Source organism: Nonomuraea sp. GTA35, assembly GCF_041950525.1.
Classification (GTDB): domain Bacteria; phylum Actinomycetota; class Actinomycetes; order Streptosporangiales; family Streptosporangiaceae; genus Nonomuraea.
The window spans coordinates 1,102,509-1,157,417 of record NZ_JBGNUV010000001.1 but is presented as its reverse complement, the minus strand read 5'-3'; the positions used below and the strand labels follow the sequence as shown (position 1 = coordinate 1,157,417).

The window sequence follows — 54,909 nt, the reverse complement described above, 5'->3', positions numbered from 1 at the left end:
GCGCCGGACCATTCGCGAGGTGGAGGAGCATCCCGAGGACATTCCCGCTCCGATGCGCCCGGCGATGCTGAGGATGCTCAGCGAATCGAAACTGGCCAGCGCCCTGGCCGTGGGCGACGCCGAGAGCGCCGAGCAGGCCTGGGCAGAGCTCGAGAAGCGCGGCGGCATCCCGCCGGAGTTCCTCAGGAACGCCTGCTCGGTGGCGTCCGATCCCGCCGCCATCCTGCCGGAGTGCGCGGCCGTCACGTCGCCGCCCGCCACGACCGAGTCCTCGCCGGACGGGGGAACCCCCTCCGACGAGGGGTCCCCGTCGGACGGCGAGCACCCGTCGGACGAGCACACGTCCCAGCCCGTGGAGCCCACGGGGTCCGGCCCCGGCCCCACGGACACCGGCGGCCCCGCCGGGACACCCGGTGAAGACGGCTCCACCCCGCAGGAGGACGACGGCCCGGCCCCCGACGAGTCGTGAGCACGTCCCCGGACGAAGGCCGCGGCGCGGGCCAGGACTTCACCCGCGCGTGGGCCGTCCTGGCGCACGTCGTGACGCCGACCACCTTCGTCGCGGCGATCATGATGTACTTCGGGGCGGTGCGCGCCAACACCATGTACGGGCAGCTCGGCGTGGACCAGAGCATGCTGGGCCTGTCCTTCCAGGACTACGTGCTGCGCAGCGTCACCCTGACGATAGAACCGCTGATCCTGCTCCTGGTGCTGGCCATGATCGCGCCGCTGGTGCACGGGTGGGTGGTCCGGTCCGCGAGCAGGCACCGTACCGCCGTTCGGCGGGCGATCGTGGTCCTGGCCGTGCTCGGGGTCGCGAGCGTCGTCGCGGGACTGGCGGCCATGAACGGCCGACTGAGCTTGCCGTCCTACGCCGTGCCCTTCTGCCTGGGGCTCGGCGTCTTCGTGCTCGTCTACGGCCTCTCCCTGTACCAGAGGGTCAGTACGCGCTCCGTCGTCTCCCCCGCCGAGCAGGTCCTCCAGCGCACCCTCTGCGTGGTGCTCCTCCTGATCCTGCTGCTGTGGACGGTCAGCGAGCTCGCACAGCGGCAGGGAATGGAGGCGGCCCACGAGTACCGCTCGGATCCGGGAGCGCTGCCCAGCACGGTGATCTACGCGCCGCGGCGGCTGCATCTGGAGGGGCTCGGGATCGCCGAGACCCCGCTGCCCGACCCCGGGGCGCTGTACCGCTACCGGTACACCGGCCTGCACCTGCTGCTCCATTCCAACCAGCGGTACTTCCTGCTGCCCGCCTGCTGGGCGACCGACCCGTGGGCCCGGGCGATCGCCCTTCCCGCGGACGCTTCGCTGCGGCTGGAGTTCTCCGTGCTCAAGTGGCCGCCCGAGTGCCCGGCCTGATCGCCGGCTTCAGGCGCCGCAGGCGGCGCGGACGTCGGCGACCAGCTCGGCCGCCGCGTCGATGGTGCGGGTGATCTCCTCCGGCGTGCTCCCGACGCCCGCGAGCAGCGCCTGCGCCCGTTCCCCGAACCCCTTCGGGGCCGACGGCAGCCGGTCGGCGGCGGCGACCATGCCCTTCTCGTTGATCAACCAGGCCCCGTCGGCGGCGTGCAGCGCGTGGCAGGCCACGCCGATCGCGCGGAACAGCGCCCCCGCCGCGTACGCCGGGTCCCGTCCGGCTGCCCCGTACCGGGCCGTCATCAGCGCGAAGTCGCACTCCCACAGCCCTGCGACCAGCGCCTTCCGCAGGGCCGGCGGGTAGTGCGCGGCCTCCTGCCGCAGCGCGGCGAGCTCGCCGGCCGGATCGGCGAGCACCTGGCAGAGCGCCACCTCCCCGGCGTAGGCGTGGGAGTAGAAGCCCAGCGGGTGGCCGGCCTGGACGCCGATCTCGTAGCGGCCGTCCCGGCAGTCGCGCCAGATCCGGTGCACGCGGTCGAGGTCGCGGTAGATCCAGTCCACCCGCAGGCCGTCAACGGTGAGCCAGCCGCCGCCGTCCACCCACGGGCCCCAGCCGCCGGGCTCGGTCACGTCGGTGTCCTCGCCCGTCACCTCCCGCGCGAGCGCGCGCAGCCCGGCCACGTCGAGCCGGCCGCGGTAGTAGAGGCCGAGGTCGACGTCGCTGTCGGGCCGATGCGTGCCGCGGGCGCGGCTGCCTCCGAGAGCGACGGCCACCACGCCGGGCACCTCGACCAGCCGGCCGGCGATGGCGTGCAGATCAGGGTTTCGCACGGTACGAGCCTAGGGGACCTTGCCGAGGATGCCCGGAGGCGATCGCCCATCCGGGCCGCTGAGCTGGTATTTCCCTGATGTCCGGATGGTGGGGCACCCCTAGGATGGGGGAGGTGACGTACATGCTGGTGATCTACACCGACGAGGTGGCGGGCTGATGCCGGTCGCCGTCGAGGGGCTGCTGCGGGAGCTGGCGCCGCAGGTGCTCGGCACGCTCGTGCGGCGCTACGAGCAGTTCGACATGTGCGAGGACGCCGTGCAGGAGGCGCTGCTCGACGCCTCCGTGCAGTGGCCGAGGGACGGCGTGCCGGACAACCCGCGCGGCTGGCTGGTGACCGTGGCCGCGCGCCGGGTCATCGACCAGATTCGCAGCGAGCACGCGCGCCGGCGCCGCGAGGAGAGCGTGGCGGTCACCGTGGCGGCCGACGAGCTCGTGGCCCCGGCGCCGGGCGAGGAGCGGTCCGGGGACCGGGACGACACGCTGACGCTGCTGTTCCTGTGCTGCCATCCGTCGCTGTCGGAGGCCTCGCAGCTCGCGCTGACGCTGCGGGCCGTGGGCGGGCTGACGACGGCGCAGATCGCCAACGCCTTCCTGGTGCCGGAGGCGACGATGGGGCAGCGCATCAGCCGGGCCAAGCAGCGGATCAAGGCCAAGGGGGCGGAGTTCAGGATGCCGCCGGAGGCCGAGCGCGGCGACCGGCTGCGGGTGGTGCTGCACGTGCTGTACCTGATCTTCAACGAGGGTTACACCGCCACCTCGGGGCCCGAGCTGCACAGGGCGGAGCTGACGGGCGAGGCGATCCGGCTGACCAGGGCGGTGCTGCGGCTGCTGCCCGACGACGGGGAGATCATGGGGCTGCTGGCGCTCATGCTGCTCACCGAGGCGCGCCGCCCCGCGCGTACGGACCGCGACGGGCGGCTGATCCCGCTGGCCGAGCAGGACAGGAGCCTGTGGGACCGGCGGCTGATCGCGGAGGGCGTGGAGCTGGTCACCAAGGCCCTGTCCACGACGGCGCTCGGGCCTTACCAGCTCCAGGCGGCCATCGCGGCCGTGCACGACGAGGCGGCCACCGCCGGGGAGACGGACTGGCCGCAGATCCTGGCGCTGTACGGGGTGCTGTCCGGCGTCGAGGACAATCCGGTGGTCAGGCTCAACCAGGCGGTGGCCACGGCCATGGTGCAGGGGCCGCGCGCCGGGCTCGGTCTGCTCGACGAGCTGGCCGCCGACGACCGGATGGCCGGGCACCACCGGCTGGCGGCCGTACGGGCGCACCTGCTGGAGATGGACGGCGACGCGGAGGGGGCCGTGGCCGCGTACCGGGAGGCGGCGAGGCTGACCACCAGCCTGCCCGAGCGGCGCTACCTGGAGGACCGGGCGACCCGCCTACCTTGACAACGATTTTTGTCGGTGCGATCGTTTGACCATGCACGAAGTGGCGGTGATCGAGGACCCCGCGGCCGCCGAGGCGTCGCTCGACCCCATGCGGTCGAGACTCCTGGCAGAGCTGGTGGAGCCGGGCTCGGCGACCTCGCTGGCGGCCAAGGTCGGCCTGGCCAGGCAGAAGGTCAACTACCACCTGCGCACGCTGGAGCGGCACGGCCTGGTGGAGCTGGTCGAGGAGCGCAGGAAGGGCAACGTCACCGAGCGCGTGATGCAGGCCACGGCTGCCTCGTTCGTGATCTCCCCCACCGCGCTGGCCTCGGTGCAGCCCGACCCCGCCAGGTCGCCCGACCGGCTGTCGGCGCGATGGTTGCTGGCGCTGGCGGCGCAGCTCGTACGGGATGTCGGCACCCTGATCACCGGGGCCGCGAAGGCGCAGAAGCGGGTGGCGACGTTCGCCATCGACGGCGAGGTGCGCTTCGCGTCGGCGGCGGACCGGGCGGCGTTCGCCGAGGAGCTGGCCCAGTGCGTGACCTCCCTGATCAGCAAATATCATGACGAGTCCGCTGAGGGTGGGCGCGATCACCGGCTGGTCGTGGCGGTCCACCCCTCCGTGACCGCGAAGAGGGAGCGCTGAGGTGGGCCGCGACTTCGAGATGCCGCTGGAGGCCACGGTCGAGGCCACCCCGGAGGAGGTCTGGGAGGCCATCTCGACGGGGCCGGGCATCGACTCGTGGTTCATGGGGCGCACCGAGGTGGCCGAGGGGGTCGTCCGCACCGCGTTCGGCCGGTTCGAGCTGCCGCCGTCCGCCGTCACGACCGCCGAGCCGCTCCGGCGCTTCGCCCACTCCAGCGACAAGGCCGGCGACGGAAGGTTCGTGGCCTACGAGTTCATGATCGAGGGGCGGGAGCGGGGCAGCACGCTCGTCCGCATGGTGACCAGCGGGTTCCTGCCCGGCGACGACTGGCAGGACGAGTTCGAGGCCATGTCCAGGGGCCTGGAGATGTACTTCGCGACGCTGGTGGAGTACCTCGGCCACTTCGCGGGGCGGGCGGCGACGCCGCTCACGGAGTTCGGGCCGCCGGTCGCCGACTGGGCGGTCGCGTGGGAGCGGCTGTACGCCGCGCTCGGCGGGGCGCCCGAGGTGGGCGAACGGGCCAGGGCCGGCGGGGTCGAGGGGGTCGTGTACCACCGCAACTCCCAGACGCTCGGCCTCCGATCGGGTGACGGCATGTACCGGTTCCTGCAGGGATTCGGCGGGGCCATGATCGCCTCGCATCTGCTGTTCGAGGGCGGGGCGGACCAGGGGCCGCGGTGGCGGGCGTGGCTGGAGGAACTGCACGCCGGCTGATCGGCGCGGGACCGGCTCCCACCCGACGGATCATCGCTTGCTCCGGCTCGTTCAGCCGGCCGCGGCGCACCCCGCGAACCTCACCCGGGCACCTCCTCGGCCGACGGCACCTGCTTGCCGTCGATCGAGGCCCGTTCGGCCTCCGTCAGGCCGGCCGCGGCGAGGATCTCCTGCACCATCGTTCTTGCCCCGCCGTACGCGAGAATGTGATCATGACAGCAGCCTAGCGATTCCGGGTTCTCCGGTCGCGGCCTATCCTGCTGAGCATGCCGACCCGCCTGTCGCCCCGCCTCGCCGCGATCGTGGACGCGCTCCCCCTGGAGCCGCACTTCCGTGTCCTGGAGATCGGATGCGGTCCGGGGGCCGCCGCCCGGGCGGTGGCGGCCCGGCTCGGCGCCGGGCACATCCTGGCCATCGACAGGTCCGCCACCGCGATCGCGCAGGCGCGGGCGGCGGCGGCCGGCGAGATCGCGGCCGGTCGGATGAGCGTCCGCCAGGTCGCGGGCGAGGACTTCGTCCTGCTGCCCGGCGAGGAGCCGTACGACCTGGTGTTCGCCGTCCGCGTCGGCGCGCTCGACGGGCGGCATCCCGAGGCCGGGCAGCGCCTGCTGCAGCGCGTCGCCCTGGCGACCAGGGCAGGGGCCAGGCTGTTCATCGACGGGGGCGATCCGCTGCGGGAACTGCCGATCCCGAGGTGAGAGCGCTCGGCTCCCGACGCGAGGGGGCGGGACTGCCGAGGTGTGGGGGCGCGGCATCCCGAGGTGAGGGGGCGGGGCTGCCGAGGTGAGGGGGCGCGGCGGGAGGGCATGAGTGACGGGTGAAGGTCGTCGCGATCTCCGACACGCACGCGCCCAGGCGCTGGCGCGCGTGCCCGCCCCGGGTGGCCGAGCACCTGCGCGGCGCGGACGTCATCCTGCACGCCGGAGACGTCTGCGTGGCCTCGGTGCTGGCCGAGCTGGCCGCGTACGCGCCCGTCCACGTCGTGAAGGGCAACAACGACGGCCCCGACGTGGTGGCTCCGGAGACGCTGGAGCTGACCCTGGACGGGCTGAGGATCGGCATGATCCACGACAGCGGCCCGGCCAAGGGCCGGCTGGCCCGCATGCGGCGCCGGTTCCCGCATGCGGACCTGGTGGTCTTCGGCCACTCGCACATCCCGCTCGACGAGTCGGGCGGCGGCCTGCGGATCTTCAACCCGGGCTCCCCCACCGACCGCCGCCGCCAGCCGCACGGCACGCTGGGCCTGCTCACGATCGAGCACGGCGCCCTGACCAGGGCCGAGATCGTGCCCGTCACTCCTTGACGACGTCGTCCCGCGACTTGTCCAGGTTGGCCCTGAGTTCCTCCATGACCTTGGCGTAGCCGAGGTAGCTGTAGCGCTCGGCCGCGTGCCACGGGTAGAGCTGGCCGGCCTTGACGGCGGGCAGCTTGGCCCAGGTGGGCTTCTTGGCCATCTCCTCGATCTTCATGGACTGGGAGCGTGCGTCCACGAGAATCACGTCGGCCTGGTACTTGTCGGCGTTCTCCCAGCTCAGCACCTCCCAGAAGCCGCCCTCGCTCTCCGTCGGCCGCTCGGGGTAGACGATCTTGAGGCCCAGGTCGTCGCCCCAGTACTTGATGTCGGGGTGGTCCGGCAGGTAGGCCACGTACAGCGACTCGGGCGTGCCCGTGACGATCATGACGCTGAGGCCGGGCTTGGCGGCGGCGAGCGCCTTCAGCGCGGCGCCGGCGTCCTCGAAGCGCTTCTTGGCCTCGGCCACGGGCGCCGCGTTCAGGTCGGCGCCGAGGGCGGCGGCGAGCCGGCCGTACTGCTCGATGATCTGCACCAGGGGCTTGCCGCTGAGCTGCACGCCGGCGGTCGGAGCGATCTGGTCGACGGTCGCGAGCGACTGCTCGGGGACGTACCAGAGCACGTCCTTCTGGTACATGCCCGAGACCAGCAGGTCAGGCTGGAGGGAGGCGTACTTCTCGACGTTGAACTCGCCCCACACGTTCCCGATCGACTCCACCTTCGTGATGTCGACCTCGCCCACCTCCGGGTCGCGCCCGCCGTCCTTGAGCTTGTGCGGGCCGAACACCCCGACCGGCCGCACGCCGAAGTCCCACAGCGCGGCGGCGGCGGCCGACTGGGCCACGACGCGCTGGGGGCGCTGCGGCAGGGAGATGTTCTTGCCGCGGTCGTCGGTCCAGGTCCACGGGCCCTGCGAGGCGGCCTGCGAGGACGGCTGTGCGCCGGGAGAGGAGGCGGGCGGCGAGGCGGTCCCGCCACAGGCACTGACGCCGAGCAGAGCGGCGGCACCGAGGGCGACAAGGGTGCGTCGCGGGACATTGGCCATGGATTCTCCTCATGGGACAAGCTTTGCCCTTATGGTCGGCATATTAGCTTAGCCTTACCTAACCAAAAAGTCCTCTTGGTGGAGTACGGACCCCGCCCCGTACGACGGGCGGCGTAGCCGGGGCGGCGACGGCCGGCCGATGTGCGGGCGGCCCGGCGGCAAGATCCTGGAGACCTTAAGGGCGGCGGTAAGGCGACAGGAACGCGACCGTAAGCGCCCTCCAGCACTCTGATCACAGATCACAGAGCAGAGCAGAGCAGAGAAGGGCCAGAGAGATGAGCCAGCCGTACAGCATCCAGGACGAGATCCGCCTCCCCGGCTTCACCGGGACCGTGCACCTGCCGGGCGAGCCCGGCTACGACGAGGCCCGCCGCTCGCTGAACCCGGCCGTGGACTCCCGCCCGGCGCTGATCGCCGAGGCGCAGAGCGTCGCCGACATCCGGATCGCGCTGCTGGCGGCCCGCGCCCACGGGGTCCCGTTCGCGGTCCAGGCCACCGGGCACGGCACGCACGCCCCCTGTGACGGCGGCGTCCTGGTCAGGACCTCCGCGATGGCGTCGGTGCTGGTGGACCCGGCCCGCCGGATCGCCCGCGTGGGGGCGGGGGCGCGCTGGAGCGAGGTGATCGCCGCCGCCGCGCCGTTCGGCCTGGCGCCGCTGTCGGGCTCGGCGCCGTCGGTCGGCGTCACCGGTTACACGCTCGGCGGCGGCCTCGGGTGGCTGGGCCGCAGGCACGGCTTCGCGGCCGACAGCGTGCTGCGGGCCGAGGTGCTGCTGGCGGACGGCCGGCACGTGACCGCGAGCCCCGACAGCCACCCCGAGCTGTTCTGGGCGCTGCGGGGCGGCGGTGGCGGGTTCGGCGTGGTGACCTCGCTGGAGTTCCGGCTCTACCCGGTCCCGGAGGTGTACGCGGGGTTCGTGTACTTCCCGATCGAGGCGGCGGCGCGGACGCTGGAGGCGTACCGGACCTGGATCGACGACGCCCCCGACGAGATCAGCACGGCGGTCGTGCTCAAGCGCATGCCCGACGACGAGCAGGTGCCGGTGGCGGTGCGCGGCAGGCACGTGGTGCTGCTCAAGGTCCTGCACGCCGGGACGGCCGAGGAGGCCCGGCGGCTGCTCGCGCCGCTGTTCCTGGCGGCCGGGCCGGCGCTGCTGGACGAGACGCGGACCACCACCTACGCCGCCGCGGCCATGGGCGGGACGCCGAACCGGCACATGGACATGTTCGACACCGTGCCCGGCGAGGTCGTCGACGCGCTGGTGCGCGCCTCGGAGCAGGCACAGACGATCGAGATCAGGCACTGGGGCGGCGCGATGAGCCGGCCGGGGCCGGACGCCGGGCCGGTGAGCCACCGCTCCACCAGGCTTTCGGTGATCGTGGACACCGTGGTGCCGGGGCTGGCCGAGGAGCTGCGGCCGTACGCGAACGGCGGGACGTTCCTGAACTTCCTGGCGGACCCGTCGCGGACGGCGGCGGCGTACACGGGGGCGGACTACGGGCGGCTGCGCGAGGTCAAGCGCGCCTACGACCCGGACGGCTTCTTCCGCGTCGGCCACGTCACGAAGTGAACGTCACTTGCCACGATCGCGTACCCCGCACGAGACCGGCCGGCCGGAAAACAACTGAACAGCGTTCTTCAAGGCCGGGCCCTGTGCCGCTAACGGTAGAAGTTGGGCGACACGACGGCCGGATCGTAGGAGTCGTGGAAGACCGGCGTGGCCGAGGCCGCCGTGGGCGGGATGATCCAGCTCCAGTCGGCGTGCACCTCCTCCCCCGCCCGCCGCCGCGCCCCCACGTACCGGTGGAAGTGGTCGGCCATCGTGTGGTGGTCGAGCATCCGCACCCCGGCCCGCTCGTAGGAGGTGAGCACCGCGACGTTCAGCTCCGTCAGCGCGCGGTCCTTCCACAGCGTACGGTCGTTGCCCGTGTCGAGCCCGAGCCGCCGCGCGACCACCGGGAGCAGGTCGTAGCGGTCACGGTCGCCGAAGTTCCTGGTGCCGATCTCGGTGCCGACGTACCAGCCGGTGAACGGCGCGGCGGGATAGGTGACGCCGCCGATCTCGAGACGCATGTCCGACACCGTGGGGCAGGAGTACCAGCGCAGCCCCAGCTCGGCGAACCACGGATGGTCCGGGTGGGTGATGGGCACGTCGGGGCAGGCGTCCTGGGGCAGGTCGTGCCGGGTCAGACGGCCGCGCGAGTCGCGGATCAGCACCGGCAGGCGGTCGAAGTCGCCGCCTTGGCCGCTCCAGCCCAGCTCGCGGGCCAGCCGGGTCAGCCCGGCGTTGGCGGGGTCGCCGCGGCGGGTGCCGTCCTGCCGCTCGTAGCCGGCGTACCGGACGAGCTGGGGGCTGACGATCCGCGGGCCGGGGGCGGCGGGCGTGTCGGGCGGGAGCACGGTGATGATCGGCCGGATGGCGCCGCCGTTGTGCGCGCGTACCAGGTGGGTGGTGAGGGCGGCGGCGATGGCGTCGGGGTGGTGCAGCCTGCGGCAGTCGCGGACCATGAGCGTCTTCCAGTACAGCTTGCCGATGCACCGGGTGTGGTTGCGCCAGGCGAGCTTCGCGCCGAGCAGCAGCTCGGCGGGTGTGTGCCGGTAGGTGCCCGTCCGGGCGAGCTCGTCCAGGACGGCCGCGCGGCGGCGCGCGTGCCGCTCCCGGTCCCAGCCGAGCTCCTCGGCGCACAGGCTCAGGAACGACTCCGCCTCCTGACAGACGGTGGCGGCCGGTGCGGTGATGACGCTCATGTGTCCCCCGAAGTGGTGGCCGCGGGTGCGGCCTGGTCGATGTCCCGCAGCGGTGACAGGGCGGTGCCGACGGCGACCGCCGTCTGCACCAGGGCCGCGCACAGGAACAGCATCCGCCCGGGCCCGCCCCACGCGGCCAGCGCGCCGCCGACGACCGCCCCGCCGACCACGGCGCCGGCCGGGATGGTCGCGTACGCCGCCGCCCTGCTCACCGAGGCGACGCGGCCGATGGCGTCGGCGGGCACGACGGTCTGGCGGGCGGTGAACCAGGAGACCACGATCACCGACGTGGCCACGCCCTCCACGGCCCAGGCGGCCGCGATCACCCAGACGGCGGGTAAGACCACGGGCAGGGCCATGGCCAGCGCCGACAGCGCCATCCCGTACGCGAGCAGCCTCCCGGTCGGATGGCGGTCGATGAGCCGGGGCGCCACCAGCGCGCCGAGCACCGCGCCCAGCCCCTGCGCGCCGAACACGACGCCCAGGGCCACGCCGGGCAGGTGTTCGACCTCGAGGATGAGGTAGACGAGGTTGCCTTCGATGACGAAGCCGGCGAAGTTCGCGGCGGCCATGAGCAGGGTGCCCCACCAGATCGGCCTGATCGAGCGGAGGATGCGCAGGCCCTGCAGGAAGTCCCTGCCCACGCCCGACAGCTCGGCGCGCACGCCGCCCGCGGGCGCCACGCGCGTGTGCACGTTCGCGATCTGGAGGATGAGCAGCGCCGAGATCGCGAACGTCAGCGCGTTGACCAGCGTGGCCAGCGGCACGCCCAGGGCCGCGATGAAGGCGGTGCCCACGACGGGGCCGACGAAGGCGAGCGAGCTGTCTACGGTCTGCGTCCAGGCGTTGATCCTGGACAGCCGCTCCTTCGGCACGATGTCGACGACGAAGCCCTGGAAGGCGGGGAAGTAGAAGGGCCGCACGCTGGCCAGCAGGAAGGCGCACAGGTAGAGCAGCGCCACCGACGGCCGGTCCGCCGCGGCCACGAACACGATCACGAGCGCGATCGCGAAGGACAGGCAGTCACAGATGATGAGGATCCTGCGGCGGTCCCACCGGTCCGCGATGACGCCCGCGACCAGCCCGACCACGATGTAGGGGATGAACTCCAGCACGTACGCCAGCGCCGCCGACAGCGCGGACCCGGTGATCTGCAGGATCAGGGTGGGCGCGGCGAACCGGTAGATCCAGTCGCCGACCGACGAGACGAGGAACGCGCTGCGCAGCCGGATGCCCCCCGAGCCGGAGGGCGTGCGTGACAACAAGCGTGCCATGGCAGGGTCCTCCCACGGGCTGACAGGGGTTTCACGGGCGACGGTAACCGCGCGGAACGTCTCCAGGCGAGGGTGGGGCGCCCCGGAGGCGCCCCACCTGGTGGCGGAATCAGGCCTTCTGCGTGCCACCGGCGATGCTGTAGCGCTTCGTCGACTTCTTGATCATGGTGTTCACCTCCTTCCAAGTTCCGCTGGGAGCGGCGGCTCGCGGCCCCGGGCCGCGGGCCGGGCGGCGCGAACGGTTTCACAGGGGCAGCGGCCCGACGTCGCCGGCGAGCCACTCCAGGCTCGGCTTCGGCCGGGCGTCGCCGCACACCGCGCAGCGCGGGTCGCGCTTCCACGTCTCGGCCTCGCGCAGGCGGGGGTCGTGGAAGGTCATCTCCAGCATCCGGCCCACCGACAGCGGCGGGCAGACCCGGCTGGCGATCCGGACCATCTCGGCGACCAGGAAACCCGCGCCGAACAGCACCAGGCCGTTGAAGGCGGCGGTGTCCTCGCCGAACGTCCCGCCCTCCCTGTCGATGTCGTCCAGCACGTTCATCACGGCCAGGGAGGTGGGGTCGTTGCCGCGCACCTGGTCGTACCAGCATTCGATGCAGCCGGACACCCCGGGCACGATCGTGTAGTGCAGGGCGCGCTGGGTGTCCACGCCGCCCATGATGAGCGCCGTGCCGGCCCGTACGCAGCCCTCGTTGAGCCAGTGGGCGATGTGCACCTTGGGGCGGTCGACCACGGCGATGACGATGTCGCGGTCGCGGACGACCTCGTACACGTCGTCGCCGGACATCAGCTTGCGCTGCACCGGGTCGATCCGCACGGCGCTGTTGAGGGCGCGCGCCCGCTCGGCAGCCACCTCCACCTTGACCCTGCCCACGTACGGCTCGCCGTAGAGGATCTGCCGGTTGAAGTTCGACAGCTCGATCCGGTCGAAGTCGACGATCCGGATGTCCTCGAAGCCGATGGCGACCAGGTCGATCAGCGCGTGGCTGCCGATCCCGCCGACGCCGAGCACGGCGACGCGGGCGTCGCGGATGCGGCGCTGGAAGTCGTACTTGGAGGCGTTCAGCGAGGCGTAGGTCTCGAAGAAGCCGAGGTTGTTCGACCAGCGCTCGCGGGCGAGCCGGTCGAAGTCCTCGCCGGCGTCGTCCGCGCTCTGGATCAGCCGGAGCCCGTCGAGCTCGTCGATCGCCTGCAGGACGTCGTCCGCCGTCACGTCGGGGTGCACGGCGTGCAGGTCGCGGTGGACCTCCTCAGGGGTCCGCGTGCCGTCCAGCAAGGACAGCAGCCTGCTGACCCGGCCGTCGGCATCCTCCAGCGAGGTGAGCTCGCCGCACAGTCTGAAGTGCACCGACCCGTCGGCGATGAAGTAGGGGATGCTCGTCTTGAGCACGGGATGTGTCATGGCATTCCTTCAATGATCGGCCCCGGGGGTGGGGCGCCCCTGAGGACGCCCCACCTGCAACGGAATCAGCCCTTCTGGGTACCACCGGCGACGCTGTACCGCTTGGTCGACTTCTTGATCATGGAAGTTCACCTCCTCTCGGTTCGGTCGGGGTGATGCTCGCGAGTCCCAGCTGGTGGGCGAAGAACGCGAGCACGTCTGCGAAGTAGGACAACCGGCCGGTGCGTCCCCGCTCGCCGTGCCCCGCGCCGGCCTCGTGGCGCAGCAGCACCGGGCGCGGCGAGGTGGTGGCGAACTGCAGCGCGGCGGTCATCTTCCGCGCGTGCAGGGGGTCGACGCGGGTGTCCTCTCCGAAGGCCGACAGCAGGACGGCCGGGTACGGGGTACCGGGCACGACCCGGTGGTAGGGCGAGTAGCCGAGCAGCCAGCCGAGCTCGTCCGGGTCCTCGCGGCTGCCGAACTCCTCGCGCCAGTACTCGCCGAGCCCGGTGAGCTCGTAGCGGGCCATGTCGAGGAGCGGCGCCGTGCAGGCGACGGCGGCGAACAGGTCCGGACGCTGCGTCATCGCGGCGCCCGCGAGCAGGCCGCCCGCGCTGGTCCCGAACGCGCCCAGGCTGTCGCGGGTGGTGTGCCCGGCCGTGACCAGGTGGTCTGCCGCGGCGATGAAGTCGTCGATGCCGCGCTGCTTGTGCTCGCGGCGGCCCGCGTGGTGCCAGGCCTCGCCGCCCTCGCCGCCGCCGCGCACGCAGGCGACCGCGAACAGGCCGCCCCGCCCTGCCCAGGCCAGGGCCGCGGCGTAGTAGTCGGCGACGCGCGGCTCCCCGAACGCGCCGTACCCCTCCAGGATCGTGGGCAGCGGCCCTGCCCTGTGCCAGGCCGGGGCGAGCAGGAGGATCCGTACGGGGGTGGCGTCGGGGGCGGTGCAGACCGTCTCGGACGCGATCACCGGCGGGGTGACCGGGGCGGGATGGCGGCGCCATGGCGTGCTGGAGCCGGTGCGGGCCTCGTAGCGGTAGACGGTCTCGGGGGTGACGCGGTCGGAGTACTCGTACCAGGCCTCGCCGCCCTGCCCGCCGGGGGCCAGCTCGGTGACGATGCCGGGGCCGGGGAGCTCGACCTGGCCCAGGAGCCGTCCGGTGGCCGGGTCGTGACGGGTCACGGCGCCGCGCCCGGCGACCGTCCAGTGGGCCAGCAGCAGCCCGTCGAGCACCGCGAACCCGTCGAGCACCGCCTCGGGGTCCTCGGGGATCAGCAGGCGCGGGGTGAGCGCGCCGTCTACCGGCGGGCCGTCTACCGGCGAGGCGTCTACCGGCGAGGCGTCTGCCGGCGAGGAGTCTTCCGGCGAGGAGTCTTCCGGCGGGCCGGCCACGAGGAGGCGGCCGCGGGGCGCGCCGGCGTCGGTCAGCAGGTACAGGCGGCCGTCGGGCGCCGGCCAGGCGGAGGTCCAGCCGTCCTCCGGCAGCGGCAGCCTGCGCAGGCCGGGCTGCTCGATCGAGCCCTCGCGCAGGCCGGCCACCCACACCTCGTTGGCCGCCGACAGTCCGGAGGCCACCTGGACGACCAGCAGCCGCCCGTCCGCCCCCACCAGCGCGTCCAGCTCGGCAGTGCGGTCGGAGCCCGCGCCGAAGATCACCGGATCCGCTCCGGTGGGCTGCCCCACCCGGTGCAGGTGGATCCGCGCGCCGGACCGCTCGTCGTACCGCGTGTAGTAGAACGCGTCCTGGCCCGGCACCCACGCGACCGCGGAGTAGCGGCAGCCGGCGATGGGCTCGTCCACGTCCGCCCCGGTCTCCACGTCGAGCACCCGCAGCGTGAACCGCTCGGAGCCGCCCACCGCCGTCTGGTAGGCCATCAGCCGGCCGTCGGTGGAGGCGGACCAGTAGCCCAGCACCGTACGCCGCTCCGGATCCGCGCTGTCCGGCTCGAACAGGGCGCGGTCGCCCCCGGCGTCGCGGACCATGAGCCTGTGGTGCTCCGCGCCGGGCCGCAGGCAGGTGTAGAAGGCCCGCCCGCCGCGCCACTGGGGCACGGACAGCCGCTCGAACGAGGTCAGGTGCCGCAGCTCGCGGAACCAGCCGCCGGCCGGCCAGCCGTCCCTCGCCCTGGCGAACAGGTCGGCCTGCGCCGCCAGCCAGTCGCGGGTCTCGGGCGTGTCCGGGTCCTCCAGCCACCGGTACGGGTCGGCGACCTCGCGTCCGCCGAGCAGTTCGCGTACGTCGTCCCTCCGTGCCGCCGGGCTGGCTGCCGGTACGGAACCCGTGTCCATGACTCCCGAAGACCTCGCGACCTTGGACACTGTCCGGCTCCCCTCCGTTGCCGTGATGGCTGGATCCGTTCCGCTGCCACCGAAGCTTCGTCGCGGGGGCTGGACGGGGTGCTGGACCTGCCCATGGACGTCACGCTGGCCGCCGCCCTGGAAGGAGTACTGGACCTGGTGCCGGTCGATGGCCTGGGACATCGTTGGAGGGGGCGCTGGAACGGGACACTGAACACGGAAATTTCCCGATTTGTCATGAACTCGGACCCGTCCGCGTCATCCCTGTCCGGCTGGACGACGAATGAGGGGGCGTCCCCGGCGGATCAAGCCCGGGGCGGTCCGGCCACACCTCGCGGACAGCAACACTCGTGTTACTTCTGAGGAGGCGGGATGCCCGAAGAGCATGGAGAGGATGTCCGGTTCGAGGTGCTGGGGCCGCTGCGCGCATGGCGTGCGCGGACCGGCCTGGCCCTGGGCTCGGGGCGGCGGCGGACCCTTCTGGCGGTCCTGCTGCTGCACGCCAACCGCCCGGTGAGCCGCGACAAGCTCATCGACGAGCTGTGGGGCGCGAACGTGCCCGCGTACGCCGTGAACCTGCTGCAGAAGCACGTGTCCAGCCTGCGCGCGGGGCTGGAGCCGGGCCGGCGGCGCGGTGGCGTGCCGTCCGGCCCGCTGACCTGGACGGAGGCCGGGTACGTGCTGCGCGTGTCCCCGGGAGGGCTGGACCTGGAGGTGTTCGAGCGGGAGGTCCGCCGTGCCAGGGAGGCGCACGCCGCCGGGGATCTGAAGGGGGCCTCGCAGGCGTTCCACACGGCACTGCGCCTGTGGCGGGGACCGGTCTGCGACGGTCTGGGCAGCCCGTTCCTCGACATGGTGCGGGATCAGCTCGCCGAGCGGCGGATCGGCGCGATCGAGGAGAGCATGGAGGTGGACATGAACGGGGGCATGACTCTGGGCGGTCATGCCGACCTCGTCGCCGAGCTGCGCTGGCTCGTGGCCCACCATCCGCTGCGCGAGCGGCTGCACGCCCTGCTCATGCTGGCCCTGTACCGGTCCGGGCGCCAGGCGGAGGCGCTGGCCGCCTTCCGTGACGCCCGGGGGCGGCTGCGCGAGGAGCTCGGCGTCGAGCCATCGGCCCAGCTCCAAACCCTCCACCAGCGCATCCTCGCCGCCGACCCCGACCTCATGACCTGCCCTTCCGCACCGGCGTCCTTCCCCTCCCTCACGCCGCCCCACCGGGCCTCACCACCACCAGCACACGCCTCACCAGCGAAGGATGAGGAACCGGACGGTTGCGGACCACGCGACGCCGCAGCGGGCGGCCCGCCGGCATCACGCCGCTCGGCGGCACGCGGCGAGGCTGCACGTGGCGAGGCGGCACGTGGCGAGGCGGCACGTGGCGAGGCGGCACGTGGCGAGGCGGCACGTGGCGAGGCGGCACGTGGCGAGGCGGCACGTGGCGAGGCGGCACGTGGCGAGGCGGCACGTGGCCGGGCGGCGGGCAGCGCGAAGGCAGGCGGGTCAGCGGCGGCGGGCGGCTCGGTGGCCGGGCGGGGGCGGCGGGCCGCGGCGGGTGCGCTGCGGCACTGGCCGACGCCGGCGCAGCTCCCCCATGGGGTGCCGCAGTTCGTCGGTCGGGAGGCGGAGCTGGAGCGACTTGACGCGCTGCTGGCCGATGACCGGAACCTGAGCGCGGCCGTGGTGCTCACCGGCATGGCGGGCGTGGGGAAGACCGCGCTGGCGATCCACTGGGCGCACCGGATCCGGGACCGGTTCCCCGACGGTCAGTTGTACGTGAACCTGCGGGGATTCGACCCGACGGGGACGGCGATGGAGGCGGCGGAGGCGATCCAGGAGGTCCTCCACGCGTTCGCGGTCAGGCCGGACCAGGTCCCCGGGGGTTTGCACGCGCGGGCCGCGCTCATGCGCAGCCTGCTCGCGGGCCGCCGGATGCTGATCGTGCTCGACAACGCCCGGGACGCCGAGCAGGTCCGCCCCCTGCTGCCCGGCGCGCCCGGCTGTCTCGTCGTCGTGACCAGCCGGGACCAGCTCACCGGCCTGGTGGCGGCCGAGGGAGCGCACGCGTTCCCGGTGGACCTGCTGCCGAAGGAGGCGGCGCGTCTCCTGCTGACCCGCCGCTCCGGGATCCGCCTGCCCGGAACGTTCCAACCGGGCATCCTCCAGCCCCGCAGCCCTCGATCCGGCGCCCGCCGCGCGGCGGTTCGAGGCCCGGCCGCGACCACGGCACCGGACGGCACCGCGAACGGGGCCGAACACCGATCAGCCGGCGAGGCCACGGCCGTGGACGAGCACGGATCAGCCGGCGAGACCGTCGCCGTGGACGAACACCGATCAGCCGGCGAGACCGCGGCCGTGGACGAGATCGTCGCGTACTGCGGCCGCCTGCCGCTCGCCCTGTCCATCGCCATCGCCCGCGCCCTCACCAGCCCGCGCCTGCCGTTCGCCGCCCTGGCCGCGGAGTTGCGCGGTGCGCGTGCGCGCCTGGACCCGTTCGACGGCGGCGAGCAGGCCACGAACGTGCGGGCGGTGTTCTCCTGCTCCTACGGCCGTCTCACCCCGCCGGCCGCCCGCCTGTTCCGGCTGCTGGGGCTGCATCCGGGCCCGGACTTCAGCCAGGCCGCCGCCGCCAGCCTGGCCGGCCTGCCGCCGCATGACGTCCGGCCGCTGGTGGCCGAGCTGGCCAGGACGAACATGCTGAGCGAGCGCGTCCCCGGCCGGTTCGCCTTCCACGGCCTGCTCCGCGCGTACGCGTGCGAGCTGAGCGACGCGCAGGACACCCGCGACGAGCGGCGGACGACCCTGCACCGCCTGCTCGACCACTACCTGCACAGCGCCCACCAGGCCGGCCGGGTGCTGAAGCCCGGCCAGAGCGCCGACGCCGGCCTCGACCCTGCCCTGCCGCTGGTGACGCCGGAGGCGCCAGCCGGCAGGAGCGAGGCCAGGATGTGGTTCACCGCCGAGCACCTGGTGCTGCTCGCGGCGGCCCGGCGGGCGGCGGAGGCCGGCTTCCCCGCGCATGCCAGGCAACTCGCCTCGTCCCTGGCCTCCTTCCTCGACCACCGGGGGACCTGGCGCGTGCAGGTCGCCCCCGCCTCCCGATGAGCACGTGCACGCAGCCCCACCTCCGGATGTGCACGTACAGGCAGCCCGCGCCGCCGATGAGCACGTACAGGCAACCCCTCGACGAGGCCCCGCGGCCTACGCGTCCGGGCCGGGGCCGCCCGAGGTCAGGTCGGCGGTGATGCGGTCGGCGCTGAGCGGCACGCCCGGCAGCGGGGTCGCGGCGGCGGGCCGCAGGCCGTCCAGGAGCGTGGCCAGCAGCCGGGCGCGTACGGCGTCGTCGAGCGCGGGCGGCACCGACGGCAGCGGCCGGGTCAGCACGGTGAGGAACATGACGAGGTCGGCGGCGCTCACGTCGGCACGCAGCGCGCCCTCCGCGCGGGCGGCTCCGACCAGGGCGTCGAGCGCGGTCAGGAGGCGTGCGCGCGCCTCGTGGAACTCGGGGCCCGGCTCGACGTGGTCGCCGAGGATCGGCAGCATCGCGACGATCCGCCGCTCGACGACGCCCGCCGCGAACGCCGCCAGCGCCTCACCGGCCGCCTGCCCGGCGGACAGGACCTCGGTGGCGAGCGCGCCCACCTGCGCCATGTTGTCCACCACCACGGAACGGATGAGGTCGGCCCGGGTCGGGAAGTGGCGGTAGAGCGTGGCGTTGCCGATGCCCGCGCGGGTGGCGATCTGGTCGAGCGGCGCGTCGGGCCCCTGGTCGAGGAAGGCCAGATGCGCCGCGTGCAGGATCTGCTCGCGGTTGCGGCGGGCATCGGCGCGCAGCTCTTTCACAGGACCTCTCCAGACATAACCGTGGACACTTTCCCCGGTTATGTTACTGTGCGGAGCAAACGGGGAGTTTCTCCCCGCTTATCTCCATGGGAGGGATCGGATGGGATCGATCACGAGGACCTCGGTCGCCTGTGTCGTCGCCGGTGGCGGGCCCGCCGGGATGGTGCTCGGCCTGCTGCTGGCCCGGTCGGGCGTCGAGGTGGCGGTGCTGGAGAAGTACCCCGACTTCCTGCGGGACTTCCGCGGCGACACGGTGCACGCCTCCACGCTGGGACTGCTGGACGAGCTGGGGCTCGGCGAGCGGTTCGCGGCGCTGCCGCAGCAGCGGGAGCGGCGGCTGACGATGGCGTTCGACGACGGCGCCATCATCGAGGACTTCAGCCGCCTGCCGGGCGCCCACCAGCACATCGCGCTGGTGCCGCAGTGGGACTTCCTCGACCTGCTCGCCGCGGCGGGCAGGGAGTCGCCGCACTTCCACCTCGCGCAGAGCGCCGAGGTCGACGGCCTGCTGCGCGACGGCGGGCGGGTGTGCGGGGTGCGCTACGCCGACAAGGACACCGGCCGGACGCACGAGCTGAGGGCGCCGCTGGTGGTGGCGGCCGACGGGCGGCACTCGACCGTGCGCGACCTGCTCGGCCTGCGCCCGCGCGCCTCGGCCGCGCCGCACGACTGCCTCTACGTACGCATCCCCCGCCTGCCCGGCGACCCCGACGGCACGTTCCTGCGCTTCTCCGCCACCGGCGGCCTCATCATGATCAACCGGGGCGACTACTGGCAGGGGGCCCTGCTGATCGCCAAGGGCATGGCGGAGGCCGCGCGGGCCGACGACGGCGCGTGGACCCGCCGGACGATCAGCCGGCTGGCCCCGTACACCGCCGCGCGGATGGCCGCGATCGGCGCGGCGGACATCGCCGTCCTGCAGATCCGCATCGACCGGCTCGCCCGCTGGTGGGCGCCAGGGGCGCTGCTCATCGGCGACGCCGCGCACGCCATGTCCCCGATCGCCGGCGTGGGCGTCAACCTGGCCGTCCAGGACGCGGTCGCGGCGGCCCGCGTCCTGGTGCCCGCGCTGCGGCGCGGCCGGGTGAGCGAGCGGGAGCTGGCCCGGGTGCAGCGGCGGCGCCAGTGGCCCACCGTGATCACCCAGGCCCTCCAGCGCACGGCGCAGCACCGCTTCGTGGCCGCCTCGATCACCGAGGAGGCCGGGGCCGCCCCGCTGCGCCTGCCGCAACCGCTGCGGACGCTGCGGCGCTGGCGCGGCCTCCCCCACCTGCTCGGCCGGGTCGTGGGGCTGGGCATCCGTCCCGAGCACCTGACCGGACCGCTGGCGCCGCTGAGCCACGGGTGACCGGTCTCAGCTCACGACGCCGGTCAGCTCGTTCGGGGGCTGTGGCAGGGGCGTGCTCCTGGTGACCTTGCCGGAGGCGAAATCCACCGCGTGCAGCCGCCTGCCCTCCGGGTCGCTCACGTAGACGACCTGGTCACGCACGAAGATGTTCGGCCTGGGCCGCTGCCACTCCAGGGGCTCCTTCCACTCGTCGAGCACCTTGACGGTCCTGACGACCTTGCCCGCCGCCGGGTCGATGACGTGGACGGCGCCGTCGGTGCCGAGGACGAGGGCCTCGCCGCGCGGCCCGCAGGACGCCGTCCTCGCAGCCGAGCACGACGGCCTCGTCCCGGGCGGTGGCCCCGCCGTGCACGCCGGGGCAGTCCTCGCTGCGGGTGATCTCCTTGCGGTCCTTGTCCAGGACGGCGATGCAGGTGCGCTTCTCCTCGGTGCCGAGGGTGACGACGAGCTCGCCGTTCTCCAGCTCGATCGCGACGCCGTGATGGGCCGTCGCGGCCTTGAACTCGTCGTCCTTCAGCGTCGCCGAGGCGGCGTCGAGCACCCGGAAGCCGGTCGCGGTGGAGACGAGCACGTGCCGGGCGTCCCCGGCCGGGTTGACGCGGTTGTACCCGGCGAGGGGGATGTCCTTGACCGGCTCCAGGCTCTGCCCGTCCAGGACGTACAGGCCGCCGTCGTAGGTCAGCACGACTGGGTCCGTCACCGTCCGCTGAGGGGCAGTCGCCCGCGGCTGGGTGGCGGCGGCGGGCGCGGCGGCCTCGGGCGCGGGCTCCTGCGCGGAACCGCAGGCGGTGAGCAGGAGGGCTCCGCCTTTTCAAGACCGTTTTCGGCTTCTTCAGCCGCTGGGCCAGAGGCGGTGTCTTCAACCGGATCCGTGACGAGCTCCGCCGCGCCATCCGGCTGCGCGCCGGACGCTGCACCCGCAGCTCACCCTCATCTGGGGCGACAGCGCCCACGCCGGCACGCTGCTGGAGTGGGCCCGCCGCTTTCTACGCCTCACCTTGAAGATCGTGACTAAACGACCTGGTCAGACGGGGTTCAAAGGGCTCGCGAGACGGTGGATCGTCGAGAGATCCCTGTCCTGGTCGATGAACTCCCGACGCAACGTCGTCGACTTCGGACGCAAACCATCGCACAGCGAGGCCCACCTGAGCATTGCCGCGATCACGCTCATGACGAGACGGCTGACCAGGAAGAGGCCGCCGGCATGGACTCGAAGGCCAGCGGTCGCGTCGCGGGCCGCCTGAGAGTACCCCTGGTTCAAGTCGCCGTGGTGGGCCCGACCGACACCGAGTCACGCGTGTCAGCGTCACGTGGCCGGCAGGCGTCGGCGATGGCTTTGGGGTCCCAATAGAAGGGGCGGCATTCGAGCATGCGTCCGTTCCTGACGGTGATCAGTTGCACGATCAATGTGTCGACTTCCTGGCCAGTGACACGGGCGCGAAAGCGCACCCGGTTCCGCACGACCACGGTGTCCTCGCCACCCCAATGCTCCTGCTCCAAGAACTCCATCGACTCCCAGACCTCACTGAACCGGGCCAGGAATCGCTCCATGCCATCGTGGCCGCGCCAGGTTCCAGAGCCGGTGAAGGGCAGCCCGGGAGCTTGATGCAAGATCACCTCTGGATCCAGGTAAGCAGCGACATGGTCGTAGCTCGCCTTGCCGAATCCACCTGCAGCCACATACGCGGCCTCAGCCTCGTAAAACTTCTGCATCACCGCCCAAGCGTCAGCCGGCGACTGCTCATCTGCTCTCGGCCCGCCGACCTGATCCCTTGCCAAATCCGCTGTACTCATGGCGCTAGCATCGCCGACCGGGACAGTTCTCCGCTCGCGGCAATCAGACCTCCAACCGAACCGCGCCTTCCATGATCTCGACAGAGACGCTCCCGGACATTGCCGGAAAGCCAAATGATCAACTCTGGGCGATCGGGTTCAAAGACACCTTCTCAGCGCGTTGTCGATCGCGTTGAACTCGGCGCTGCGCAGCGCGATCCGCTCGATCTCGCCGCGCCCGGCGCGCTGCGCGCGATCGGCGTCGTACCTCGATGATTCGATCATTGCGCAACCCTATCCACGGCGGTTCTCCGCCCGGCTTCCTCGGAGACACTCGGGAACCGCATGCCTGCGAGGGTGAAGGGCCGGCCTACGGGGCAGGCTTCATCCCTATACTCCAGTCCTGGCCGTTCGACGAGGTCAGGCGCCCTTCCGCTGGGAGATCGCGGCGGAAGGAAATATTTCACGGCAGCGGCGCAAGAATCCGATACCGGCTCCGACCCCATGGTGAACGGCGCCCACGGAGGGTGCCGCCCGGCCCTTGAGGAGATGACATGAAATTCCTGTTGATCATGCACTCGAACCCGCAGGTGTGGGACGCGCTCTCCGAGGAGCAGCGCAACGAGGTGATGAGCGGCCACGGCGCGTTCATGGAGACCATCACCAAGTCCGGCGAGATGATCAGCACCACGGCGCTGGCCGACCCGTCGCAGAGCGCCGTGGTGCGGGTCCGGCGTGGCGCCCCCGTCGTGACGGACGGGCCGTACCTGGAGGCCAAGGAGTTCCTCGGCGGCTACTACCTGGTGGAGTGCGACAGCCGGGAACGCGCCCTGGAGCTGGCCGCACTCATCCCGGACGCCGGCGTCGAAGGTCTCGGCATCGAGGTGCGGCCGGTCGTCTTCGCGGGCACGGCCGACGGCTGAGCACGGTGAAGTTCCTGCTGAACGTCTACGTGACCGGTGCCGCGCAGCCAGGGGAAGGCCTCGACCACGAGCGGATCCTGGCCACGGCGGCACGGTCGGGCGAGCTCATCAGCGGCCACGCCCTGGCCGACCCCTCGATCAGCGCCTTCGTACGCGTCCGCGACGGTGTGGCGGAGGTGAGCGAGGGCCCGTACCTGCAGGCGCTCCACCATGTCGCGGGCCAGTACCTGCTCGACTGCGCGAGCCGTGAGCGCGCCGTCGAGCTGGCCGGGCTCATGGCCGGCGGCCATGCCTGGGGTGTGGAGGTGCGGCCGCTGATGGACACGGCCGGACTGGAGATGTGAGCACGTTCTGACACATCGAGGACCTGCTGTGCGGGCTCATGCCGTGCGCAGGTCCTCGACGCGGTTCCGCACCGTCACGCCCTGCCGCCCAGGCAGCTTCGGGTCGCCTTAAATAGGTTCGGCCTGGGCGCGGGCCTGGGTTAGGCTGCGCCAATGCCGCAGGGGGACATTGACAAGATCGCCGAGGAGACCGGCTTCTCCGGTGTGGTCTGGATCGACCGGGCCGGGCAGATCGAGTTCGCGAAGGCCTACGGGCTGGCCAACCGCACCTACGGCGTCCCCAACACCGTGGACACCAGATTCGGCATCGCCAGCGGCAGCAAGGGGTTCACCGCCCTGGCCGTGCTCTCGCTGGTCCGTGACGGCGCGCTGGGGCTGGACACCACCGCCCGTTCCCTGCTCGGCAGGGATCTGCCGCTGATCGCGGACGACGTGACCGTCGAGCATCTGCTCACCCACACCTCCGGCATCGGTGACTACCTGGACGAAGAGGTCGACACCGAGATCACCGACTACTTCATCGGCGCCGCGCACGAGCTGACCACCACCGAGGCGTTCCTGCCGCTGCTGGACGGGCATCCCACCAAGTTCCGCGCCGGTGAGCGGTTCGGCTACTGCAACGGCGGTTTCGTGGTCCTCGCCCTGCTGGCGGAGCGGGCCGGCGGCGCCGGCTACCACGACCTGGTCCGAGAGCGGGTGCTCCGCCCGGCCGGCATGACCAGGACCGACTTCCTCCGCTCCGACGAGCTACCCGCCGATGCGGCCGTGGGTTACCTGCCCTTGGACGGGGTGAACCGCTCCAACGTCTTCCACCTGCCGGTGCTGGCCACCGGCGATGGCGGCATCCACACCACCGCCGCCGACATCTCCTCCTTCTGGCGTGCGTTCTTCGCCGGCGACATCGTGGATTCCGTCGAGGAGGTGGTACGGCCGCGCTGCGCCGTACCCCAGGAGTCGATGCGCTATGGTCTCGGCTTCTGGCTGCACGAGAGCACCGACACGGTGATGCTGGTCGGGTACGACGCCGGCGCGTCGTTCAAGTCCACGCACGACCCGCACACCGGCACCACCTGCACCGTGCTCTCCAACACCTCCCCCGGCGCCTGGCCCATCGCCCGCGCCCTCGCACGTTGATCGCCCTCGCACGTTGATCGCCCTCGCACGTTGAGGACGCGACACGTGCTGCCGAACGGCGCTGTCGGGCTCGCCTCTCACTGAGCCTCGCGCATCAAGGCGACCACTTACCCACGCTCAGGCATCGGGTCGCCGTCGCCAGGAAGCCGGCAGAGCCGCGGGTGCGTGCCCTGCCGGCTGCCTTTCGTCAGGCGCAGGGGCTCGCGGACCACGTGATGTAGCCGGTGACCCTGCCCCAGGTCGAGACCTCACCGTCACAGAATTCCGTCTTGACTCCGACCAGGTTGGTGCGGGCGGGGTCGGAGAAGTACTGCGTGTTGCACAGGTAGCCGGCCCGGCAACTGGGGGCCGCCTCAGCGGCGGCCGGTACGGTGGCGAGCGCGGCACTCGCCAGAGCGGCGACGGCCAGCACACGGCGGATCATGAATCGTCCTTCCTGAGCGCGGGGAACGGCGGGGTCGGCCGCAGGCGTTCGATTCCGTCTTCGACGGACGGCCCGCACGCCTCAACCCTTTGCAGGCCATGCGTACACCTCGGCCCCTCCCAGACCGTACGCACATTCCGGCCCTTCGCGGGCAGGGCGCACACCTCGGCCCTTCGCAGACCATGCGCACATCCCGGCCCTTCACACACCATGCGCACGCCTCGGCTCCTCGCGGGCAGGGCGCACACCTCGATCCCTCGCAGGCAGGGCGCACGCGCCAAGTCTCCGATCAGAAGCAGGGGCTCTCGTACCAGGTCTGGTAGGGGCCGCGGACTCCCCAGGTGCGGGTGGTTCCGTCGCAGTCCTCCTGCTTGCCGCCGACGGCGTTGGTGAGGGCGGGGTCGGAGTAGTAGGTGGTGGTGCAGTAGTGGTCGATCTTGCAGGCCCTGGCGTTGGCCGCGCCGACCGGCAGGGCCGCGAGGGTGGCGGCGGCCAGAGCTGCGGCGAGGAGCGCACGACGGATCATCGACGGTCCTTCCTGAGTACTGAACAGCACAAAGGTTTTCGCGGCTTCGTGGGCGCCCCAGCCGATGATCGAAATAATGCGTCTTGCGGGAAGAAAAGGCAAGAGGGGCTCATATTCATCATGCCCGTATTCTTCGCAGCGGCACATCGGCCCGAAGCGCTCTCGAGAATCCCGCAGGCCGGGCGCGCAACCCAGCAGCTCGGCCCCGGCTGCGGCGGCTCCCTGGGTGCTCGATAATTCGGGGCGTCGAAAAGCGATTATCGGCCCGCCGGACGCGCTTTTCGGCTCAGCTTCCCGCGCGACGGTCATCGCATTGCGCAGAAATGAACTGCCATCCGCACGTTCCGGCAGTGGTCGGCCTGGCGAGATCGACCCCGGCCACCGCCGCACGGGGCTCTCTCGACGGGGACGGCGTAACGTGCCCGCCGGTGGCCACAAGCGCACCGCCGGAGCGGAACGCTGCATCGATCGGATCGAGGAATGGCGCACGCCGTCCTTCCACTTCGGCAAGACTCTCGGAACCCACCTCGCAGGCCTTCACCTTCGGAGCGCCGTCTTCGGGTCCGAAGCCTCCAATCCATCGGAAGATCCGAAGCCGTGCAGGCCCGGGAAGATACGCGTCAGGAGTCGCCGCCGTTTCCAGCGTCCTTCCCCGAGTCGGCCAACGGCGCAGGAGTGAAGACACACGACAGCGCGTTGCGGAGGGTCGCGGCGAAGGAGGCCGTGACGCCGGGCTGGAGCCAGTGGCGCCCCGCCACGCGGATGGCGCCCGCGACCGCGGCGGCCGTGACGGAGGGGAACAGGTCGCGGCGGGGGTCGGTGCCGGTGCGCTCCGCGATGGCCTCGGCGAGCGGACCCTCGGCCATGCTGAACGCCTTGAGCGCCTCGCCCTCCAGCGCGGGCGTCGACATGATCATGGCGAGGCCGGCCCGGTCGGGCTCGGGATCGGTGTAGAGCTCGATCACGGCCGCGAGCACGGCCTCCTCCAGCGGCTCGCCGGCAGGCCTGGAACGCAGCGCCTGCCCCACGCGCCGCGACTGGTCGGCCTGGAAGGCACAGATCGCCTCCTCCCTGCTGGAGAAGTAGTTGTTGTACGTACGCGGCGAGACGCCCGCGGCCGTGGCGATGTCATGGACGCGGACGAGCGCCAGCCCGTTCGGGCCCTGCTCGATGGCCAGCCGCAGCGCGGCATGACCGATCGCCTCCCGGGTGGCCTGCTTGTTGCGGGCTCGCAGATCCATGGCGTCGTCGTTCATGGCTGGAAGCTTACCCCGAAATGCGCGCCACGCAACTTGTGCGCGACACGCAGGTTGTGGGTAGAGTGCGATGCGGCGCCTGGCACTTCCCCCCAGCGGAGTGCCGACCATCTGGCGTGCGCCGGGGCGGCGAGGCCCCGCAGGCAGGCTCTCATGCCCGCGCTGCGGGCCGTCCGTCGCGGGCTCCGTCCCGGCCGCACCCCGGCAAGAGCGTCGTGGCACGCGGCGCAGCGGAAGCAACGCAGCGGAAGCGTCCGCGGCACGCAGCGCAGCAGAAGCATTCCTTGGCCGTACCCGTACCCGACAGGAGCTCGACCAGAGCTCGAAAGACACTTCGACCAGAGCAGGAGCAGCAATGACCTCGAAGATGATCGCGTTTGACGAGGACGCCCGGCGCGGTCTCGAGCGCGGTATGAACCAGCTCGCCGACGCCGTCAAGGTGACCCTCGGCCCCAAGGGCCGCAACGTCGTGCTGGAGAAGAAGTGGGGCGCTCCCACGATCACCAACGACGGTGTGTCCATCGCCAAGGAGATCGAGCTCGAGGACCCTTGGGAGAAGATCGGCGCCGAGCTGGTCAAGGAAGTCGCGAAGAAGACCGACGACGTCGCCGGCGACGGCACCACGACCGCCACCGTGCTCGCCCAGGCGCTGGTGCGTGAGGGCCTGCGCAACGTCGCCGCCGGCGCCAACCCGATGGCCCTGAAGAAGGGCATCGAGGCCGCCGTCGAGCGCGTCAGCGAGGAGCTCTCCAAGCTGGCCAAGGACGTGGAGACCAAGGAGCAGATCGCCTCCACCGCCTCCATCTCCGCCGCCGACGCCGAGATCGGCTCGCTCATCGCCGAGGCGATGGACAAGGTCGGCAAGGAAGGCGTCATCACCGTCGAGGAGAGCAACACCTTCGGCCTGGAGCTCGAGCTCACCGAGGGCATGCGCTTCGACAAGGGGTACATCGCCCCGCTCTTCATCACCGACGCCGACCGGCTCGAAGCGGTCCTGGACGATCCGTACGTCCTGATCGTCAGCGGCAAGGTCTCGGCCAACAGGGACGTGCTGCCGCTGCTCGACAAGGTCGTGCAGTCGGGCAAGCCGCTGCTGGTCATCGCCGAGGACGTCGAGGGCGAGGCGCTGGCGACCCTGGTCGTGAACAAGATGAAGGGCGTCTTCCGGTCGGTCGCGGTCAAGGCGCCGGGATTCGGCGACCGCCGCAAGGCGATGCTGAACGACATCGCGATCCTGACCGGTGGCCAGGTCATCGCCGAGGAGGTCGGCCTCAAGCTCGAGACCGCCACCCTCGACCTGCTGGGCCGTGCCCGCAAGGTGGTCGTGACCAAGGACGAGACCACGATCGTCGACGGCGCCGGTGACGCCGAGCAGATCTCCGGCCGGGTCAACGAGATCCGCGCCGAGATCGAGCGCACCGACTCCGACTACGACCGCGAGAAGCTGCAGGAGCGGCTGGCCAAGCTGGCCGGCGGCGTGGCCGTGATCAAGGCCGGTGCGGCGACCGAGGTCGAGCTGAAGGAGCGCAAGCACCGCATCGAGGACGCCGTGCGCAACGCCAAGGCGGCCGTCGAGGAGGGCATCGTGCCCGGCGGTGGCGTGGCGCTGCTGCAGGCCGGCGCGAAGGCGTTCGACAAGCTGGAGCTGAACGGCGACGAGGCCACCGGTGCCGCCATCGTCAAGAAGGCGCTGGAGGAGCCGCTCAAGCAGATCGCGGTCAACGCCGGTCTCGAGGGCGGCGTCGTGGTCGAGAAGGTGCGCAACCTCACCCCGGGTGAGGGCCTGAACGCGGCCACCGGCGAGTACGTCAACATGTTCGAGTCGGGCATCATCGACCCGGCCAAGGTGACGCGCTCGGCGCTGCAGAACGCCGCCTCCATCGCGGCGCTCTTCCTGACGACCGAGGCCGTCATCGCCGAGAAGCCCGAGAAGACCCCCGCCGCCCCGGCCATGCCGGGCGGCGGCGACATGGACTTCTAGGTCATTCTCATCCCACGCCCGGTGCCGGCTCGTGAATCCATGCTGAGGGAGGTACGCCGAATGCGCCAAGTCCGGCCGCGTGGCCACACACCTCAGCCCGTGCGGGCCGACCAGTGGGCGAGGGCGCTACGGACGGCCAGTGTGGTGGGGTGGACGGTGCCGACGACGCGCTCCAGGTCGGGCAGCAGGGCGGCGAACTGGTTCCGCGCCAGCCTCCTCCTCCGCACCGGCCGGGAGCACCCCCTGTAACAGGGCGCACGCGGCTCTTCGCCACGCGGCCCGGGCGGCGGCCGGGAGGTTGTCGAGGGTGACCGCCTGCACCAGCCGATGGATCGAAACGTGATCGGCGGCCGGGAGCCTGATCAGGCACTGTCGGCGGAGGAGGCTGATGGCGCGGTTGACGTCCAGCGAGGTCGGCGAAGGCGGCCGACAGCAGGGCGGTGTCCTCGGCGGGCAGTTGCCACACCAGCGTGTACTCGTGCAGGTATCGGTGGGCGTACTCGACCACCAGGCTGGTCTTGCCCACCCCACCCAGCCCGTGCACCGCGATCAGGTTCGGGGAGTCAGTGCTCCGGTGAGGCGTTCGTGCAGCTCAGCCAGGGTGCGATCGCGGCCGGCGAGCTGTGGCGGGCGGGGCGACAGGCGGACCGGCCGGGTGGGCGCCCGCGGGCGGGGCGGCTGCCGGACGGCCGCCGCGAGGTGACCGCCGGTGATGGCGATCTCGTCGGCGCCGCCCATGGTGCTGCTCCATGAGGGCACGCTCGTCCCGCTCCGCCGCTGGGCCGCCAGGCGCAGTCGCGCGTACAACGTGGCCGTGGAGATGAGCAGCCCGCAGACGCCGGCGAACATGCTCACCACGCCGGCCCTCTTGTCGAGCATGTCCAGCACCACGCCGGGCCCGCCGAGGGCGTCGGAGAAAGAACGCCCACACACCCACGCCCAGCAGTGTCAGCGACACCAGCGCCGCCGCCCTGGCCAGCACGCGGGGCCACCGGTGTTCGGCGGGCTCCGATGGCGGAGAAGAGGCCGTCACCCCCTCAGCGTGAGCCCTGCTCCATCAAGAACACCAGTACGGCGTGGATACCGGTTGCGAAGAGCCCCGGCCGGGCAGGTGTGGACGCCCTTGGCGAAGCCGCGTACGTGGCAGCCTAGGTCGCGGTAGCCGGACATGTTCTCCGCGCCGGCGCCGAGCACCCCGATTACACCGGGGTCCGCGCGGCCACGGAGCCCGGGCGGGACCTCGGTGACCCGAGGGCGACGCGCGGCCCGATCCTGGAGCTGGCCGACACCGACGACCCGCCGGCGAGGTTGTTCTTCGGCAAGTCGTTCGAGCCGGTCGCGGCCGAGTACGGGGAACGGCTCGCCACGTGGCGGAAGTGGCAGCCGGTCGCGCCGGCCGCGTTCCGTTGGATGCGGCTCAGGCGTCGAAGCGGCGGCGGGCTGATTCGATGTGGCCGAAGTACTCGTGGGTCCAGCCGCAGATCAGGTCGACCGTCGCCCGCAGGGCCTGGCCCGGCTCGGTGAGGGTGTACTCGACGCGCGGCGGCACCGTCGGGTGCACCTTCCGCTCGGCCAGGCCGTTGCGCTCCAGCATGCGCAGGTTCTGGGTGAGCATCTTGTGGCTGATGCCCTCGACCTCGTTGCGCAGTTCGCTGAAGCGCAGGGTGCGCTCGCCGAGGGCCTCGATGATCAGCAAGGCCCACTTGTTGGCGACGTCCGAGAAGATCTCCCGCGCCAGGGAGTCGGCGCGCCTCAGGTCCGCCTCGTCCGACATACCGCTGAGCTGCTTGGTCACCATCTGGTTCCCCAGTCACTGAAAAGTGCGTTCTTCCACGTCAGCGAACACTCTCCTACAGTTCCTGAGTAACTACAAGAGAGCAATGGAGATCTCGTGGCTGTTTCGCTCATCAACCCTGACAGGCATGTCCAAGTCCCGCTCTACCACCACGTCGCCGTGGCGACCGGAAGCAGGCAGGTCCACATCGCGGGCCAGGTGGCCTGGGACGAGAACGGCGAGCTCGTCGCGCCGGGCGACCTCGCCGGGCAGGTCGCCCAGGTGTACCGCAACGTCGCCAAGGCGCTCGACGCGGCGGGGGCGACGTTCCACGACGTCGTCCGCTTCACGTGGTACGCCGCGGGCTGGAAGAGGGAGATGTACGACGCCTTCAACGCGGGCGTCGAACAGGCGGCACGCGAGTTCGACCTCGCCACGCCACCGGCCGCGTTGATCGGGGTCGACGTCCTCTTCGAGCCGGGCATCCTGGTCGAGGCCGAGGTCACGGCGGTCATCGACTGAGCCGACGCGGGATGGCACCCTCGCCCGGCCGGCAGATCAGGACGGGCCGGCGGATGAGGGCGCGCAGGTCATGCCTCCCGGATCAGGCCGAGCTGGTGAGCAGGGCGCGCAGGTCACGCCTCCCGGATCAGGCCGAGCTGGTGAGCAGGGCGTGCAGGTCGCGGGCGTGGCGGACCAGTTCGCTGGTGCGGGGCCGGCCGGCAAGCTCGGCCACCACCGCCAGCTCGCCGCGCGCGCCCGCCCAACCGGCGACCTCGGCCCCGAGCCGCATCAGCCGCGTGTGCGCGCTGGTGGCCCGCTCCCCCGGTCCCGGCAGGTACGCGGGCAGCAGCCCGGTCATCACCTGCCACACCTCGCGGTGCGCACCCAGCCTGGCGGCTTCGGTGAGCGCGGCGATGGCGTCGGCGGGCCGGTCCTGGCCGCGTCTCAGCAGGACGGCCAGCTGACGGCCCAGCTCGGCGCCCGGCAGCCCGCCGGAGGCGGCCAGGAGCAGCAGTGGCCGCATCCCGTCGCCGTCGGGCCCCTCCAGCAGGTGGCGGGCCAGCAGCAGCGCCAGGCCAGGCCCGCCGGGGCCGTCGGCGAGCACCAGCCGGTCGAGGTCGCGTGCCGTGGGCTTGCTCATCGGCCAGTACGACATCAAGGCGTAGACCGAGTACGCGGCCGCCAGCTCCCGGTGCCCGGCCAGCACGGGCAGCAGCAGCTCGCAGATCTCGTCGCCTGGGCGCGGCACGAGCAGGCCCCCGAACAGCTGCGCGTACTCCGGCCCCAGCACGAGCTCGGCGCCGACGCGCGGATCACCCTGATGCGTCGTCCAGCGCAGCACCACCTCGGGGTCGGCCGGCCGGTCGGTGAGCCACCGGTGCACCCGGCGCCCGGCCGGCGCGGTGAGCCGCGCGGCCCGGCGCACCGCCTCGGCGGTCACGCTGCTGCGGCCCAGCCGTAGCAGCGCCTGCCCGAGGTCCAGCGGCAGCGCCTGCACGCTGTCGCGCTCGTAGCCCTCCAGCCGTTCGACCAGCGCCTCCGCGTCCAGCAGCCCGTTGGCCCGGGTGGGCGTGGCCAGCAGGTACGGCGGCATCCGGCCGTCCAGCAGCGACTGGTAGACCTCGGCGAAGCGGGCCAGCGGCATGAGCCGCCACACGGCGGCGTGTTCCGCCTTCGGGACGCGCCGCGCCGGGTCGGCCCGCCCGTCCGGCATGGCTCTGCGCTCGGCCCCCGGCTCGATCAGCTCGCACGCCATGGCGGCGGCCCAGTCGGAGGTGTCCCACCACGGGACCCGCTGGTACTTTTGGTCACCGCAGCGCGCGGCCAGCGGAGCCAGCTCGGCGGTCAACGAGTCCCGCTGCTCTCCCGACGCCAGCCGGACGAAGCCGTCGAGCCACCGCTCGGGCTGCATCCAGTCGAACTCGCGCAGCGAGACGCGGGCCAGGACATGGGCGTGCGTGATCAGCGGCATCGGCCCCGGCTCGGGCACGGCCGGCAACGGCGGTGGCTGGAAGCGGGGGCGCGGCTGCTCGGGCACCGCTTCACCGCCGAAGACGCCGGCCAGCACGGCGCCGGGGCCGGGCGGCAGCATCGCCACGGTGTCCCTGATCGTCGCGGCCGCGTCGGGGCCGAAGCGCCCCGCGTGCTCGACGGCCAGCTTGACCGCCCGCTCCCGGGCCTCGGCCGACTCGCTCACCAGCGCGGCGGCCAGCGCGGGCGCGTACGCGTCGACGTCCTCGGACGGCTCCTTGAGCACCCGGTCGAGCAGGGCCAGCCCGGCGCGTACGAGCCTGCCTTCCGAGCGGAACAGCAGGCTCTCGACGGCCTCGGCCGGCGGCGTGGCCTTCGACCGGCGGAGCTGCCGTAACGCCAGGCCGGCGACGTTGGCCGCGGGGAGCGAGAGCATCGCCGCGTAGTCGCGCACGTGTGGCGCGACCTCCTCGGCCGCCGGGTCGAGCAGGTCGTGCAGAGCCACGAAGAAGCGCAGGTCGGCGGCCTCGCCGCCGCGCAGGAAGCGGGTGCGGCAGCCGTCGAGCAGCGCCGCGCGCTTGATGCGGCCGTCGGCGGACAGCGTGGCCAGGGCGGGGCCCAGCTCACGATCGCCACGCAGCAGCCGCCCCGCGCCCTCGGCCTCGAACAGCCTCGGCACCATGGCGTCGAGCAGTGGATCCGTGCTCAGCTCAGCAGGCGTCGCGGCGGCGATCCAGGCCAGGGTGAGCGGGTCGTGCCGGGGAGGCTCGGCCCCGGTCGCACGCAGCAGCGCGAGCGCCAGCCGGACGCGCCCGTCGCCCGGCCTGGGCCGGGCGGCGCGCAGGCGCAGCGCCAGCCGGACGGCGAGATCCTCCTGCCAGGCGGCCGGCCTGGCGGCGACGACCTGGAGGATCGGCGGGACGTCGTCGAGGCCGGCCCGGGCCTCGCCGCGGACGAGCCGGGGCTTGTTGAGCCAGGTGGCGACGGCCGCGGCGCCGGCGATGGCGCCCGCTCCCGCCACCCGCATGGGCTCGATCCAGCGGACGCCCACGTGCTGGTGGTGGTGCATCATCGCGAGCCCCTCGGGCAGCTCCCAGATGCCGATGCCCGCCTGCTCGGCCTGGACGGCCAGCTCGCGCCACCTGGCCTCGCGTTCCTGGTGGCGCTCGAAGGCGGCGCGCTCGCCGGCCCGCTCCGCCTCCGGCAGGTATCGGGGCAGCTCGCGCGCCACCTCGCGCCGCTGGGCGTCGTCGAACCCGGTCAGCAGGGCGGCGATGGCGGCAAGGTCCTCGGCGTCGATGGCCGCGCGGACCGCGTCCCAGGCGTTGGTCATGCCGGCGACAGTAGGGCACCCCACCGACAATCCCGCCCCGAGCGGTGACGCCCTCACCGTCAGCGGAGGTAGCCGTGCAGGAACGCGCGGACCCCCGAGGTCACGGTCTCGGTGATCTCCCGTTCCGTGGGTACGGCGCCCTGGTAGGACGGGTCGGCGACCGAGATCAGCAGCAGGAGGTGGACGGCGGCGCGGTCGGGGTCCTCGGCGTGCAGGAGGCCCTGCTCGGTCCATCGCCGCAGGTACCCGGCGAGCTCGCGGCGCACGCGGCGCGGGCCGGTCTCCTGCCAGGCGTCGATCGCGACCTGCGGGATGTGCCCGGCCTCGGCGTTGATCTGCCGTACCAGTGCGAAGTGCTCGGCGTGCCCCTCGCCGACCGGTGCGGAGATCTCGCGGCCGAAGTCGACGAGATCGGCCTCCAGGTCGGTCACCTTGCGCAGGTGGCGCTCGATCACGGCGAGCTGCGCGTCGGCGGCCCGCGCGGCGCTCTCCTGGATGACGGCCTGGAACAGCACGGCCTTGTCGGCGAAGTGGTTGTAGATCGTCCGCGTCGACACCTCGGCCGCGCGGGCGATCGCGTCGACGCTGGCCCGGGTGTAGCCGTCGCGGGCGAACACCGTCAACGCGCCGGACAGGATCGCCTTGCGCTTGTCTTCCCTGGTCACCGCAGCCCTCTCCCAAAAAGTACATTGAGCGTTTTACTTTTTGCCACGCTCGTTGTACTTTACCGGACGTCGAGCACAAGAGCACGAGGAGACAGACATGATCAGGATCGCCATCGTCGTCGGCAGCACCCGTCCCCACCGCCGCACCGCGGTCACGGCCGACTGGGTCGCCGAGGTCGCCGCCCGCCACCCCGCCGTCACGGCCGGCGAGGCCGCCTTCGAGGTGGTGGACCTCGCCGGCTACGGGCTGCCCGTGCTGGACGAGCCGGCGCCCGCCCTGTTCGGCGAGTACCGGCACCCGCACACCAACCGCTGGGCGGAGACCGTCGCCTCCTTCGACGGGTTCGTGTTCGTCACGCCGGAGTACAACCACTCGGCGCCCGCCGCGTTGAAGAACGCCATCGACTTCCTGTTCGCCGAGTGGAACAACAAGGCGGCCGGTTTCGTCAGCCACGGCGTGCACGGCGGCGTGCGCGCGGTGGAGCACCTGCGCCAGGTCATGACCGAGGTGCAGGTGGCCAACGTACGCACGCAGGTGGCGCTGTCGGCGTTCACCGACTTCGAGATCACCGACCCGGCCCAGCCTGGCGTGATCACCCCTGGCCCGCACCAGGAGCCGACCCTGGTGGAGCTGCTGGACGAGGTCATCGCCTGGTCCGGGGCGCTCAGGACGCTGCGCCACCAGGTGGCGGCGGCATGACGGGCCGCCGCGCGGGAACGCTGGCCGCGGTGCTGCTCGGCTTCCTGGCGCTGCCGATGCTGATGTCCGGCACCACCGTCGCGCTCCCCCTGATCGGCGCCGACCTCGGCGCTTCGGGAGCGGCCCTGCAGTGGGTGATGGTGGGGTACTTCCTGGCGGCCGCCGCCATGATGCTGGTGGCCGGATCGCTCGGCGACCTGTACGGCCGGCGCCGGGTCTTCGCCGCGGGAGCCCTCGTCTACACCGCGGGAGCGCTGGCCAGCGCGCTGGCCGGCGACATCCTGACGCTGAACGTCGCCAGGACCCTGTCCGGCGTCGGCGCGGCCGGGGTGATGACCGGTGGCGGCGCCGTGCTCGGCGGCGCCTTCACCGGCCGCGCCCGCACCCGGGTGTACGCGGCGATGGGCACGACGGCCGGCGTGGGCATGGCCATCGGCCCGACCCTGGCCGGGTGGCTGGTGGGCGCGCTCGGCTGGCGGGCCGCCTTCGCCGTCTTCGCCGGGGCCGGCCTGCTCATGCTGGCGGGCGCCGCCGCCATGGCCGATTCGCGGGCGGAGGACAGGCCGCGGGTCGATGTGGGCGGCGCGCTGGCCCTGATCGCCGCGCTCAGCTTGACCATGTTCGGCGTCAACCAGGCCGCGGCGGCCGGCTGGGCCGACGCCCTGGTCCTGGTGCCGCTGGTCGCGGGGCTGGCCATGCTGGTGATGTTCGTGCTGGTCGAGCGCCGGGTCCGCCATCCGGTGCTGGATCTGGGGCTGCTGCGCGATCGCCGCTTCGTGGCGTGGACGCTGGCCGGGCTGGTCCTGGCCGCCGGGCCCGCCGGGGTGACCGCGTACCTGCCGACCTATCTGCAGGGGGCGGGAGGCGTCTCCGTGCAGGCCGCTGGGCTGACCATGCTGGCGCTCACGACGCCCGTGCTGCTCCTGCCGCAGGTGGGCGGGCTGCTGATCAACCGCGGGGTGCCCGCTCGCGCGCTGGTCACCGCGAGCCTGCTGCTGATCGCCGCGGGGAACGTCTGGCTGACCACGCTGCGCCCCGACCTCGGAGTGGCGGGGCTGCTCGGACCGCTGGCGACGCTCGGGACCGGGATGGGCCTGATGATCGGGATCACCGACGCGCAGGCGGTGAACCAGGTCGCCCAGGAACGGATCGGCATGGCCACCGGGCTGCTCAACACCGTGCGCGCGGGCGGCGGCACGCTGGCCACCACCCTGTTCGGCACCGCCCTCGCCACCGTGCTGCACGCCCGCGCCGACGATCCCGCACGCGCCGCGCGCATCCTCGCGGGCAGCCTCGCCGGCCCCGGCCGGGCCGTGGAGGCCTCCTGGCTCACCGGGGCCTGGCAGGTGGCGCTGTGGGGCGCGAGCGGGATCTGCGCGGTGGCCGCGCCGGCCGTGTGGGCGCTGCTCGCCCCGCCCCGCCCCGGCCGGCCCGCGGCCTCGGCCGCCCCCGCCGCACCCCGGCCACGGCCGTCGGCGCTGCCGTAGCCCGCCTGCCACGGCCGTCGGCGCTGCCGTAGCCCGCCCGCCCGGCACCGGCAAGCCGGACCAGCCGCGGGCCTGGAGCAGCCGACGAGGCGGATCAGCCGGCGGCCTCACGATCAGCCGACGAGCTGGATCAGCCGGCGTGCCTCCTGCACCAGGCGGCTCGACCCCTTGCGGCCTGCGACCGCCGCCACCTCCGGCAGTTCCCCCCGCACTCGCGCGATCCTGGCCGCCCGCGCCCCCGCCGCCAGCAGGTCGGCCGCGCCCGCGCGGGGACGCTCGCCCTCCTTGGGCAGCAGGCCCGCCAGCACGCCCGAGATCACCGCCCACACCGCCTCGTGCGCCCCCGCCTGGGTGGCGTCGTCGAGGACGGAGACCACCCGGTTGAGCTTGACGAGGTCGGCCGTGACCAGGGCCGTCACCGCCGCCGCCAGGGCCCCGGCCGGGGTCTCGCCGCGGGCGGCGAGGGTGAGGAAGGCGTCGGTGGCGGCGGCCCGCTCGGCCGGGTTGACGTGCCCCATGCCGCACACCAGGGCGTGGGCGGTGGCGGCGCCGAGGGGCCCGTCGCCGCGGGCGAGGGCGGTCAGCGCCTGCGTCTGCCGGTCGTTGGCGTCCATGGACCACGGCAGGTAACCGGCCAGGTGGGCCGCGGCCAGCTCCCGGTGGGCGGGGAGGGCGAGCGGCCACCAGGTCAGCGAGTACGTGTGGCCGTCCTGCACCTCGAACAGGGCGCGGATCTCCTCGGGCAGGCCCGGGGCCGGCGCGCCGAGCTCGGCCTCCAGCCGCGCGCCGTGTGCCGTCTCGCGCACGGTCACGGTCGCCTCGGGATCGGGCATGCCGCCGTCGCGCATCCACGCGGCGCACGTGCGGCCCGCCTCCGACGTGAGCCGGACGGCCCGCTCGACGTCGGCGGGCGCGAACCGGCGGGGCAGCCGGAGCAGCGCCTGGGCCAGGTCGGCCGGCAGGGCCCGCACCCCGGCGGCCTCCAGCCGCTCCAGTCGGTCGAGCAGCGCGGACGGGTCGAGGTGCCCGGTGCCCGCCGTGGGCGTGGCCAGCAGGACCGGATAGCCGGTGCCCTCCTCGAACGGGGTCACCAGCTCCAGGGCGCGGCGCCGGTAGAGCAGCTCCGGCGCGCCGGGAGCGTCGGGACGGCGCCGCCGCCCCGGTGCCTGCGCCGTCAGCTTCCTGCTCCGCTCGGGGGCGGCGAAGGCGAGGAAGGCCCGGGACACGGCGGTGAACAGGCTCTCGTGGATCTCGCCGCCGTGGTGCCCGTACGCGCCCGGCGTGAACGGGTGCCACCACGGCCGCAGCGCCTGCCTGAGGCGTTCGGGGTCGCGGTGCGACCACTCGGCCAGGCCCGCGAGGAGGCGTTCGAAGGCCCACACGTCGGGCGGCCAGCGAAACCCGGCCAGCTCCAGGACGAGTTCCTCGGGCGAGGCGATGGGCGGCGGCAGCGGCGGGCACTCGCCCACCGGCAGCGGCGGGGCGGCGGGCGGGGCCGCCTCGGCGATGCCGCCCCCGTACGCCGCCGAGACCTGCTCCCGCAGCTCCGACGGCAGCTCCGCCGCCGCCTGCCGGACCGCCTCGCGCCCGGCGGGCCCGGCCTGCGGGGCGAGCCTGACGGCCAGGCGCACGGCGCGCTCCTGCAGCGCGAGCGTGTCCTGCGTGAAGATCGTCGAGAGGGCGTCCAGCACGGTGTCCACGCGGCCCGCCTCGCGCAGCACCGCGTCGCCCGCCCATGACACGGCCGCGCGCAGCAGCTTCTTCTCGGGCCGGAACGCCAGCGCCGCCATCGCCTCGGCGAACAGCTCCTCCTCCAGCCGCCCCGCCTCCTCCAGCCGCCGCAGCTGCGCCAGCGCCACGTCGGCCACCGCGACCGGGCCGGCGGGCAGCAGGCCCGCGTAGTCGGCGGCGTACCTGGCCGACTCGTCGATGTCGAGGTCGAGCCGGTCGTGCAGGCCGGCGAGCTCCGCCCGCGCCGCCGGGCCGTCGCGCAGCAGCCGCCTCACGACGGCGTCGATCACGGCCGCGCGGTCGAGCAGGCCGCCGTGGACGAGGTGCGCGACCGTCTCGACCACCTGCCAGAGCGGGGTCTGGGCGAGGGCGTCGATCTCGAGGATGCGGGGCCCGTACGCGGCCAGCAGCGGGTCGCGGCCGGCCGTCTCCGGGCGCAGCCGGCGCAGCCAGCCGACGATGAACGGCTCGCCGTCCGGCGGCTCGATGCCCGTCTCGCGGACGAGCGCGGCGGCGATGTCCCAGTGCCGCGGCTCCGGCAGGCGCATGCGGGCGGCGATGCGGCGGGCCACGTCGGCCTGCCACTCCACGGGCCGCCGCCGCAGCAGGCCGACGAGCAGCTCTACTTCGTCGTCATCGAGCCATCGCGGCAGCTCGCGCCGGAACAGCCACGCCGCCACGGCCGACGCGCCGCCCATGCAGGCCACGCCGGCCACCAGCAGCGGCCTGCCCTGCCTGGCCCACTCCTGCCACCCGGCGGTGCGCGCCGTGGCCGTCACGTAGCCGGGCAGCTCGGCCGCGACCTTCCTGCGGCCCGGCTCGTCGAGCGTGACCAGGTAGGCCGCCAGCCCGGTGGCGTCGCCTGACGTGACCCTGGCCAGGGTCTCCTCCCAGGCGGTGGCGGGCGAGGGTGAGGGGCGGGCGCTCGAGTGCGCCACCAGCGCGTGTGCCATGACCCGGGACACTAGCGAGCGGCCACGACAATTCCGGGATCATGCGAGGCGAGACCGGAATGTGATATGATCATTTTGTCATGAACAGTCATGACACTTCCGTGCCGCGCACGATCCTCGCGGGCGGCCCCGACAGTCCCGCCGCCCGGTTCGTCGCGGCCATGAACGCCGGCGATCCCACCGCGCTCGACCACGCCTACGAGGACGGCGCCGTTCTGATCCCCGTGCCCGGCCATCCCGTCACCGGCCCGGCCAGGGTGGCCGCCAACCGGCATCTCCAGAGCTTCGGCCTCCCGATCGAGGCCCGCCCCCGCCACGCGTACGTCGCGGGCGACATCGCCCTGCTCATCGTGGACTGGTCGATGCGCGGCACCGCCCGCGACGGCAGCGAGGTGGATCTGAGCGGCACGGCCACCGACGTCGTACGGCGCGGCGCGGACGGCCGATGGCGCTACGTCATCGACAACCCCCACGGCACCGCCTAGGCCGAGCAATGAAAACCGTTGTCGTCAGCATGTCATACTAAATCCCCTCATTTGATCGCGCGTCGCGGGGAGGATGATGACTCAGGCGGCGGAGCGGCGCGGCTCCGGGTTGCCGTGGGCGTTCGTGGTGCTGGCCGGGCTGCTGGTGGCGGGCAGGTTCGTGCTGGCGCCGCAGCTGACGCATCCGGCGCTGCAAACCTGGGCCACGGTGTTCGTGGCGGTGTGCGTGCAGGCGCTGCCGTTCCTCCTGTTCGGGGTGGCGCTGTCGGCCGCGATCACGGCGTTCGTGCCCGCGTCGTTCTGGACGCGGGCGCTTCCCCGCCGCCCGTACGCGGCGGTGCCGGTCGCGGGCGTGGCGGGGGCGGTGCTGCCGGGGTGCGAGTGCGCGTCCGTGCCCGTCGCGGCGGGGCTGATGGCGCGGGGCGTGGCGCCGCCTGCGGCGCTGGCGTTCCTGCTCGCCTCCCCCGCGATCAATCCCGTCGTGCTGGTGGCCACCGCCGTGGCCTTTCCCGGTGAGCCCTCGATGGTGGTGGCGCGCTTCTGCGCCTCCCTGGCGGTGGCGGTGACGGCGGGGTGGATCTGGGCGCGGTTCGGGCGTGCGGAGTGGCTGCCCGCGCCGCGGGGGGCCGCCGGGCACCGGCATGGGCGCGGTGGGCGGTGGGAGGCGTTCGTGGGGGCGATGTGTCACGATCTCATGCACGCGGGCGGGTTCCTGGTCGTCGGCGCGCTGGCGGCGGCGACGCTGAACGTGGTGGTGCCGCGTGAGTGGCTGACCGCCGTGGCGGGGGTGCCGGTGGTGTCGGTGCTGGTGCTGGCGTTCCTGGCGGTGCTGCTGTCGATCTGCTCGGAGGCCGACGCGTTCGTGGCGGCGTCGCTGACGGCGTTCTCGCCGACGGCGAAGCTGGCGTTCCTGGTGGTGGGGCCGATGGTGGATCTGAAGCTGATCGCGTTGCAGGCCGGCACGTTCGGCGGCGCCTTCGTACGGCGCTTCGTGCCGCTCACGCTGGCCCTGGCGATCGCCGTCAGCTTCGCGGCCGGGTGGGCGCTGCTGTGAGCGCATGGTGTCAGCCGTCGCCGGATGGGTGGGCGCTGCTGTGAGCGCATGGTGTCAGCCATCGGGTGGATGGGAGCTGCTGTGAGCGGGCGGTCGCAGGCGAGCCTGCTGCTGGTGCTGGGGGCGACGCTGCTGGCCGTGTCGGCGTTCACGCCGATGTACGCCAACTACGTCAGGCCCGGTTACCGGCCCGCGCTCGTGGCGGCGGGCGTGGTCCTGGTGCTGCTGGCGCTGCCGGCGTTCGGCCGCCGGGAGCGCGCGCCGCGGGTCGCGTGGCTGCTGGCGGCGCCGGTGTTCGCGATCGTGGTGGTCGTCCCGCCGCCGCTCGGCTCGTACGCGGCCAGGAACGGCGTCGCCGCTCCCCCGCCCGCCACCGGCTACCGGGCGCTCGGGGAAGGCGTGACGGAGCTGACGCTGGGCGAATTCACCGGCCGGGCCGCGTCGGGGGCGTCGCTGGCGGGCCGCCGCGTCAGCCTGACCGGGTTCGCGGTGCACGCGCCCGGCGGCTGGTACCTGGCCAGGATGCGGATGGCCTGCTGCGCCGCCGACGCGTTCGTGCTGGAGGTGGCCGTGGAAGGGGCCGGGGCGCCGCGCGAGGATGCGTGGGTCCGGGTGACCGGCACCTGGGTCCCGCGGGAGGAGCCCGCGATCAAGGCGGACGCGGTGGTGCCCGTCGCTCCGCCCGAGGAGCCTTACGAGCTGGTGTGAAGCATTCTCCCGAGGTGATGCGCGCATGGCGCCGCGCTCATCGCCGCGCCTGCTCCGGTGCCGGGATCGTCCGCAGGAACGCCTCGATCGCCTCGTTGACCGCCTGCGGGTTGTCCTGGTTGGCGATATGGCCGGCGTCGGGGATGACGACCTCCTCGAGGTTCTCGGTCCCGGCCCACCGGGGCATGGCCGAGGCGATGTTGCCGGTGCCGTCCCGCTCGCCGCGGATCAGGCACAGGGGCACCGGTGTGCGGTAGCCGGGATCCGGGGAGAGGAACTCGACGGTTGCCCGCCACACCTGGAGGAACTCCTTCTTCGGCACCTGGCCGAAGGCCCGCCGGGCGTCCGTCCGCGCGGCCTGGGTGATCGCCGAGGCTTCGGCCATCAGCCGCGGGAGATTCCTGGCCGGCATCACCGACAACATCGGCGCGGCCGCCCGCACCAGCAGGCGTTCCTTCCAGGACAGCGGTGCCGTGTTCGACGTCGCGCCGATGACGACCAGGGCGCGGGCCAGGCCGGGATGCCGCTGGACGACGGCCTGGCCGAGGTTGCCCCCGAGCGACTGCCCGACGAGCACCGGCCGGTCCAGCGCCAGGTGATCGATCAGCGCGCACAGGTCCGCCATCGCCCGCTCGGCGGTGAACCGGACACCGGCCGGGCGCGACAGGCCGTGACCGCGCAGGTCCCAGGTGACGACGCGATACCCCCGGTCCCGCAGGTACTCCCGCTGGGCGTCGAACATCACGTGGTCGGCCCCGGCCCCGTGCGAGAACAGCAGCGGCAAGCCGTCACCGCCGCTGTCGGCGTAACGCAGGTCGCAGCCATCGAGCGAGAGCACGGACGGAAGATTCACCATCTTCACAACATAGTGAACGAAACTCCGGCACGGACGCCGGCGGTCCACCGCGGGCCGCTCAGTGGCGCCAGTAGCCGCAGGACACGATGCGCCTTGTCAATTTAGGTTAGCCTTACCTTATATTCAAGCAAGCCCGAGGCTGTGCCCTGATGTCAGACCGGAGGTCGTGAAGAATGACGCCCCCATCCCCCGCCGGCCCGGCCACTCCCGTCATCGAGCCCGCGGACACGCCGGGCAGGTACAAGGTGACGTTCCTGTGGGAGGCCGGCTCGTCGGACGAGCGGGCGGTCGTGCTGATCAACACCGTGACCGACCGCGACCGGCACGCCGGCGACATCACAGGTCACGTGATGACCCCGCTGCCCGGGACGGGCCTGCTGCACCTGACGTACGAGCTCGACGCCGACCTGCGTGCCAGCTACCAGATCCTCCCCTGCACCACGCTGCCGGGCACCGACAGGGACTCCTGGCTGAAGGTCATGCGCGCCGCGCTGCCCGACCCCCGCAACCCCCGGACGGTCCCGAACTCCCCCGACCGCCACCCGGCGTCGCTGCTGGAGCTCCCCCAGGCCCCGCCCCAGCCCTACCGCGACGCCAGGCCCGGCGTTCCCCGGGGACGCGTGACCGAGGCCGGGGTCGCGGGGCGGCGGGTGTGGGTCTACACGCCGCCGGAACACCGGACGGGGCCGTACCCGGTCGTGGTGCTGCTCGACGGCGAGGTGTGGGCCGGGCGGATCGGCCCGACCATCGACAACCTGATCGCCGACGGCCACCTCCCGCCCGCCGTCGTGCTCATGCCCGACTCCGTCGACCGGCCCACCCGGCACCGGGAGCTGGCCTGTCACGAGCCGTTCGTCCGCTTCCTCGCCGGCGAGCTGCTGCCGTGGGCGGAGCGCGAGTGGCAGGCGAGCGCCGACCCCGGCCTCACCGTGATCGCGGGGCAGAGCTTCGGCGGCCTGACCGCCTCCTATGCCGCGTTCGTGGCTCCCGAGCGGTTCGGCAACGTGCTGTCGCAGTCCGGCTCGTACTGGTGGAGCGACGGCGACCCCGAGTGGCTGACCCGCAGGTACGCGCGGGCTCCCCGGCTGCCGGTGCGCTTCCACGTCGAGGTCGGCGCGCTGGAGTGGATGCTGCTGGAGCAGAACCGCCGCTTCGCCGAGACGCTCGCCGCCCAGGGGTACGAGGTGAGCCTCACCGAGTACAACGGCGGCCACGACCCCGCCTGCTGGCTCGGCGGCCTGGCCACCGGCCTCACCACGCTGGCGGCCGGATGGCTGTGAACGTCACGGACGCCGTGACGCTCGCCCAGGCGGAGATCGGGCCGCTGCGCGGGCAACTCCCCCGCGACCCGCTCCACGCCCGGTGCTGGTGGACGCCTTCGCCGTGATGGCCGCCCGCGCCGACGGACCGGGCCCGAACGGGAGGTCCGAAGTCCGCCAGCGCCGGCCGGGGGCAGGGGCGAGAGTGATTGCCCATGAACAACACCGTGACGAGCGAGCATGTCCGTATCGAGCCGAGCATCCTATATTTCGGCACCCCCGTCGTGCTGATCTCCTCGTCGAACGAGGACGGCACCCCCAATCTGGCCCCCATGTCGTCGGCGTTCTGGCTGGGCTGGCGCGGCATGCTGGGGCTGGGAGCCAGGTCGAAGACCGCCGCGAACCTGCGCAGGACCCGCGAGTGCGTGCTGAACCTGCCGTCCGACGCGCTCGCGGCGGCGGTGGACCGGCTGGCGCTCACCACGGGCTCCGACCCGGTTCCCGAGCGCAAGTACGAGCGGGGTTACTGGTATGTGGGTGACAAGTTCGGGCACGCGGGGCTGACGGCCGTGCCGTCGGAGGTGGTGGCGCCGCCGCGGGTGGCCGAGTGCCCGGTCGCGATGGAGTGCGTGGTGGAGGCGGTGCATCCGGTGGCGGACGGCGGCACCCTCGCCTTCGAGGTGCGGGTCGTGCGGGTGTGGGCGCACGAGGAGATCCGGCTCCCCGGGTCGGACGACCACATCGATCCCGACGCGTGGCGGCCGCTGATCATGAGCTTCCAGAAGCTGTACGGGCTCGGACCGCAGGTACATCCGTCCAGGCTGGCGAGCATCCCGGAGCGGCTCTACCGGACGACCGACATCGACCGGGCCCGCTCGGAGGCCCAGGCGCCCTGAACCCCGCCCGGGCCACGGCACGTCAGGCGGGCGGGGTGACGTCCAGGACGGCCTTGCCCGCGACCCGCCGCTCCAGCAGCGCCTGCGCGGCCTCGGCGATGCGGCCCCAGGGGCCGCGCCAGCCGATCTCCGGCGAGAGCCGCCCCGCCGCGGCGAACCCGAGCAGCGTCGCGAGGTCCGGCCCGACCTCGTGAACGTCGCCGAACGTGCTCATCGTCTTGGCGGGCCCGATGGAGAACAGCGAGTACGGCTCGAACACCGCCGGCTCGCCGGACGCCCAGCCGATGTTCTGCACGCTGCCGCCGGGTGCCAGGAGCTGCCAGGCGGCGACGAGCTGGGGCCCGCCCACGTTGTCGAGGATGAGGTCGACCTGCCGGTCGATGCCCTCCAGCCCGACCACGACCTCGTGGGCGCCCAGCTCGGCCAGGCCCTCGCCGCGTGCCGGCGAACCCACCGAGGCGATCACGTGGGCGCCGCCCAGCGCGGCAAGCTGCACCGCGTACCGTCCGACGCCGCCCGCGGCGCCGGTGACCAGCACCCGCCGGCCCAGGATGTCGCGGGTACGCAGCGTGCGCAGCGCGGTGAGGCCGGCCATCGGGAGCGCGGCGGCGTCGGCGAGGTCCACCTGGTCGGGCACCTCGGCGACCGCTGTGCTGTCCACGGCCATGCGCTGGGCCCAGGCTCCGGCTCCGAACGCGGCGACCCTGGTGCCTGCCGCGGGGCCGCTTCCGTCGGCGGCGGCGCGTACGACGATGCCGGCGGCGTCGTAGCCGTGGACGGTTCCGGCCGGGCGGCGGCCCGCGAAGGCGACCTCGCCGCGGTTGAGCGAGAAGTGGTGCACGGCGAGGAGCAGCTGGTGCGGCTGGGGTTCAGGATCGGGGGCCGGGCCGAGGCGAAGGGAGCCGGGGGCGTCGGGGGTGACGATGAGTGCAAGCATGTGCGTTCGTCCTTCTTCTGCGGCGGTATGCGGACCGCTAGTCCGGTTGGCAGGACGGTAGCATAATCGGACCGATAGTCCGCATCGGTCGCGAGGGGTCCCATGGCCGGCCGCCGCACCGACGGCACCGAGAGCACGGCGAGGGCAGCGAGCACGGAGGGCGTCACGCCGATGGAACGCACGGAAGGCATCACGCCGGTGGAACACCGGGAACCCACGGACCCCGCCGAACCCGCCGAACCCGCGGAGCGCGGTGAACGCGGTGAACGCGCCGACGCGGCGCGGAACCGGCGGGCGGTGCTTCGCGCGACCGAGCAGCTCCTGGCGGAAGGCGGCGGGGACCACGTGTCGCTCGATCGGGTGGCCGCGCTGGCCGGGGTCGGGAAGGGCACGGTGTTCCGGCGGTTCGGGAGCCGGGCGGGGCTGCTGCAGGCGCTGCTCGAAGAGCGTTCGCGGAAGCTGCGCGAGGCGGTGGCGAGCGGCCCGCCGCCCCTCGGGCCCGGCGCGCCCGCGCGCGAGCGGCTGCACGCCTTCCTCGACGGGCTCGGCGCCATCGCCGAGGGCAACGCCGTCCTGCTGGCGGCGCACGAGCAGGCGTGCGCGCAGGACAAGTACGGCGACCCCAGCTACCGGTTCTGGCATGCCCACCTCGGCGCCCTGCTCGCCGCCGAACGCCCCGACCTCGACGCGGACTTCCTGGCCCACGCCCTGCTCGCGCTCTTCGACGGTGACCTGATCCGCCACCTGGCGACGTCCGGCGACCCCCGCCGCTTCACCCGTTCCGTCCAGGAGACGGCGGCAGCCCTGCTCGGCCCGGCGGGCTGATCCCGCCCGCGCCCACTTCCACGCCGGGCGGCCACGACGGCGCCGCCCGCCCACGTGGCCGGACCAGGATTTCCTCACCCTTCCCGGCCCGTTCCTCATGCGAGCGTCCCCCTTCCCCGGCAGGCCGCACCGGCCGGCGTGCCGCCGGCCGGTGCGGCCTCGTCGTGCCACGGCCCCTCAAATGAAACATCTGTGCCGTTAGTGTGCTACCGTTCTTAACGGGAGATCCGACCCGTTAAAGGATGGAATCATGGAATATCGGCAGTTGGGAGCGTCCGGTCTCAAGGTGCCCGCGCTGAGCTTCGGCGCGGGCACGTTCGGGGGCAGGGGTGAGCTGTTCGGCGCATGGGGCAACACCGACGTGGCGGAGGCCAGGCGGCTGGTGGACGTGGCGGTCGAGGCGGGGGTGACGATGTTCGACACCGCCGACGTGTACTCCGACGGCGCCTCCGAGGAGGTGCTCGGCCAGGCGATCAAGGGCCGGCGGGACAAGGTGCTCATCTCCACCAAGGCCGGGCTGCCCGTTGACGACACCCCCAACGGCGCCGGCACGTCCAGGCCCCGGCTGATCAAGGCGGTCGACGACGCGCTGCGCCGGCTCGGCACCGACTACATCGACCTGTTCCAGTTGCACGCCTTCGACGCGGCCACACCGGTCGAGGAGGTGCTGTCCACCCTGGGCGACCTGGTCGCGGCCGGCAAGCTCCGGTACGTCGGCGTGTCGAACTTCTCCGGCTGGCAGCTCATGAAGTCCCTCGCCGCGGCCGACCGGCGCGGCTACCCGCGTTACGTGGCGCACCAGGTCTACTACTCGCTGGTCGGCCGCGACTACGAGTGGGAGCTGATGCCTCTCGGCCTCGACCAGGGCGTCGGCGCGCTGGTGTGGAGCCCGCTCGGCTGGGGCCGCCTCACCGGCCGCATCCGGCGCGGCAGGCCGCTCCCCGAAGGCAGCCGGCTGCACCGCACCGCCGCCTTCGGGCCGGCCGTGGACGACGAGCGGCTGTACGCGGTGGTGGACGTGCTCGACGAGATCGCCGGGGAGACCGGGCGGAGCGTGCCGCAGATCGCGCTCAACTGGCTGCTGCGCCGTCCGACCGTGGCCTCGGTCATCGTCGGGGCGCGCAACGAGCAGCAACTGCGCGAGAACCTGGGTGCCGTCGGCTGGTCCCTCACCCCCGACCAGGTGTCCCGGCTCGACGCCGCCAGCACCGTGACCGCCGCCTACCCCTACTACCCGTATCGCAGCCAGGAGGGGTTCGCCCGGGTGAACCCGCCGATCGAGCGACTCGTCCACCAGGTGTGACTGCCGGGGTCACCGCCGCGCGGCCGGGCCGGGCGGCGGTGACCCGCCCACGCGGCCGATCCCCCGCTGGTGGGCGACACAGGCACTCAGTCATGGGCAGGGGGAGTCGCCCGGACGGTCGCGGCTTGGATCACGCCGGCGCAGGGCGTCTCCGCGACCAGGATCCGATGAACCACCCCGGTGGTGAACGGACCCGCGATCGAGGCGGTCCCGCTCCACCTTGCCGGTCTGGTTCCGCGGTACGGACGGCACGAACTCGACGTCGCGCGGCACCTTGAACCCGGCCAGCTCCTCCTTGACCGCCCGCCTGAGCTCGTCCGCCGACAGCCGGGTCCCCTCCGCCGCCACCACGTACGCGGCCAGCCGCTGCCCGTACTCCTCGTCCGGCACCCCGAGCACCGCCACGTCCGCCACGCCGGGGACGCGGGCCAGGACGTTCTCCACCTCCTGCGGGAACACGTTCTCGCCACCGGAGACGATCATGTCGTCGTCGCGCCCGTCGATGAACAGCAGGCCCCGCTCGTCCCGGTGCCCGAGGTCGCCCGTGGCGAGCAGCCCGTCCGGTCGTCCTCCCGCCGCGAACGTCAGGCCGCCGCCGACGAGCACCCGCCCCACCTGCCCGGCCGGCTGCTCGCGTCCGCCGGCGCCCTCGATCCGCACGGTCGCGCCGCGCGGCGGGCGGCCGACGGTGTCGGGCGCGGTACGCAGGTCGGCGGGCGTGGCCAGGGCGGCCCAGCCGGCCTCCGTGGAGCCGTAGAGGTTGTAGAGCACCTCGCCGTAGGTGTCCATGAACGCGGTGGCCAGGTCCGGCCGCAGCGCCGAGCCGCCGGAGACCACCACGCGCAGGTGCGGCAGCCGCCGGGGCGCGCAGGCCAGCAGGCGCTTCAGCATCACCGGCACGGCCACCAGCGTCCCGGCCCGGTGCCGGTCGAGGGCGTCGAGCACGGCCTCGGGGTCGAAGTGGCGCATGAGCACGACCGGGCAGCCGAGCACGAGCGCGGCGGCGTACCAGAGCAGGCCGAGCCCGTGGAACAGCGGCGGCGCGATGAGCATCGGCTCCCCGCCGCGTACGGGGACGGTGGCCAGCATCGACAGGAACGGCTCGATCACGGCGGCCGGGGAGAGCCGCCGCGGCGCCCCCTTGGGCACCCCGGTCGTCCCGGACGTGAGCAGCACCAGCCGCCCGGGCCGCCGCGGTACCGGTGCCGTCGCCGTGCCGTTCTCGCTGATCAGCGCGTCCAGGTCGCCGGTCCGGGGGCCGTCGAAGTCGACGCGCGGCAGGCCGGGGTCGGCGATGAGCGCGTGCACGCCCTCCCGCCGCAGCACGTCCCGCAGGCGCGGCCCGGCCAGCCCGGTGTTGAGCAGCAGCAGGTCGGCCCCCAGCCGGGACACGGCCGCGACCGCCTCGGCGAATCCGCGGTGGTTGGGCCACATGACCGCCACCGTCCTGCCGGGCCCCACCCCGAGCCGGCGGTGCAGGCCCGCCGCCAGCGCCGCGGCCCGGGTGTCGAGCTCGGCGAACGTGAGCGTCCCCGACTCGTCCATGACGGCCGGCCGGCCGGGCCAGCGCGCCGCCGCGGCGGCCAGGCCCGTGGCGGGCGTCAGGTGGAAGTGCCGGTACGCCTCCACGACGCGGGCGAGTGCGGTGGGGTGCACCGGGCCCAGCAGCCCGTTGCGGATGAGTGCGGGGGCGGCCTCGAGTCCGAAGCCGCCCAGGTCGACCAGCCTTCCGAGCATCTGCGCACCAGGCCTTTCCTCACGACAGGAGGTACGCGTACCCGCCCATGCCGCGACGGAACCCGCCGCGCCCGCGTCACGTCACTGCTGGCCGGGACGGCGCGCCGCGGCCGGGGCGGGCCCGGCCGTGCCGTCGGTGAAGCGGCCCGGCCGGAACGGCGCCAGCAGCGCCGACTCCTCACCGAACACCTCCCCCGCGACCTCCGCCATCAGCAGCGGCGCCAGCGTGACCCCGCTGTGCGTGGCCACCGTGTACACCCGCCGCTCCGCGTCGGCGAACCCCGCCACGGTGAGCCCGTCCCCGGGCATCGCCCGCTGCCCCACCACGGCCCGCTCGACCACGGCCCCCTCGGTGGCGCGCAGCACGCCGGGCAGCAGCGCCATGATCTCGGCGAGGACCGGCTCGGGCACCGGCGCGGCGGGGTCGGCCAGCCCGTCCAGGGGCAGGGACTGCAGCAGCAGCCGGCCGCCCCCGTCGGGCCGCAGGTTGAGCGCGGCCGTGGTCAGGACGCGTGACAGCCGGGCGGGCACCGGCGAGGTCGTGACCAGGAACCCGTTGGTGACCGTGCCGGACACGGCCGGGTCCAGCATCGGCACCGTCAGCCCGGCCATGGCGGCGACGTGCTGGGTCCAGCGGCCGGTGCAGGTGACGACCGCGTCGCCGGCGAACGTGCGCCCGTCGGCCACCGTCACCTTCGCCCCCGACGCGGTCGCCTCGATCGCGGTGACCTCCGCGCCGCACTCCAGGGTGGCTCCGCCGTCGCGGGCCTCTCCGAGCAGGCGCCCGAGCAGGCGCAGCGGCTGGACGTACGCCTCGCCGGGGAAGAACACGTACTCGGTGCCGGGGGGCGGCGGCACGAGGTCGGGCTCCAGGGCGAGAGCGCGCCGGGCGGTGACGCGTTCGACCGGGTAGCCCATGCCGAGCAGCCGCGTGACGCGGGCCTCGAGCAGCTCCTGGTGCTCGTCGGTGACGGCGCACTCGAGGTTGCCCGTGGGGAAGAAGTGGTCGCCGGGCAGCTGGTGATGAGCCCAGACGGCGGCGTGGTTGAGGTCGAAGTACGCCTGGGGCGTCTTGTTGTTGGCGTTGATCCACGCGACGGAGGTGGAGCTCGTGCCCGCCCCCGGGGTACGCGCCTCCAGCACCGTGACCTGGGCGCCGCGCCGGGTCAGGCCGGCCGCGACCGCGGCTCCGACCACTCCCGCGCCGATGACGACGACTCGCACGCTAGCTCCTTTCCTGGGTGTCGGCGCCGAACAGCTTGGCGACGCCGACGAAACGTTCGATGACGACCACGGCGACCACGGCGAACAGCACCATGAGGGTGCCGATGGCGGTGACGGTCGGGTCGTAGTCGTACTGCATGTAGTTGAAGATCCGTACGGGCAGCGTCTGCAGGTCGGTGGTGACCACGAACAGCGCCACCGTCAGGTCGTCGAAGGAGGTGATGAAGGCGAAGAACGCGCCCCCGATCAGCGCCCCGCGCACGGCCGGCAGCGTGACGTGCCAGAACACCAGGAACGGCGGGGCGCCCAGCCCGGCGGCGGCCTTCTCCGCCGACCGGTCCAGGCCCGCCAGCCCGGCCAGGACGAGCCGCACCGCGTACGGGACAGTCAGCACGAGGTGGGCCAGCAGCAGCGTGAACGGGCTGGAGGCCAGCCCCATCTGCGCGAACCACTGCAGCAGCCCGATACCGAGCACGATCGTGGGCACCGCGAACGCGCTGGACAGCACCGCCTCCAGCGCGGCCCGGCCGGGGAAGCGGTAGCGGTGGATGGCCAGCCCGCCGGCCAGCCCCACCACGGCGGAGACGGCCGCCGCGGCCAGCGCCACCCCGGCGCTGAGCGCGAACGACGACAGGAACTCCGGTTTGGCGAACACCTCGGCGTACCAGCGCAGCGTGATGCCCTGCGGCGGGAACGTCACGTACGAGGTGGCGGTCAGCGAGGAGGCGACGGTGACGGCGACGGGCGCGATGAGGAACAGCCCGACCAGCGTCGCGAAGGCCGCGCCGAGCACCCGGGTCAGCCGGCTCATCCGAACACCGCCTCCCCGTTGCCCCGCCGCAGCAGCCGCGAGTAGCCGAGCAGCAGCCCGGTCGTGACGATCACCAGCACGAACCCGATCGCGGCCGCGTACGGCCAGTCGAGCGTGGTGGTGGCCTGCGTGTAGACGAAGTACGGCATGAGCTTCACCTTCGGCCCGCCCAGGATGGCCGGCGTGACGAAGCTGGAGGCGGTCAGGCTGAACACGATCATCGCCCCTGCCAGCATGCCGGGCGCGGACAGCGGCAGCGTGATCCGCCAGAAGCAGGTCCAGCCGGGCGCGCCGAGGCCCTTGGCGGCCGGCACGAGGGTCGGGTCGATCCGGTCCAGGCTGCCCATCAGCGGCAGCACCATGTACGCGAGCATGACGTGCACCATGCCGATCAGCACGGCCGTGTCGTTGTAGAGCAGCTGCGGCGGCGTGAGCCCGAGCCACTGGATGACGGCGGCGATGGGTCCGTTGGGGCCGAGCACGACCAGCCAGCCGTACGCGCGGATGACCATGCTGATGAGCAGCGGCGACAGCAGGAGCAGCGCCAGCCAGTTGCGCACCCGCGCGGAGCGGCCGCGCAGGTAGAGCGCGAACGGGTAGCCGACGAGCAGGCAGCCTGCGGTGGTGAGGGCGGCGACCTTGAGCGTGTTCCACAACACGTCCCGGTAGAAGGGGTCGCCGAGGAAACGCGCGTAGTTGCCGAGCGTGAACGCGCCGGTCTGCGTCCTGAAACTGTTGGCGACCAGCGTGAACAGCGGCGCCACGAACAGCAGCGCGAAGATGAGGATGGCGGGCAGCGCGAGCAGCAGGCCCGTGCGCCAGCGCGGGCGGCTCAGCCGCGCGCCGCCAGCGAGGCGTCCGACGGCCGCCATGAGCAGGTCACCTCCTCCCCTTCCCGCGGCACCCGGGCGTCGTACGGCAGCGCCGCCGTCACCTCGCCGGCCGGGGTGGCGACCACGCAGCGGATGCGCGAGCCGAGGAAGCGGGTCTCGCGGACGGTGCCGCGCAGCCCCTCCCCGCCGTGGCCGGCCTCGTGGCTCACGCGGACGACCTCGGGCCGCACGTACACGCGCACGGCGGCGCCCTTGGCGGGCGGCTCGCCGACCGGGGTGGCCGTCACGCTCTGCCCGGCGACCTCGCAGGCGCCGCCGTCGAGCGCGGTGCCGTCGAGGGCGTTGACCTCGCCGATGAACTGGGCCACGAAGTCGGTGGCGGGCCGCAGGTAGATCTCCTGGGGCCGGTCGAGCTGGTGGATGACGCCGTCGGCCATGACCGCGATCCGGTCGGAGACGGCCAGCGCCTCCTCCTGGTCGTGGGTGACGAGGATGGCGGTGGTGCCGATGCGGCGCTGCAGCGCGGCGACCTCGTCGCGCAGCCGTACCCGGAGCTGGGCGTCCAGGTTGGAGAACGGCTCGTCGAGCAGCAGCAGGTCGGGCTGGACGACCAGCGCCCTGGCCAGGGCGGCGCGCTGCTGCTGGCCGCCGGAGAGCTGGCGGGGGTGCCGCTCGGCCATGCCGTCGAGGCCGACCAGCTCCAGCATGTCGGCGACCCGGCGCCTGCGCTCGGCGGCGCCGACCTTGCGCATGCGCAGCCCGAAGGCCACGTTGTCGGCGATCGTCAGGTGCGGGAACAGGGCGTAGGACTGGAAGACCATGCCCATGGAGCGGCGGTGCGGGGGGACGGCGGTGATGTCGCGGCCGTCCACCTCGATGAGCCCGCCGTCGGCGGTCAGGTGCCCGGCGATCATGTTCAGGGTGGTCGTCTTGCCGCAGCCGGACGGGCCGAGCAGGGTGAGGAACTCGCCGGGCTCGGTCTCCAGGTCCACGGCGGAGACGACCTCCTTGCCGCCCAGCACCTTGCGCACGCCGTTCAGGCGCAGCCGCCCGCGCCGCACCGCCGTCCCGGCGGGGGCCTGTGTCGTGCTGGTCACTGTTCGACCTCCTTGGTCCAGCGGTCGGTCCAGGCGGCGCGGTTGCCGTTGACGTCCTTCCAGTCCAGCGGCGTCATGCCGGCCGCCCGGTCGGGCCCGACGACCCGCGTGGCGAGCGCGGCGTCGAGGGTGGCGTCGGTGACGGTCGGCCCGTCGTACCCCTCGGCGGCGAGTTTCTGCTGGATGGCCGGCTCCAGCAGGGCGTTGACGAACTTCTGCGCCAGGTCGGGGTGCGGCGCGTTCTTGACGACGTTCGCGGTGGCGAGCAGCGGGATGGCGCCCTCCTCCGGGTAGGCGAACTTGATCGGGAAGTTCTTGTCGGCGAGCGTCTCCACCCGCGAGCCGCCCCACACCGAGGCGACCGCCTGCCCCTGCAGGAAGTAGTTGGACACGTCGGCCGTGGTGTCGAAGGTGAAGGCGTTGGCGGCGACCTTCTTGATGCCCGCGAAGCCCGACTCGACCGTGCCGTCGCCCTCGCGGGCGGCCAGCATGAGCGCGCCCACGCCGTAGGTGTTGCTGATCGACGGCAGCACCACCTTGCCCTTGAGCTTGGGGTCGGCCAGGTCGGACAGCTTCTTGGGGGCGGGCAGGCCGTTGTCGGCGTACCACTTGCTGTTGTACGCCAGCCCGGTCGCGGTCATCGCGAACCCGACGCCGACGTCCCCGGGCAGCCGGGCGACCTTCTCCACCTTGGCCAGCCGGGTGACGGCGGCCGGGTCGAGCCCGGCCAGCAGCCCGGCCGCGGCGGCCTGCGCCTGCGGCCCGTCGTCGATGAGCGCGACGTCGATCTGCGGCGCGTCCTTCTGCGCCTTGAGCTTGGCGACGGTGTCGGTGGAGCTGCCGGCGATGTAGGTGACCTGGCAGCCGCACGTCCGCTCGAAGTCGGGCAGCACGGCCTGCTCGAAGGCCTGCTGGTACGAGCCGCCGTACCCGGCCACCACGAGCTTGCCGGCCGACGCGGTGGGGCTGGGCGGGGCGCAGGCCGTCAGCCCGATGAGGGCCAGCGCCGCGGCGAGCAGCCTTGTCATGAGGTCTCGATCTCCTTGTTCCAGCGGTCCGTCCAGGCGGAACGGCTCTTGTTGATCGCTGCCCAGTCGAGTTTGCGCAGCTCGGCGGCCCGGTCCTGGCCGACGACCTTGGCCGCCAGGTCGGGGGCGAGCTGGACGCCCTTGACGGTCGGGCCGTTGTAGTTGGACTCGGCCATGGCCTGCTGGGCCGACGGCTCCAGCAGCGCGTTGACGAACTGCTGGGCCAGGCCGGGGTGCGGCGCCTTGTTCACCACGTTGACGGTGGCGATCAGCGGCAGCGCGCCCTCTTCGGGGTAGACGAACTTGATCGGGAAGCCCTTCTTGGCGAGCATCTGCACCCGGGAGTTGCCCCAGACGCTGGCCACGGCCTGCCCTTGCAGGAAGTAGTTGGACACGTCCGCGGTGGTGTCGAACGTGACGGCGTTCGCGGCGATCTGCTTGACGCCCGCGAAGCCGGGGTCGATGCGGTGCTCGGAGCCGCCGCCGACCTTGGCCGCGATGAGCAGCGCGCCCAGCCCGTACGTCTGCGTGATGGACGGCATCACGAGTTTGCCCTTGAGCTCGGCGTCGGCCAGGTCGGCGAGCCGGGTGGGGGCGGGCAGGCCGTGCTCGGCGTAGTAGTCGGTGTTGTAGGCGATGCCGGTGGCGTTGAGCGAGAAGCCGACGCCGACGTCGCCGGGCAGGCGGGCGAGGTCGATGACGTCGGCCAGGTTCGTGACGGTCTTGGGGTC

General features: G+C 73.0%; 53 protein-coding genes and 2 pseudogenes (2 of these 55 running past the window's edge). 26 read left to right on the top strand and 29 right to left on the bottom strand.

Annotated features, from left to right (window positions below):
- Together ACBJ32_RS05205 and ACBJ32_RS05200 are read left to right on the top strand one after the other, a co-directional pair.
- On the top strand, positions 1 to 469 hold the 3' portion of the coding sequence (locus ACBJ32_RS05205) for a hypothetical protein (protein WP_375125661.1). Its footprint begins 377 nt before the window's first position; only the last 469 of its 846 coding nucleotides appear in the window; its start codon lies off the left edge, out of view; its stop codon occupies positions 467 to 469.
- Positions 466 to 1,359 (top strand): hypothetical protein, encoded by an 894-nt coding sequence (locus ACBJ32_RS05200; protein ID WP_375125660.1) that lies wholly within the window; start codon positions 466 to 468, stop codon positions 1,357 to 1,359. Before ACBJ32_RS05205 ends, ACBJ32_RS05200 begins: the two co-directional genes overlap by 4 nt.
- 9 nt (positions 1,360 to 1,368) lie before the next feature.
- Here the strand turns inward: ACBJ32_RS05200 and ACBJ32_RS05195 are convergent, their stop codons facing one another.
- Positions 1,369 to 2,187 carry a nucleotidyltransferase domain-containing protein gene (locus ACBJ32_RS05195; RefSeq protein ID WP_375125659.1) on the bottom strand — a complete coding sequence of 273 codons (819 nt, stop codon included), beginning with the start codon at positions 2,185 to 2,187 and terminating at the stop codon, positions 1,369 to 1,371.
- 157 nt (positions 2,188 to 2,344) lie between these two features.
- On the opposite strand from ACBJ32_RS05195, the gene ACBJ32_RS05190 reads away from it, so the two are divergent.
- The 5 genes from ACBJ32_RS05190 to ACBJ32_RS05170 all read left to right on the top strand — a co-directional run bounded on the left by ACBJ32_RS05190 (position 2,345) and on the right by ACBJ32_RS05170 (position 6,223).
- Positions 2,345 to 3,580, top strand: coding sequence for an RNA polymerase sigma factor (locus ACBJ32_RS05190; RefSeq protein WP_375125658.1), 1,236 nt, complete (start codon positions 2,345 to 2,347; stop codon positions 3,578 to 3,580).
- A 31-nt stretch (positions 3,581 to 3,611) separates the two neighbouring features.
- Complete coding sequence (locus ACBJ32_RS05185; protein ID WP_375125657.1) at positions 3,612 to 4,205, top strand: ArsR/SmtB family transcription factor; 594 nt, start codon at positions 3,612 to 3,614, stop codon at positions 4,203 to 4,205.
- A gap of 1 nt (position 4,206) precedes the next feature.
- A complete protein-coding gene (locus ACBJ32_RS05180; protein WP_375125656.1) occupies positions 4,207 to 4,920 on the top strand; it encodes an SRPBCC domain-containing protein in 714 nt (237 codons plus the stop codon).
- A gap of 266 nt (positions 4,921 to 5,186) precedes the next feature.
- Positions 5,187 to 5,618 (top strand): methyltransferase domain-containing protein, encoded by a 432-nt coding sequence (locus ACBJ32_RS05175; RefSeq protein ID WP_375125655.1) that lies wholly within the window; start codon positions 5,187 to 5,189, stop codon positions 5,616 to 5,618.
- 119 nt (positions 5,619 to 5,737) lie between these two features.
- The gene (locus ACBJ32_RS05170) at positions 5,738 to 6,223 is read left to right on the top strand and encodes a metallophosphoesterase family protein (RefSeq protein WP_375125654.1); all 486 of its coding nucleotides are present in this window, start codon (positions 5,738 to 5,740) and stop codon (positions 6,221 to 6,223) included.
- Here the strand turns inward: ACBJ32_RS05170 and ACBJ32_RS05165 are convergent.
- Positions 6,213 to 7,256 (bottom strand): ABC transporter substrate-binding protein, encoded by a 1,044-nt coding sequence (locus tag ACBJ32_RS05165; RefSeq protein ID WP_375125653.1) that lies wholly within the window; start codon positions 7,254 to 7,256, stop codon positions 6,213 to 6,215. The two genes, ACBJ32_RS05170 and ACBJ32_RS05165, sit on opposite strands and share 11 nt — an antisense overlap.
- 275 nt (positions 7,257 to 7,531) lie before the next feature.
- On the opposite strand from ACBJ32_RS05165, the gene ACBJ32_RS05160 reads away from it, so the two are divergent.
- Positions 7,532 to 8,827, top strand: coding sequence for an FAD-binding oxidoreductase (locus tag ACBJ32_RS05160; RefSeq protein ID WP_375125652.1), 1,296 nt, complete (start codon positions 7,532 to 7,534; stop codon positions 8,825 to 8,827).
- 89 nt (positions 8,828 to 8,916) lie between these two features.
- Here ACBJ32_RS05160 and ACBJ32_RS05155 read toward each other — a convergent pair whose 3' ends face one another.
- From ACBJ32_RS05155 to ACBJ32_RS05140, 4 genes are all read right to left on the bottom strand, one after another.
- Positions 8,917 to 10,005, bottom strand: a complete 1,089-nt coding sequence (locus ACBJ32_RS05155) for a nitric oxide synthase oxygenase (RefSeq protein ID WP_375125651.1) — start codon at positions 10,003 to 10,005, stop codon at positions 8,917 to 8,919.
- Positions 10,002 to 11,279: an MFS transporter gene (locus ACBJ32_RS05150; protein ID WP_375125650.1), complete on the bottom strand. Its 1,278-nt coding sequence runs from the start codon at positions 11,277 to 11,279 to the stop codon at positions 10,002 to 10,004. The genes ACBJ32_RS05155 and ACBJ32_RS05150 overlap by 4 nt, the downstream gene beginning before the upstream one ends.
- A 244-nt stretch (positions 11,280 to 11,523) precedes the next feature.
- Entirely contained in the window at positions 11,524 to 12,681 is a 1,158-nt protein-coding gene (locus ACBJ32_RS05145; protein WP_375125649.1) for a ThiF family adenylyltransferase, read from the bottom strand.
- Positions 12,682 to 12,799: 118 nt separating this feature from the next.
- Positions 12,800 to 14,947 (bottom strand): prolyl oligopeptidase family protein, encoded by a 2,148-nt coding sequence (locus tag ACBJ32_RS05140; protein ID WP_375125648.1) that lies wholly within the window; start codon positions 14,945 to 14,947, stop codon positions 12,800 to 12,802.
- Positions 14,948 to 15,328: 381 nt separating this feature from the next.
- Between ACBJ32_RS05140 and ACBJ32_RS05135 the strand changes: the two are divergent.
- The 3 genes and pseudogenes from ACBJ32_RS05135 to ACBJ32_RS05125 form a co-directional block, all read left to right on the top strand.
- Positions 15,329 to 16,093: pseudogene (locus ACBJ32_RS05135) on the top strand (BTAD domain-containing putative transcriptional regulator); the annotation flags it as partial.
- 121 nt (positions 16,094 to 16,214) lie between these two features.
- A complete protein-coding gene (locus ACBJ32_RS05130; RefSeq protein WP_375125972.1) occupies positions 16,215 to 16,628 on the top strand; it encodes a histone H1-like repetitive region-containing protein in 414 nt (137 codons plus the stop codon).
- A complete protein-coding gene (locus ACBJ32_RS05125; protein WP_375125971.1) occupies positions 16,556 to 18,061 on the top strand; it encodes an AAA family ATPase in 1,506 nt (501 codons plus the stop codon). Before ACBJ32_RS05130 ends, ACBJ32_RS05125 begins: the two co-directional genes overlap by 73 nt.
- A 96-nt stretch (positions 18,062 to 18,157) precedes the next feature.
- Here ACBJ32_RS05125 and ACBJ32_RS05120 read toward each other — a convergent pair whose 3' ends face one another.
- Positions 18,158 to 18,799, bottom strand: a complete 642-nt coding sequence (locus ACBJ32_RS05120; protein WP_375125647.1) for a TetR/AcrR family transcriptional regulator — start codon at positions 18,797 to 18,799, stop codon at positions 18,158 to 18,160.
- Positions 18,800 to 18,899: 100 nt separating this feature from the next.
- On the opposite strand from ACBJ32_RS05120, the gene ACBJ32_RS05115 reads away from it, so the two are divergent.
- On the top strand, positions 18,900 to 20,147 hold the full coding sequence (locus ACBJ32_RS05115; protein WP_375125646.1) for an FAD-dependent oxidoreductase: 1,248 nt from the start codon (positions 18,900 to 18,902) through the stop codon (positions 20,145 to 20,147).
- 6 nt (positions 20,148 to 20,153) lie between these two features.
- On the opposite strand, the pseudogene ACBJ32_RS05110 reads toward ACBJ32_RS05115, so the two are convergent.
- The 4 genes and pseudogenes from ACBJ32_RS05110 to ACBJ32_RS05095 all read right to left on the bottom strand — a co-directional run bounded on the left by ACBJ32_RS05110 (position 20,154) and on the right by ACBJ32_RS05095 (position 22,205).
- Positions 20,154 to 20,943 (bottom strand): annotated as a pseudogene (locus ACBJ32_RS05110) (hypothetical protein).
- Between the two features lie 228 nt (positions 20,944 to 21,171).
- The gene (locus ACBJ32_RS05105) at positions 21,172 to 21,408 is read right to left on the bottom strand and encodes a hypothetical protein (RefSeq protein WP_375125645.1); all 237 of its coding nucleotides are present in this window, start codon (positions 21,406 to 21,408) and stop codon (positions 21,172 to 21,174) included.
- Positions 21,405 to 21,941 (bottom strand): nuclear transport factor 2 family protein, encoded by a 537-nt coding sequence (locus ACBJ32_RS05100; protein ID WP_375125644.1) that lies wholly within the window; start codon positions 21,939 to 21,941, stop codon positions 21,405 to 21,407. The genes ACBJ32_RS05105 and ACBJ32_RS05100 overlap by 4 nt, the downstream gene beginning before the upstream one ends.
- A gap of 138 nt (positions 21,942 to 22,079) precedes the next feature.
- Positions 22,080 to 22,205, bottom strand: a complete 126-nt coding sequence (locus ACBJ32_RS05095; protein WP_375125643.1) for a hypothetical protein — start codon at positions 22,203 to 22,205, stop codon at positions 22,080 to 22,082.
- A gap of 269 nt (positions 22,206 to 22,474) precedes the next feature.
- On the opposite strand from ACBJ32_RS05095, the gene ACBJ32_RS05090 reads away from it, so the two are divergent.
- From ACBJ32_RS05090 to ACBJ32_RS05080, 3 genes are all read left to right on the top strand, one after another.
- Positions 22,475 to 22,843 (top strand): YciI family protein, encoded by a 369-nt coding sequence (locus tag ACBJ32_RS05090; RefSeq protein WP_375125642.1) that lies wholly within the window; start codon positions 22,475 to 22,477, stop codon positions 22,841 to 22,843.
- Between the two features lie 5 nt (positions 22,844 to 22,848).
- Complete coding sequence (locus ACBJ32_RS05085; RefSeq protein ID WP_375125641.1) at positions 22,849 to 23,187, top strand: YciI family protein; 339 nt, start codon at positions 22,849 to 22,851, stop codon at positions 23,185 to 23,187.
- Positions 23,188 to 23,340: 153 nt separating this feature from the next.
- The gene (locus ACBJ32_RS05080) at positions 23,341 to 24,321 is read left to right on the top strand and encodes a serine hydrolase domain-containing protein (RefSeq protein WP_375125640.1); all 981 of its coding nucleotides are present in this window, start codon (positions 23,341 to 23,343) and stop codon (positions 24,319 to 24,321) included.
- 187 nt (positions 24,322 to 24,508) lie between these two features.
- On the opposite strand, the gene ACBJ32_RS05075 is transcribed toward ACBJ32_RS05080, so the two are convergent.
- From ACBJ32_RS05075 to ACBJ32_RS05065, 3 genes are all read right to left on the bottom strand, one after another.
- Positions 24,509 to 24,745 (bottom strand): DUF6289 family protein, encoded by a 237-nt coding sequence (locus tag ACBJ32_RS05075; protein ID WP_375125639.1) that lies wholly within the window; start codon positions 24,743 to 24,745, stop codon positions 24,509 to 24,511.
- 289 nt (positions 24,746 to 25,034) lie between these two features.
- Positions 25,035 to 25,271, bottom strand: a complete 237-nt coding sequence (locus tag ACBJ32_RS05070) for a DUF6289 family protein (protein ID WP_375125638.1) — start codon at positions 25,269 to 25,271, stop codon at positions 25,035 to 25,037.
- A gap of 620 nt (positions 25,272 to 25,891) precedes the next feature.
- Positions 25,892 to 26,527 carry a TetR family transcriptional regulator gene (locus ACBJ32_RS05065; protein WP_357881180.1) on the bottom strand — a complete coding sequence of 212 codons (636 nt, stop codon included), beginning with the start codon at positions 26,525 to 26,527 and terminating at the stop codon, positions 25,892 to 25,894.
- A 355-nt stretch (positions 26,528 to 26,882) separates the two neighbouring features.
- Here ACBJ32_RS05065 and groL point away from each other — a divergent pair, with 355 nt between their 5' ends.
- The gene (groL, locus tag ACBJ32_RS05060) at positions 26,883 to 28,508 is read left to right on the top strand and encodes a chaperonin GroEL (RefSeq protein ID WP_375125637.1); all 1,626 of its coding nucleotides are present in this window, start codon (positions 26,883 to 26,885) and stop codon (positions 28,506 to 28,508) included.
- Positions 28,509 to 28,600: 92 nt separating this feature from the next.
- Here the strand turns inward: groL and ACBJ32_RS05055 are convergent, their stop codons facing one another.
- From ACBJ32_RS05055 to ACBJ32_RS05045, 3 genes are all read right to left on the bottom strand, one after another.
- Positions 28,601 to 28,735, bottom strand: a complete 135-nt coding sequence (locus tag ACBJ32_RS05055) for a hypothetical protein (protein WP_375125636.1) — start codon at positions 28,733 to 28,735, stop codon at positions 28,601 to 28,603.
- 322 nt (positions 28,736 to 29,057) lie between these two features.
- Positions 29,058 to 29,387 (bottom strand): hypothetical protein, encoded by a 330-nt coding sequence (locus ACBJ32_RS05050; protein ID WP_375125635.1) that lies wholly within the window; start codon positions 29,385 to 29,387, stop codon positions 29,058 to 29,060.
- 538 nt (positions 29,388 to 29,925) lie between these two features.
- Entirely contained in the window at positions 29,926 to 30,306 is a 381-nt protein-coding gene (locus tag ACBJ32_RS05045) for a winged helix-turn-helix transcriptional regulator (RefSeq protein ID WP_375125634.1), read from the bottom strand.
- A 93-nt stretch (positions 30,307 to 30,399) separates the two neighbouring features.
- Between ACBJ32_RS05045 and ACBJ32_RS05040 the strand changes: the two genes are divergently transcribed.
- The gene (locus tag ACBJ32_RS05040; protein WP_357892340.1) at positions 30,400 to 30,804 is read left to right on the top strand and encodes a RidA family protein; all 405 of its coding nucleotides are present in this window, start codon (positions 30,400 to 30,402) and stop codon (positions 30,802 to 30,804) included.
- Between the two features lie 127 nt (positions 30,805 to 30,931).
- On the opposite strand, the gene ACBJ32_RS05035 is transcribed toward ACBJ32_RS05040, so the two are convergent.
- Positions 30,932 to 33,589, bottom strand: coding sequence for a hypothetical protein (locus ACBJ32_RS05035; protein WP_375125633.1), 2,658 nt, complete (start codon positions 33,587 to 33,589; stop codon positions 30,932 to 30,934).
- Between the two features lie 59 nt (positions 33,590 to 33,648).
- A complete protein-coding gene (locus ACBJ32_RS05030; protein WP_375125632.1) occupies positions 33,649 to 34,254 on the bottom strand; it encodes a TetR/AcrR family transcriptional regulator in 606 nt (201 codons plus the stop codon).
- A gap of 97 nt (positions 34,255 to 34,351) precedes the next feature.
- On the opposite strand from ACBJ32_RS05030, the gene ACBJ32_RS05025 reads away from it, so the two are divergent.
- Complete coding sequence (locus ACBJ32_RS05025; protein ID WP_375125631.1) at positions 34,352 to 34,954, top strand: NADPH-dependent FMN reductase; 603 nt, start codon at positions 34,352 to 34,354, stop codon at positions 34,952 to 34,954.
- Positions 34,951 to 36,441, top strand: coding sequence for an MFS transporter (locus tag ACBJ32_RS05020; RefSeq protein ID WP_375125630.1), 1,491 nt, complete (start codon positions 34,951 to 34,953; stop codon positions 36,439 to 36,441). The genes ACBJ32_RS05025 and ACBJ32_RS05020 overlap by 4 nt, the downstream gene beginning before the upstream one ends.
- Before the next feature lie 113 nt (positions 36,442 to 36,554).
- Here the strand turns inward: ACBJ32_RS05020 and ACBJ32_RS05015 are convergent, their stop codons facing one another.
- On the bottom strand, positions 36,555 to 39,125 hold the full coding sequence (locus tag ACBJ32_RS05015; RefSeq protein WP_375125629.1) for a DUF6493 family protein: 2,571 nt from the start codon (positions 39,123 to 39,125) through the stop codon (positions 36,555 to 36,557).
- Positions 39,126 to 39,205: 80 nt separating this feature from the next.
- Here ACBJ32_RS05015 and ACBJ32_RS05010 point away from each other — a divergent pair, with 80 nt between their 5' ends.
- The 3 genes from ACBJ32_RS05010 (at position 39,206) to ACBJ32_RS05000 (ending at position 41,372) form a co-directional block, all read left to right on the top strand.
- The gene (locus tag ACBJ32_RS05010; protein ID WP_375125628.1) at positions 39,206 to 39,610 is read left to right on the top strand and encodes a YybH family protein; all 405 of its coding nucleotides are present in this window, start codon (positions 39,206 to 39,208) and stop codon (positions 39,608 to 39,610) included.
- 73 nt (positions 39,611 to 39,683) lie between these two features.
- The gene (locus tag ACBJ32_RS05005; RefSeq protein WP_375125627.1) at positions 39,684 to 40,664 is read left to right on the top strand and encodes a permease; all 981 of its coding nucleotides are present in this window, start codon (positions 39,684 to 39,686) and stop codon (positions 40,662 to 40,664) included.
- A gap of 81 nt (positions 40,665 to 40,745) precedes the next feature.
- Positions 40,746 to 41,372, top strand: a complete 627-nt coding sequence (locus tag ACBJ32_RS05000) for a TIGR03943 family protein (protein WP_375125626.1) — start codon at positions 40,746 to 40,748, stop codon at positions 41,370 to 41,372.
- 37 nt (positions 41,373 to 41,409) lie between these two features.
- On the opposite strand, the gene ACBJ32_RS04995 is transcribed toward ACBJ32_RS05000, so the two are convergent.
- The gene (locus tag ACBJ32_RS04995) at positions 41,410 to 42,228 is read right to left on the bottom strand and encodes an alpha/beta fold hydrolase (protein WP_375125625.1); all 819 of its coding nucleotides are present in this window, start codon (positions 42,226 to 42,228) and stop codon (positions 41,410 to 41,412) included.
- A gap of 173 nt (positions 42,229 to 42,401) precedes the next feature.
- On the opposite strand from ACBJ32_RS04995, the gene fes reads away from it, so the two are divergent.
- Both fes and ACBJ32_RS04985 read left to right on the top strand, forming a co-directional pair.
- Positions 42,402 to 43,508, top strand: coding sequence for an enterochelin esterase (gene fes, locus ACBJ32_RS04990; RefSeq protein WP_375125624.1), 1,107 nt, complete (start codon positions 42,402 to 42,404; stop codon positions 43,506 to 43,508).
- 194 nt (positions 43,509 to 43,702) lie between these two features.
- A complete protein-coding gene (locus tag ACBJ32_RS04985) occupies positions 43,703 to 44,383 on the top strand; it encodes a flavin reductase family protein (RefSeq protein ID WP_375125623.1) in 681 nt (226 codons plus the stop codon).
- A 22-nt stretch (positions 44,384 to 44,405) separates the two neighbouring features.
- Here the strand turns inward: ACBJ32_RS04985 and ACBJ32_RS04980 are convergent, their stop codons facing one another.
- Positions 44,406 to 45,320, bottom strand: a complete 915-nt coding sequence (locus ACBJ32_RS04980; protein ID WP_375125622.1) for a zinc-binding dehydrogenase — start codon at positions 45,318 to 45,320, stop codon at positions 44,406 to 44,408.
- A 171-nt stretch (positions 45,321 to 45,491) separates the two neighbouring features.
- Here ACBJ32_RS04980 and ACBJ32_RS04975 point away from each other — a divergent pair, with 171 nt between their 5' ends.
- Positions 45,492 to 46,145 carry a TetR/AcrR family transcriptional regulator gene (locus tag ACBJ32_RS04975; RefSeq protein ID WP_375125621.1) on the top strand — a complete coding sequence of 218 codons (654 nt, stop codon included), beginning with the start codon at positions 45,492 to 45,494 and terminating at the stop codon, positions 46,143 to 46,145.
- A 250-nt stretch (positions 46,146 to 46,395) separates the two neighbouring features.
- Positions 46,396 to 47,448: an aldo/keto reductase gene (locus tag ACBJ32_RS04970; RefSeq protein WP_375125620.1), complete on the top strand. Its 1,053-nt coding sequence runs from the start codon at positions 46,396 to 46,398 to the stop codon at positions 47,446 to 47,448.
- 90 nt (positions 47,449 to 47,538) lie between these two features.
- Here the strand turns inward: ACBJ32_RS04970 and ACBJ32_RS04965 are convergent, their stop codons facing one another.
- The 7 genes from ACBJ32_RS04965 to ACBJ32_RS04935 form a co-directional block, all read right to left on the bottom strand.
- Positions 47,539 to 49,185, bottom strand: coding sequence for an AMP-binding protein (locus ACBJ32_RS04965; RefSeq protein WP_375125619.1), 1,647 nt, complete (start codon positions 49,183 to 49,185; stop codon positions 47,539 to 47,541).
- Between the two features lie 81 nt (positions 49,186 to 49,266).
- Positions 49,267 to 50,409 carry an NAD(P)/FAD-dependent oxidoreductase gene (locus tag ACBJ32_RS04960; protein WP_375125618.1) on the bottom strand — a complete coding sequence of 381 codons (1,143 nt, stop codon included), beginning with the start codon at positions 50,407 to 50,409 and terminating at the stop codon, positions 49,267 to 49,269.
- Position 50,410: 1 nt separating this feature from the next.
- Positions 50,411 to 51,220, bottom strand: coding sequence for an ABC transporter permease (locus tag ACBJ32_RS04955; RefSeq protein WP_357892388.1), 810 nt, complete (start codon positions 51,218 to 51,220; stop codon positions 50,411 to 50,413).
- Complete coding sequence (locus ACBJ32_RS04950; RefSeq protein ID WP_375125617.1) at positions 51,217 to 52,092, bottom strand: ABC transporter permease; 876 nt, start codon at positions 52,090 to 52,092, stop codon at positions 51,217 to 51,219. Before ACBJ32_RS04950 ends, ACBJ32_RS04955 begins: the two co-directional genes overlap by 4 nt.
- On the bottom strand, positions 52,053 to 53,150 hold the full coding sequence (locus ACBJ32_RS04945; RefSeq protein WP_375125616.1) for an ABC transporter ATP-binding protein: 1,098 nt from the start codon (positions 53,148 to 53,150) through the stop codon (positions 52,053 to 52,055). Before ACBJ32_RS04945 ends, ACBJ32_RS04950 begins: the two co-directional genes overlap by 40 nt.
- Entirely contained in the window at positions 53,147 to 54,178 is a 1,032-nt protein-coding gene (locus ACBJ32_RS04940) for an ABC transporter substrate-binding protein (protein WP_357892397.1), read from the bottom strand. Before ACBJ32_RS04940 ends, ACBJ32_RS04945 begins: the two co-directional genes overlap by 4 nt.
- On the bottom strand, positions 54,175 to 54,909 hold the 3' portion of the coding sequence (locus ACBJ32_RS04935; protein ID WP_375125615.1) for an ABC transporter substrate-binding protein. It continues 312 nt past the right edge of the window; the window shows 735 of its 1,047 coding nt (coding positions 313-1,047); the start codon falls outside the window, past its right edge; it ends in the stop codon at positions 54,175 to 54,177. Before ACBJ32_RS04935 ends, ACBJ32_RS04940 begins: the two co-directional genes overlap by 4 nt.

Bases quoted from the DNA above. Each gene is read 5' to 3' on its own strand.
- ACBJ32_RS05175 (WP_375125655.1), top strand. From the start codon at position 5,187: ATGCCGACCCGCCTGTCGCCCCGCCTCGCCGCGATCGTGGACGCGCTC.
- ACBJ32_RS04975 (WP_375125621.1), top strand. From the start codon at position 45,492: ATGGAACGCACGGAAGGCATCACGCCGGTGGAACACCGGGAACCCACG.
- ACBJ32_RS05070 (WP_375125638.1), bottom strand. From the start codon at position 25,271: ATGATCCGTCGTGCGCTCCTCGCCGCAGCTCTGGCCGCCGCCACCCTC.
- fes (WP_375125624.1), top strand. From the start codon at position 42,402: ATGACGCCCCCATCCCCCGCCGGCCCGGCCACTCCCGTCATCGAGCCC.
- ACBJ32_RS04995 (WP_375125625.1), bottom strand. From the start codon at position 42,228: ATGGTGAATCTTCCGTCCGTGCTCTCGCTCGATGGCTGCGACCTGCGT.
- ACBJ32_RS04980 (WP_375125622.1), bottom strand. From the start codon at position 45,320: ATGCTTGCACTCATCGTCACCCCCGACGCCCCCGGCTCCCTTCGCCTC.
- ACBJ32_RS05090 (WP_375125642.1), top strand. From the start codon at position 22,475: ATGAAATTCCTGTTGATCATGCACTCGAACCCGCAGGTGTGGGACGCG.
- ACBJ32_RS05035 (WP_375125633.1), bottom strand. From the start codon at position 33,589: ATGACCAACGCCTGGGACGCGGTCCGCGCGGCCATCGACGCCGAGGAC.
- ACBJ32_RS05020 (WP_375125630.1), top strand. From the start codon at position 34,951: ATGACGGGCCGCCGCGCGGGAACGCTGGCCGCGGTGCTGCTCGGCTTC.
- ACBJ32_RS04965 (WP_375125619.1), bottom strand. From the start codon at position 49,185: ATGCTCGGAAGGCTGGTCGACCTGGGCGGCTTCGGACTCGAGGCCGCC.
- ACBJ32_RS05130 (WP_375125972.1), top strand. From the start codon at position 16,215: ATGAGGAACCGGACGGTTGCGGACCACGCGACGCCGCAGCGGGCGGCC.
- ACBJ32_RS05075 (WP_375125639.1), bottom strand. From the start codon at position 24,745: ATGATCCGCCGTGTGCTGGCCGTCGCCGCTCTGGCGAGTGCCGCGCTC.
- ACBJ32_RS05080 (WP_375125640.1), top strand. From the start codon at position 23,341: ATGCCGCAGGGGGACATTGACAAGATCGCCGAGGAGACCGGCTTCTCC.
- ACBJ32_RS04940 (WP_357892397.1), bottom strand. From the start codon at position 54,178: ATGACAAGGCTGCTCGCCGCGGCGCTGGCCCTCATCGGGCTGACGGCC.
- ACBJ32_RS04985 (WP_375125623.1), top strand. From the start codon at position 43,703: ATGAACAACACCGTGACGAGCGAGCATGTCCGTATCGAGCCGAGCATC.
- ACBJ32_RS05140 (WP_375125648.1), bottom strand. From the start codon at position 14,947: ATGGACACGGGTTCCGTACCGGCAGCCAGCCCGGCGGCACGGAGGGAC.
- ACBJ32_RS05190 (WP_375125658.1), top strand. From the start codon at position 2,345: ATGCCGGTCGCCGTCGAGGGGCTGCTGCGGGAGCTGGCGCCGCAGGTG.
- ACBJ32_RS05025 (WP_375125631.1), top strand. From the start codon at position 34,352: ATGATCAGGATCGCCATCGTCGTCGGCAGCACCCGTCCCCACCGCCGC.
- ACBJ32_RS05050 (WP_375125635.1), bottom strand. From the start codon at position 29,387: ATGCTCGACAAGAGGGCCGGCGTGGTGAGCATGTTCGCCGGCGTCTGC.
- ACBJ32_RS05095 (WP_375125643.1), bottom strand. From the start codon at position 22,205: ATGATCGAATCATCGAGGTACGACGCCGATCGCGCGCAGCGCGCCGGG.
- ACBJ32_RS05005 (WP_375125627.1), top strand. From the start codon at position 39,684: ATGATGACTCAGGCGGCGGAGCGGCGCGGCTCCGGGTTGCCGTGGGCG.
- groL (WP_375125637.1), top strand. From the start codon at position 26,883: ATGACCTCGAAGATGATCGCGTTTGACGAGGACGCCCGGCGCGGTCTC.
- ACBJ32_RS05065 (WP_357881180.1), bottom strand. From the start codon at position 26,527: ATGAACGACGACGCCATGGATCTGCGAGCCCGCAACAAGCAGGCCACC.
- ACBJ32_RS05150 (WP_375125650.1), bottom strand. From the start codon at position 11,279: ATGGCACGCTTGTTGTCACGCACGCCCTCCGGCTCGGGGGGCATCCGG.
- ACBJ32_RS05145 (WP_375125649.1), bottom strand. From the start codon at position 12,681: ATGACACATCCCGTGCTCAAGACGAGCATCCCCTACTTCATCGCCGAC.
- ACBJ32_RS04970 (WP_375125620.1), top strand. From the start codon at position 46,396: ATGGAATATCGGCAGTTGGGAGCGTCCGGTCTCAAGGTGCCCGCGCTG.
- ACBJ32_RS05155 (WP_375125651.1), bottom strand. From the start codon at position 10,005: ATGAGCGTCATCACCGCACCGGCCGCCACCGTCTGTCAGGAGGCGGAG.
- ACBJ32_RS05185 (WP_375125657.1), top strand. From the start codon at position 3,612: ATGCACGAAGTGGCGGTGATCGAGGACCCCGCGGCCGCCGAGGCGTCG.
- ACBJ32_RS05160 (WP_375125652.1), top strand. From the start codon at position 7,532: ATGAGCCAGCCGTACAGCATCCAGGACGAGATCCGCCTCCCCGGCTTC.
- ACBJ32_RS05015 (WP_375125629.1), bottom strand. From the start codon at position 39,125: ATGGCACACGCGCTGGTGGCGCACTCGAGCGCCCGCCCCTCACCCTCG.
- ACBJ32_RS05010 (WP_375125628.1), top strand. From the start codon at position 39,206: ATGAACAGTCATGACACTTCCGTGCCGCGCACGATCCTCGCGGGCGGC.
- ACBJ32_RS05100 (WP_375125644.1), bottom strand. From the start codon at position 21,941: ATGAGTACAGCGGATTTGGCAAGGGATCAGGTCGGCGGGCCGAGAGCA.
- ACBJ32_RS05165 (WP_375125653.1), bottom strand. From the start codon at position 7,256: ATGGCCAATGTCCCGCGACGCACCCTTGTCGCCCTCGGTGCCGCCGCT.
- ACBJ32_RS05115 (WP_375125646.1), top strand. From the start codon at position 18,900: ATGGGATCGATCACGAGGACCTCGGTCGCCTGTGTCGTCGCCGGTGGC.
- ACBJ32_RS04950 (WP_375125617.1), bottom strand. From the start codon at position 52,092: ATGGCGGCCGTCGGACGCCTCGCTGGCGGCGCGCGGCTGAGCCGCCCG.
- ACBJ32_RS04955 (WP_357892388.1), bottom strand. From the start codon at position 51,220: ATGAGCCGGCTGACCCGGGTGCTCGGCGCGGCCTTCGCGACGCTGGTC.
- ACBJ32_RS05045 (WP_375125634.1), bottom strand. From the start codon at position 30,306: ATGGTGACCAAGCAGCTCAGCGGTATGTCGGACGAGGCGGACCTGAGG.